Source organism: Saccharibacillus sacchari DSM 19268, from assembly GCF_000585395.1.
GTDB lineage: Bacteria > Bacillota > Bacilli > Paenibacillales > Paenibacillaceae > Saccharibacillus > Saccharibacillus sacchari.
On record NZ_KK073875.1, the window covers coordinates 5189617 to 5247287 of the forward strand.

Below are 57671 nucleotides of genomic sequence, written 5' to 3' on the forward strand. Positions count from 1 at the left end.
TCTTCGCCTCGCACATAGACTCTCCGCGACTGGGGCCGGATCGTGATCTGTCCGACTTTCAGTTCGCCGCCGTCCGTAGGCGCTCCGCCCCGGTTCCGCAACCGCTCGTATTGAGCCAGGTTTGCTTTCACGCGCGCAACCAACTCACCGGGAGAAAAGGGTTTTACGATATAATCGTCCGCGCCCAGCCCGAGTCCACGAATCTTGTCGATGTCTTCCTGGCGCGCCGTTACCATAAGAATCGGCACGTCCACCGTTTCCCGCAGCTTTCGGCAGACGGCGAACCCGTCCGCGCCCGGTAACATGACGTCGAGCAGAATCAGGTTGAACTCGCCGCTCCCCCCTCGATCCATCCCTGCCGGGCCGTTATCGACGATCTCCACTTCAAAACCGTCAATCTCCAAATAATCCCGTTCGATCTCCGCAATTGCGCTATCGTCCTCGACGATCAGAATCTTTTTTCCGTTAGACACGTCTGCTTCCTCCTTCTGCATCGCTAATCGGCAATTCGATCACGATCCGCAGCCCGCCGCTTGTCGCATGCTCCGCGTGAATCGTTCCGTCCATAAAGGTAATCGCCTTTTCCGAGATCGCCAATCCCAGGCCGCTGCCCCGATTCGGACTGTTGCGCGAAGCATCGCTGCGGTAAAAGACGTCGAACAGCTTCGGCAACGCCTCATCCGTCACCCCCGGCCCGTCATCTTCGATGGCAATCCGCAGGGTATCGCTGCGTCTGGTTGCCTCTACCGATACGGTGACTTCCGGCTGTTCTTTGTATTTCAAGCTATTTTCCACGATATTCGCCAACACCCGCCGGAACTGAACCGGATCGGCATGCAGCGTCAGTCCTTTTTCCAACTTGCCGATATGGATCTTCAACCCTTCATGCGCATGCTCTTCGGCAGTCGCTCGGAAAAAGCCTTCCAACTCTTCGCGCGCGTCCAGATCCTCCGGGTAATTCGGGTAATCGCCCAGATCCATTTTCGAAAAAAGGAACAACCGCGAGACCATATGATCGATATCTTCGGCTTTGGTCTTGATCATGTTCACGTAGCGGTGCTGGGATTCCTTGGTCGCCGCCACGCCGTCCAACAACCCTTCCGCGTACGCTTTGATCGAAGTCAGCGGGGAACGCAGATCGTGCGAGATGCCGGCGAGCAATTCTTTGCGGTTCATCTCCTGCTTCTGCACCGCCCAGACGGATTCCTTCAAGCGCCCTGCCATTTCGTTAAAGGCTTCGCATACCGGGCGGAATTCGTCTTTGCGTTTGTATTGAATGCGATAGTCGAGATTACCGTCGCGGATCTGGTTCACGCCGTCGGACAGAATCTTCAGCGGATCGCGAATATGCCGGAATACGAAACGGGTCAGGAATTGGCTGGTGAAAAACAAAACGGCCAACATACCCAGAATGATCCCGATCGGAATCCAGCCGTCGTTTTGCCCATGAACGCTTTCTTCCTCGGCGATGATGCGTGTGCTGTACAGTTCGATGCGGTAGATGCTGCCCAATCCTTCAGAGTCCGTCACATAGAGCTCGCGGCCGTTCTGGCCGATAAGTCCGGTTCCGCCGAGCGAGGCCAGGCCTTGTGCGAGCTTCGCGGCGTCAAAAGGCTCCGTACCGAGCGAATAGCGCAGCGTTCCCGTGCCGAGTTCGGTTTCGGAATCCGTCGGCGCATCCGTTTCGTACACGCGCAGCGACATATCGTTGTTCGTCAGCAGCTCGTCGACGCGTTTCATCATGAACTCAAGCCTGCCTGTATCCGTATCCGGATTTTCCAAAAAGGCATGAGCGGCTTCCATGACAGAATCGCGCGCGTCGTAATAATCTTTGTCGCTGCCGAATTCGAAATCAAACTCCCTCCAAAGCAGCAGCGCCAGCAAAATAGACAGCATGATCGCCAACACGATCGGAATGACGATCATTAGGATATTGGATATGAATAGTCTTCGTTTAATAGTCATGAACAATCTCCCGCTTTCGCTTGGGTTGGACGCGTGGCCGCTCTGTCATATTACGGACGGCTTTCGCTTGGATTGCGGAAACAGAGCTGAGCGAATCCGTTTGCCGCACGCGTTGTTATCCTCTGAATGATAGCATGCCGGGATAACGAAGGGCTAAACGAGATTTTAACAAAAGATAAACTAATACTCTCAAGCTGATTGTTCGGCAAGAAAAGGATGGAATGCTCAGTTGAAGAGTTTCTGCCGAGAAGCGGCTTGTGCTATACTTTTCTCATTGATAAACGACCGAGCGACGAAGAACGTCCTCCCGGCATTGGGCCGAGAGGACGTTTTTTTGCGTTTGGGGGACTTAAGGAGGATGAGCAAATGGCGGATAAGATGAACAGAATGAAGAACAAGATCGAACAGAACAAGACCAAGCATTCAGTGAAACGTTCAAACCCGATATCCGAAGTCGAACCGGGTTTTGGATTCGAATCGGCGCACGCCACATTTTTACGGCAACATCTGAACCTTCGCTCCGGCGAGCGTCGGGGCCGACTGGAACGCGGACATCAATATGCGGAGAAACTGTTTTTGGAAAAGGTATGGTGGCCGCTTATAGGTAACTTCGATCATCTGCATCCCGAATACGAAATCTACGATTGGAATCGCCGTTCGCAATTTCTCGATTTTGCTTTTATTACGGCGAACGGCGATCAAATCGGCATTGAATGCGACGGTTTTCAGAGTCACATCAAAGACATGGACCGTGAACGTTTCAGCTATGCGCTCAACCGCGATACTTTTCTCACAGGGATGGGTTGGAAAATGCTGCACTTCGCCTTCGATGATATCCAGCGCCGCCCGGAAGTGTGCCGGATGCTGCTGCAAATGAGCGTGATGCCGATCATGGCAGGAACGTCCGCAAACCCAACACTTACTCCGATGCAAAAAGACGTATTGAAGTTGGCTTGGCGGTTGGGAAGGGCGATTCGGCCGAAGGACGTGATGGAGGTGTATGATCTCAGTTTCCGACCTGCCAGAAATGTGCTGACTCAGCTCGTCGGATTAGGATTGATAACTCCACGCGACAATGGTAAACAAATCCGCGGTTACGAGTTGAGCACAAACGCAAAATTTCCTTCTTTTCTGTTAAGTTGATCTGTAAAATCAAAAAACTTCCTAAATCTATTCTCCGCAACAGAGTGTAGTTTAGGAAGTTTTTTATCATCTCTATAAAGAAATCGGCTTGTAGAACCAACTTACTCTCTTTCTTGTTGCTACATTGACTAGAAAGCAACGTGGCGCATTTAAAAACTCAGTCATTTGCGTTACGTTGCTTTTTAAGCAATGTGACGTTCTTTTTTATCCTCAAAACACCGCTATTTCTTGTCTAGGTTGAACAAAAGGTAATCTAGCAGTTTTGAACAAGGAATTCCGAGCTCTACATTGCTTTTTGGACAACGTGAGTAGCTTGATTAAAATAAAATCTGGCGCCGAGAGGTATGCTTACACCTTCGCCGCCGCTCCATTCCCGCGACTGCTTTCGCCGCTACCCTCTTCATCTCCCCGCCGCTTGCGCGTCAGCAACCGCCATCCGGTTAGCAATGCACCCACGACGCAAATGGAAGCCGAAACGGTAAAGACGATATGCATGCCGGTGAGGAAAATATCCGGGCGATCCGGGATCAGGCCCGTTACCCGGTAGCCGGCCTGGTTGCTCATCACGCCGAACAACGTGGTCGTCGCGACCGCGATCCCGACCACCATGCCGAGGTTGCGGATCAACGAATTGACGCTGCCCGCCACACCGAGGCGCGGTCGCGGAACGGTCGACATCACCAGCGAGTTGTTGGGCGACTGGAACATGCCGCCGCCCAAGCCCAGCAATGCGATGAACGCGCCCACCGCAATCAACGTGCTGCCTTCATGCAGCGAAGCGAGACCGGCTTGAGCGCCGACCATCAGCAGCAGGCCGATGAAGGTCAGCCACTCGGAGCCGAACCGGTCGGACATCGCGCCGCTGATCGGAGCGATCACGACCATCACCAGCGGATAAATCATCATCATCCAACCCGCGTTGCTCGGCGACAAACCGACAATCGATTGCAGGTAAAACGGCGCGATGATGTTGTAGCAGAACATGCTCACGAACACCAGGAAGCCGCACAAAATGCTCAACGTGAACAAAGGATTCCGAAACAGGCTCAGATCCAGCATCGGCTCGCCGATTCGCGATTCCACGCGCAAGAACAGCAAGAACGAAGCCACCGCGAACACCAACAATCCGATAATTCGCCAGTCGCCGTACCCGATCTCCTGCCCCAGCAGAATGGCCGCGATCAGCGAAACGATAAACCCGGCAAACAGCAGGCTTCCGCCGCCGTCGATGCTTTTTTTGGAAATGCGGATATCGCCCGGCAGCAGCTTGGCCCCGAGCAGGATCGCAATCACTCCGATCGGCACGTTAATCCAGAAGATCGACTCCCAACCCAACGAACTGACCATAATCCCGCCGATTCCCGGACCCGCGATACTGCCGAGCGAGACGAACGTGCCGACCAGGCCGAGCGCTTTGCCGCGTTCGTTGGCCGGGAAGATATCGGTCACGATGCCCTGACTGTTCGCCATGGTCATCGAAGCTCCGATCGCCTGAATAATGCGCGCTGCGATCAAAGTGGCCAACGACCCGCTTAACCCGCATAACAGCGAGCCGACGACGAACACAACCGTGCCGATCTGAAAAACGCGAATTTTTCCGAAAATATCGCCCAACCGACCGAACAGCAAAATAAACGAACAGATCGCCATCAAATAGATGCTCGATACCCACTGCGCATGTCCGAGCTGCAAGCCGAGGTCGCCGGTAATCGTAGGCAGCGCCACATTGACGATACTCCCGTCGAGCGTCGCCATGAACGTAAATAAATTAAGAATAATCAGGATGCGCCAGCGGCGCTGCTGCACCCGGGGATCGTCCTGATACGAAGAAATAGCCGGATTCACGTTTACACCTCCGCTTATTGGTTGCGTGCGCAACGAGTTAACTCGTACAGTGTACGTCAAAAAGGTTGCGAACGCAACCAATATTCGTTACACTTTTTAGATGTAGAGTTAACCAAATGCACGGCACATCAACGCTCAGCCTGCTGCTGTTCCGTTCCGTTTCAAGAAAGGAGCTATCCCGGCATGTCCGAACAATATCCGATCGGCAGATGGATTTCGATCCTCTATCGGCAAAATCAAAAGCAACTGACACAAGCGCTCAAACCCTACGGACTGGGCGGCGGCGGTCAGCATGCGTTTCTTAAAAACATTTTGCTTCATCCCGGTATCCGTCAGGAGCAGCTCACGATTGACCTCAAATTCGATAAAGCAACGACTGCGCGCGCCGTTCAGCATCTGGAGCAGGAAGGATATATCGAGCGAATCGCGGACGAGCAGGATCGCCGAGCCTATCTTCTCTACCCCACGCAAAAAGGCCTCGACTTCCTCCCGGTGTTGCTGCGACTGCTTGAAGAGCATAACGCCGTCATTACCCGCAATCTGAGCAAAGAAGAAGAAGCTCTTTTGGCCGGATTGTTGAAAAAGGTGTATGAGGAGTCCTGACACGGAGTATTATCCGCTCACCGTGGCACGCAAGCCGTTCGACATACCGAAGCCGCTCCAATCCAAAAACGGACAGCCCGCTCACGCGAACTGCCCGTTTTCCTATTTCATGCTTTTTACACGCCCCGATTAGCGACTTCTACTCTCCGACACCAGTCCGAAGCGCGAAGCCACCCCGAGCAGGATCGCCACAGCAATTCCGATCACAAGCGCAATCCAGATATACAAAAATACCGGACCAATGCCTTGAGACTCCAGAAACCGCCCACCGAAGCGAATGAGCACGAATGATAGCGCAACCGAGCCGACAAAGGTCAGCACCAGCAGTCCTTTTTGCTTCGGCGTCGAACGGAGCAACGTATTCGCGATTGACGAGCGGTAGCGAACCGCCGACAGAAGCACATACACACCGAGCAACGGCGTCGTAAACGCGTTGTCCAAGGCAAACAAACTTACCGCCATCAAAGCAAGCAGCACCCAGGTCAAGGGTTGAAAAGCGCGATCAAATCTATTCAACAAACGTAAAACTCTCCTCTCTACGGCGCGTAAATCGATTCATCCCCTCCGTAAATCGAAGCCTTTTTCTGTCTATATCTGCGAACTTTATATAGATGTATCCGAGTTGATTTTATACGGAGCGTTGACTACCTACAGGCATATCCACGACCGGATTCGTATCAGCTTCGTAATCAACGCCGTCCGTTTCGAAGCCGAACAGTTGGAAGAACTCTTTGCGGTAGCCTGCCAGATCACTCGATTCCTCGATGTTCTCCGATGAAATGCGCGCCCAGATCTCTTCGACTTCCGCTTGCACGTCGCCGCGCATCTCCCAATCGTCGATCCGGATGCGGCCTGCCTCATCTACCGGAACCTCTCCCGTCGCATACAGGCGTTCGGCGAACAAGCGATACGTCTGCTCGATGCAGCCTTCATGCAGTCCTTTTTCCTTCATGATCTTGTAAAGAACCGACACGTACAGCGGAACGACCGGAATCGCCGAACTGGATTGCGTAACCAATGCCTTGCTGACCGACACGAAGGCACGTCCGCCGTTTGCCGCTAATTGGTCGCCGATGCGGTGTGCCGTCGCCTCCAGATCATCCTTCGCCCGTCCGATCGAGCCTTCGCGATAGATCGGCTGAGTCAGATCCGGGCCGATGTAGGAGTATGCAATCGTCGTCGCGCCGTCAGCCAATACGCCGCCTTCGCGCAGCGCGTCGATCCACAACTGCCAATCGTCGCCGCCCATCACTTCCACGGTCGCCGCAACCTCTTCGTCCGTCGCCGGATCAAGCGTCACTTCGCTCACTTCACCGCTATGGAAATTGACGGTCTTATTCGTGTAGGATGCGCCGATCGGCTTCAGTACGGAATTGACGGTCTCGCCCGTTTTCGGGTTCGTGCGGCGCGCCGAAGCGACGCTGTACACGACCAGGTCGACTTGCCCCAGCTCGGCTTTGATCGTTTCTACCGTTCGAGCCTTCGTTTCGTTCGAAAAAGCATCGCCCGTAACGCTGAACGAACGGAGTCCGGCTTCGGCGGCTTTCCGCTCGAACGCGGCCGAGTTGTACCAGCCCGCGGATGCGGTACGCGTCTCGCTGCTTTTGCTCGGGCGGTATACGCCGACCGTCGCGGCACCCGATCCGAAAGCTGCCGCGATCCGGGCGGCCAGCCCGTATCCCGTCGACGCTCCGATCACGAGCACGTTTTTCGGGCCTTCAAGACGCGGCTTGGCCGCGACATAGTCGATCTGCTGTTGAACCTGCGCGGCGCACCCGTCCGGATGAGCCGTCGTGCAAATAAATCCGCGCGTTCTTGGTTTGATTATCATCGTGATGTCCCTCGCTTTTTCGATTCTTGAGCGCGCGATCGACGGATCGATGCGGCGCCTGTCCGTAGTATTGTAACAATTATTTCACAATTAGGCACACTTCGCGACATCGGCTTGCGGATGCAGGACTCGGCAATCGTCGAAAAACGCAAAAAAGCGAAGCCCCTCAGGACTTCGCTCGGATTCGGCGTATCAGATTTTGCGGTGCGACGGTACGCCTGCAGGATCCGGGAGGAAGCGGTCACGCTCCCGATCCTGACGGATTCAAACCAGGCTCGGTTTGCGGGCCGGCTTCGGCGCGGTTGCGGGATGCGGTGCCGAAGAAGCCGTTGCTTGCGCTGCCGCCGCGGCGAAGCCTTCGCCTTCCTGGTTGTTGAAGCGGAACATCGCCGAAAGCTCGTCGAGGCGTTTCGAACTTTCGCCCGTGCGTTGCGCTTGAACGGCGACTTCGCCGGACAGTGCCAATACGTTGGAAGCCTGCTCGAAAATCGTTTCGGTGCCTTCGGCCGCTTCGCCGTTGGCCGCCGCGATCTCGCTGATCGCTTTGGACAAGTTTTGCACCGAAGCGCTAAGCTGTTCGCTGGTCGCGCTGAAATCGGAAACCATGTTTTCGATATAGAGCGCGTCCTGCAAGTAAGCGTCGGCGTTGCTTTGCATCATTTGATAATCGGCCGCGATCTCCGTCGTCATCAATTGCAGCAGGCGTCCGGTCTGGTTCTGAAGATTATCGACCGAACTGACGACCTTCTCGGTAACGCTATGAATCTGTCCGACCGACTGCTTCGAAGCGTCGGCCAGCTTGCGGATTTCGTCAGCCACGACCGCGAAGCCTTTGCCGGCTTCTCCGGCTCTCGCCGCTTCGATCGAAGCATTCAGCGCGAGCAGGTTGGTCTGCTGCGCGACTTGGAGAATCGAATCGGCCAGTTCGCGGATCATGTTCACCGAATGCGACTCTTCGAGCGCCAGGTCCAGCTGCGTTTTGACGTCGGTGTAAACTTTGGTGGTGGTTTCGACCGATTGCGTCAGATTCTCCTGCGCTTCCATCGCGCGGGCGCTGACTTGTCCGGCCTGCTCGGCGCCTTCTTCGGCGCGTTTCGCGATCGACCCGACCGCGCGCTCGAATTCCTGGGTCGACGCGTCGATCTCTTCGGCGGAAGCGGCGGTCTGCTGCATGCCCGCCGCCATCAATTCCGTCGTGGAGGAGACGCCGGACAATCCTTGTTCCATCCCGACGAACTTTTGTTGGGCAGTCGCGGTCGCTTCTTTCAGCTCCGCGGATTCGCGGGAAACGCTGGCAAGCAGCATGCGCGCCGCTTTGTGCATGCGGTCCACCGCGCGGTTGAGCGTCCCCGTCTCGTCATTGCGCGCCAGATACTTTTCCGGCAGCTTTTGCGTGTAGTCGCCGTCGGCCATTTTGTCCAAATGCGCCGTGGCCGCTTGAATCGGTCGAACGATCCCTTTTACAATAAAGAACAACAAGACGAAAGACACGACGAAGCCGAACACCGAGACGACCAGCGGACCGATCCGCCATACGTTGGCCTGCTGAACGAAATCGCTCATCAATACGAAGTTCAAAACGGTAGGAAGCAGCATGCCGAGCACGGCAGCAGCCAGGATTCGAGTGAACAAGCTTCCAAACAGCGTTTTAAATCGGTTTTTCATTATTTCGCACCTCTTTTATCATTATTGAGAGTAAAAAGGAACTTTAGACCTGCGTTTCAGTTCGAACGAGCCGTCTTTCTCTCTATTTCAACAGCTTTTTATTCAAAAAAGGTCTTTAGGTCTAGTTCTTACTATCTACTAGTTATTATATCCTAGTTAGCGAGTATTTAAACACTTACTTACGAATTTTTTAAAATTTTATTTAGAGCAATTTAATTTTTGATTTGAAATACAAATTTTTTTAAAACTTTTTATTCAGGAAAGGAAAAGGTTATGAATAAGATCACAAAAGCGCGATTCGAGATCTGGATCAAAGAATGGGATCTGATCACCAAGCAAATTACCGACCGCAGCGGACAATCCGGCGGCGGACTTTATTCATTCGTCAACGATCCGGAGAATATGATTCAAGAGATCGAACAGCGGCTGGGCCTGTTTCTGCCGGAAGACTTGAAAGATTTGATTCGTTTCGGTTATTTTCATGCCGAGGTCGATTGGGCATTCCCCGACGGAATCTTGATCCCGTTCCCAAACGTATCCGAAGGCGATCTCGGCTGGAACATCAAAGACATGGATTTCCCCGGTCTCTTCGACGATAACGGCGACGAAATGCAGCAGCGCCGTTATCTCGCGTTCCATATGGCGGGCAACGGCGATCTGCTGCTGTTCGATCTGGAAAGCGCCTCAGGCTCCGCCGTCGTATCCTGGTCGCACGAAGAAGACGAGTTCCGTCTGCTGGCCCCGTCGCTGCCGGACTTTTTTGAACGGATTACGAAACTCGGGCTGATCGGGGCTTACGGCGACAGTTATGTTCCGTTTCTCGGTGCGGACGGCCTGGAACCGGACGGAACCAACGGGCAGTTATGGCAGGCGTGGCTCAAGGACTATCGGGAGCTGCAATGGGAAGACGTCCAAAATGATCTTCCCGCGGCTCTCCGATTATTCGAGATGATTGCTTCCGACGATCCGGAGTTGACGCCGAGACGCGAGATCGGTCCTTTGCTCAAGGAATACCATTCCGTCGAAGATATCCTTCGCGAATGGATAGCACGCGGCGAAGAACCTCAACCGAAGCGGAATCGCCGCGACCGGCTGATCCTGATCGGCGAAGCGATGGGCAGCGACGCTGCCGATTGGGTGCGTACGCTGTGGACGGCGAAAGCGGGCAAGGATGCCGCCGAGCGCCCGACGTCAGAAGCGCCGCTTGTCGCGCGCCGCGAAGCCGACTCCGGAAACGACGCGGCGCAAGATCCCGCCGCCTTTCTTCCCGAAGCAGACGAAGGCGTGCTGCATCGTCTCGCAGCCGTATGCCTGCCCGAAGACGAAGGCCTGCCGCTCGTCCTGCGCGATATTGAGCGCGAAGCCCGGCAATCCGGCCGACGCATCTCGCCGCCGACTTATTCGCTCGCTGCCTTCCATAGCCGCCGCGTCATTCCCTGGATAGAGCCGCATGTCTCGTTCCCGTTCAGCGGTTGGGACACCCTGCTTGCCGCTTCCCGACCGCAAGCCGAAGACCTGATCCGCTGGCTGCAAAGCGCCGACGCGCTCCGCATGACCGCCGTCTCCGCGATCGGCCTGCTGCCCGAAGATGAAATTCCGGCTTTGTTCGCCGGCCCGAACGGTCATGCGGAGCGCACCGAACTCCTGCGCCTGCTCGAAACCCTGCACGCCTCCGCCGTGCTGCGCAAAGAAAAAACGGCGATCTCCGAAGCGATCGCCGCCCTTGCCTTTCCCCTAACCTGACGCGTACCTCGTCAGATTTAAGATTTGCGATTGTTCTATTCAAGGCGAAGCGAAGATGCGAATTTCTAACGCAGCGTCGCCCCAAGCCGCCTCCCCGAATAGGAAGTTCATTCAAACCTTAAACCGCCCCACAAGCACGCGCAGCTCATCCGCAAGCTTGTTCAACGACGAAGCCCCGTGCAGCATTTCTTCCCCCGCCGCCAGCTGTTCCTCCGTCGCGGCCGCGATTTCCTGCGTGCCGCCGGAAATTTCTTGCGTTCCCGAGCTGACGTCCTCCATGGAACGCGAGACGTCGGCGAATCCGTCGTGCACTTGCGCCGTCGAAGCCGCCATCGCCTCCGTGCGATCCGACACTTCGCCGATTGCATGCAGAATGCCGCCGAACTGCTGCGCGCCGTGGTGCGTCACGCCTGCGCCTTCTTCCACGCGGGTCTTCACGTCGTGCATTTTTTCCATCGCCGCCTGCGTTTCTTGCTGAATGCTGGCGACCAATTCCTTGATTTCCCGCGTCGAATCGGCCGATTGTTCGGCCAGCTTTTTCACCTCGCCCGCCACGATCGTAAAGCCTCGGCCGGCCTCGCCGGCCCGGGCCGCTTCAATGGAAGCATTCAACGACAGCAGATTGGTCTGCCCGGAAATTTCGTTAATGAGCGAAGTGATGTCATCAATCCGCTCCGCATGGACAGCAAGCTGGGCGATCCGTTCATCCGCCTCGACCACAGCCGATTTGATATCGCTCATCTGCTCATCGATCTGAACGATCGCCCGCTCGCCTTCGGCGGCCCGACGACTCATATCCCGCGAAAAAGCTGCGACTTCAGCCGTCGAAGCGGCAATCTGCGTAATTTTTCCCAAGGTCTCTTTGGCCGATTCCGTGCTTTGCCCGACCGTCTGCGTCTGCTCTCCTGCGCGCTCCGCGATTTGCTGCATGGCAGCCGCTACCTGATGCGAAGTCGATTTGGACTGTTCGGCACTCGCGGAGAACTGCTCGGATGCCGAAGCCAAGTGCTCCGAAGCTTCGCCTACTCGCGCCATCATGTCGCGCAGCGAGCCGATAAATCGATTGAAGCTGCCTGCCAAGTGACCGAATTCGTCTTTTTTGTCCCATTCGATTCGGCTGGTCAAATCGGCGTCGCCCTCCGCGATCTCGCTCATTCTGCGTTCCAGCAGCGTAAGCGGGCGCATAATGGAACGCAGCAGCCAGAACCCGAGTCCAAGCCCTGCCGCCACGGTCACGAGCACGACGCTGAACAGAATGGTTTGATTCCGTTTCGCATCGCTTTCGTTTTCGGCTTTCATAGCCGCAACTTCGGCATCGAGCCGATCAACGAACTCGTTCACGGCCGGATCGACCTGCTCTTTGCGCAGCGTCCGCTCCTCGCCGAAATGCAGTTGCTCTGCTTGCTCTTGTTGTCCGTTTGCCACAAATTGCAGGACCTGTCCGTTCAGCTCGATCATCCGACTTAATTCGGCTCCGATCTTTTGCAGCGAATCCAGATCATTCCCTTGCAAACGAAGAGCTTCCGATTCCAACATGGCTCGGATATCTTCCGTCTTTTTTCCCATACCATCCGCGAATTCCGTATCGCCAGTCAGCAAGTATCCACGTTCATCATTAGCAAGCCCCGTCATCCGGTATTGCAACTGCTTCAAAAAGGTTTGCGTCTCCAACTTGTCTTCCAGTCGAGCCGAACTTTTCATACTATTATCGATCGCTACCAGAGATAAAGCTCCGCTACCCATCAATACAGCAACCAGCATCAAAATAACAGCAAATAATTTAGTTCTGACTCTCATCGTTCTCCTGCTTCCCGGATCATTTTTGATTTTAGTGCTTCCGTTGTATTATCGGTCTTTTATCCTACCTTTTTATAGCAATTTGTCGAAAAAAGTCGTGAGCCTTGCTTTTTCTTTTCGCAATTCACAGTCATTGACTCGGAAAATAAAATTCGCTGCCGCCAACCTCCCGGTACGCTTTGCTTTTTCCTTACTTTAAGCTGCTTTGCATATTTGACGCTTTACCGGGAAAGTGATATTTTGAAAACCATATTGATAATAATGCGAAAATAAATAGTATCATTACATATTGCGGGAGGATCGATGAGATGACCATACAGACCAAAGATCAATGGATCGAACGCCTTGAAGGCGAATATGAACAGATCGTAGAATGGCGCCGCCACATGCACGCCAACCCGGAGCTCTCATTCCAAGAAACGAATACGGCCCGCTTTATCGCGGAAACGTTGACCGGATTCGGTTACGAAGTACGTACAGGCGTAGGCGGCAACGGCATTCTGGCTGATTTGAAAGGCGTACATCCAGGGCCCTCGATCGCTTTCCGTGCCGACTTCGACGCTCTGCCGATCGATGAAGAAAACAACGTTCCTTATAAATCGAACAATCCCGGCGTGATGCACGCTTGCGGACACGACGGGCATACTTCCACGCTGCTCGGCGTTGCCAAGGTACTGGCGGATCGCCAAAGCGATCTGAAAGGCAGCCTTCGCTTCATTTTCCAACATGCCGAAGAGAAACTGCCGGGCGGCGCGATCGCGATGATCGAAGCCGGTGCGCTTGAAGGCATCGACGAAGTGTACGGCGCGCATCTGGCGAGCTACATGCCGCTGGGCAAACTTTCCGTCTCGTCCGGTCCGTCGATGGCTGCGGTCGATTCGTTCGCCATCACGGTCCAAGGCAAAGGCGGCCACGGCGCGAAGCCGCACCAGACCGTCGACGCGATCGTCGTCGGCAGCCAACTCGTGACCTCGCTTCAGCATATCGTGGCGCGCCATATCAACCCGCTTCACTCGGCCGTCGTGACCGTAGGCGTATTCCAAGCCGGCGCGGCGTTCAACGTCATCGCGGACAAAGCCAAGATTGAAGGTACGGTACGCAGCTTCGATCCGGACGTGCGCAAACAGCTCGAACGCGATATCCGCGACATGGTGCACGGCATCACGCTTGCCGAGCATGCTACCTATGAACTGGACTACGTAAACGGCTACCCGGCGCTCGTGAACCCACAACAGCAAGCCGAAGAGGTTCGGTCAATCTTCACCCGCCAGTTCGGCGAAGAAGCGTTATTCGGCCTTGACGCTTCGATGGGCGCGGAAGACTTCGCCTACTATCTCCAACATCGCCCAGGCAACTTCTTCAACGTCGGCTCGCAAAACGAGAGTGCAGACACCGCATTCCCGCACCACCACCCGCGCTTCGACATCGACGAACGCGCCCTGCTGATCGCCGCCAAAGCCTTCCTGGCGATCGCAGCAGATAAGCTGCTGGGCGAATCCTAATCCTTTCTCTTGTTATTCTTGTCCACATTTCTACAAAAAACCGACGATAGCAAACCGTCGGTTCAATGCAACGAGAAACTCCAACGTAGCGGGAAGCGAGAAGACGGAGAGAAAAATTCAGTGAAAGACGCCTTTGAGCGCGGAAAGCCGTAGGCTTTCTGCGCGAGACAGCGTCTTGAACGAATTTTTCTCGGAGTCTTCTCGCTTCCCGCGCCCACGTAACTTTCGAGAGCAACCTAAACCGACGATATTCGAATCGTCGGTTTTTTCACACCTTCCCTATAAAGGAGTTTTTCACATCATGCATATCGACGACTTCGGCACGCGCATGAAACATTACGAAAATGCGTTCCGCCATCACTTGCCCGGCCGCATGCCCGTCTTGATCCGCATCGACGGCTGCCATTTTCACACCTTCACCAAAGGGATGAACAAACCTTTTGACGAACCGCTGATCCATGTATTCTGGGAAACGTGCAAATACCTCGCGCAAAACATCATGGGCTGCAAACTGGTCTACCATCAAAGCGACGAAATTTCGATCCTGCTGACCAACTACGATAAGCTGACGACCGCTTCGTGGTTTGAAAACAATCTGCAAAAGATCGTCTCTGTCGCCGCGTCCATGGCAACGGCCAAATTTAATGAAGAGATTCGCAACGTCTATCCCGATCGACCGCTCGCCACCTTCGACGCGCGCGCCTGGGTACTGCCGCAAGACGAAGTGACGAACTATTTTCTTTGGAGACAGATGGACGCGACCAAGAACAGCATCTCCATGGTCGCCCAAGCCAACTTCCCGCATCACGAGCTGCAAGGATTGGACGGCAGCGCATTGCAGGAGAAGCTTTTTTCGGAAAAAGCGCTGAATTGGAACGACCTTCCCGCTTGGCAAAAACGCGGCGCCTGCATCGTAAAGAAAGAGTTCTTGAAAGGCACGGCCGTGCGGCGCAGATGGGAAGTCGATCTCGACACGCCCGTCTTTTCACAGGATCGGGACTACATCAATCGCTTCGTTTATCCGGATCGGGAAAAGGGCGTGTAGCATGGAATGCATCATATTCATGGGCATCCAGGCTACCGGCAAATCGACTTTTTACAAGGAACGTTATATCGACACCCATCTGCGGCTCAATATGGACATGCTTAAGACAAGGTATCGGGAAAAGCTTTTGTTACAGGCTTTTCTCGAAAGTAAGCAGCCGTTTGTGGTCGATAATACGAATCCGCTGCCGGAAGATCGGCTCACCTATATTGAAGAAGCGAAAAAACACCGGTTCTCCGTCGTCGGCTTCTACTTCGAACCGGATTATGCGGAAAGCATTCGGCGTAACGCGCAGCGGAGCGGCAAATCCGTCGTACGGGAAATCGGCATCCAAAGCGTCATGAAAAAACTCACCGTCCCTTCTTTTGCGGAAGGATTCGATGAGCTGTACCGAGTGACGTCGGTCGATGGCGTTTTTACCGTAAAACGAATCGCCGACGAAGAAGCGTGAGCGCTCGACTCAAACGTTGGATTTCCGCAGCACCTGCCGAATAAACGCGGTCTTCCCGTCCACGTAAGCGTCAATGTCCGTTCGATGCGCTTCGGCAAGCCGCTTCTTGATTCGGGCATATTCATCGCGGGCTTCGTCGTGCCGCCGCAGGTAATCGCGCAGGGCGATATGCTCCAAATAACCTTTTCCGTCCGGCGGGCAGACATAGAGGTGGAACTTCATAAAGCCCAAGTCCCTCGTCGGGTGAAAAGCTTCTCGGCCTTCCACGCCCAGATTGCCTTGATGTTCAAATCCTTGCAGGCGCAAGCGTTCAATGATTTCGGGCAGCACTTCTATGCTTTTCATTACGGCATCCAGATCGATAATCGGCTTGGCCGGCAGTCCTTCGACCGACGTGCTGCCTACATGCTCGATGCGGATCAATAAGTCGCCGATCCATTCCTTTAAGGCATTGGAGATCTTTTCGAACTCCTCCGGCCAAGCTGGATCGTAAGGAACAACTTCGATGAATCGGGTGCGTTCAGCCATCTTTTTTTCCTCCTGATTTTCTTTTTCGACAGGGTTGTTTTCCGAGCTTCTTCTATAGTAACCTATATTTTAGCACCCAACGAAAACGCTTTAAATTCAATTTGACGACACCGGAGGAAATCCCGCATGGCAAGAACGCTTTTCCCGAGACTTCGCGGCAACAGCCGGGGCTGCCTCGCTTTCGAACCGTTTTTCCTGATTCCGTACAGCATGATGGCGACTTACGCCACGCTGTACATGTACGAGCTAGGCGTGAGCGAAACGAATATCGGCTGGATCACGACGCTCGGGCTGATGGTGCAGGTGATGTCGGCTTTTATGAGCGGATACCTGACTGACCGAATGGGCCGCAAACGAGCTATTCTCACCTTCGACGTGCTCAGTTGGAGCGTGGCGATGTTGATCTTTGCTTTTTCGCAAAATATCTGGTTCTTCGTCATCGCGACATTCATTAACGGGCTTCAACGGGTTCCGCATGTGGCCTTCTACTGTCTGATCGTCGAGGACACGCCGAAAAAAGATCGGACCTATGTGTTCACGCTGCTTCAGATCATCGGCGTTGTCGGCGGACTGTTCGCACCGCTCGGCGGTCTGCTGGTCGACCATTACGGATTGGTGGACGGAACGCGGATCATGTATGTCATGTGTTCCGTGCTGATGACCTTCCAGTTTATCGGGCGGCATATCACGACGAAAGAAACGGAAATGGGCTATCGGAAAATGCAGGAGACGAAGGATCTCGGGCTGAAAAAGAGCATGATCGATTATAGCGGCGCGATCCGTGATCTGTTTGCCAGTCGCAGTCTGATGTTGATCTTCGTCGTTTACATTCTGTTCAACTTCCAAATGACGCTCAAAACGACGTATCTTTCGCTGTATCTGGCCGATTATCTGAAGGTGGACAGCGGGCTGATCTCGCTCGTGCCGGCCGTATCCTCTATCGTGATGCTGCTCGCGCTGTGGTTCATCATGCCGAAGATTCCCGCCGAAGGCGAGACGCGCTCGATGATGGCGGGATTCGCGCTGTCGGTATTGTCGAACGTGATGCTGGTGATCTGGCCGACGTCGAATCTGGCCTGGATCGGCTTGAGCACGGTGCTTGCGGCCGTAGGCTTAATGATCAGCTCGCCGTACCTGGAAGCGGCCGTGCAAAACGCGATCGACGACGAAAAAAGGGCCAAAGTGTTCTCGATGCTCTCCGTCGTGATCCTGCTGCTGACTTCTCCGGCGGGGATCGTGGGAGGCTGGGCGTATACGCTCGACCCTCGGATTCCGATTTGGATCATTACGGGATCGTTCGCGGCGGCGTTCGTGTTCTTGATGATCTACTTGAATCGGGTGCGGGGAGGAAAGGCCTATTCGTGAGGGGAAGCTTGGGGCGCTGCGGGAGAAATTCGCTATAGCTTCTTTAAATAGATCTTTTGGAAAGTTGTAGAGGTGTCGCCTAAGCGGCGTCTCTTTTTTTATTTGAAAAAGGAAAAAGATTAGGAAGCGAAATTCGGTGCGGTTTGATATGAGCCTAGCAGGTTTGTTATAAATGGGTTGAGGCTATGGCGAAGAAAAGAAGCGGGAGGAAGTTATGCAAGCCGTAATGAAGCATGCTTGGAATTTGAGCGAAAAGGAAGCGATCGGGCTTCAAGAGGAATGGGCGGGAACAGTCTCGTTGGAGACTCCGCAAGGTTGGAAAGTTCGGAGGGTCGCGGGGGTGGATGTGGCTTACGACAAAAACGACGATCGGTTGATCGCGGCGGTGGTGGTGTTGGATGCGGAGACGCTGGAGGTCGTGGAGACGGCTGCCGCGGAAGGCAAGCCTTCGTTCCCTTACATTCCGGGACTGTTTTCGTTTCGCGAGCTGCCGCCCGTGTTGGAAGCGTTCAAGCGTCTGAAAACACCGCCCGACTTGATCGTGTGCGACGGGCAGGGCATCGCGCATCCGCGGAGATTCGGGCTGGCCAGCCATCTGGGACTGCTGCTGGATATACCGACGATCGGATGCGGCAAGACCCGGCTGATCGGGGAACACGAAGAACCGGACGGCGAACGCGGATCGGCTTCGCCGCTGGTCGACGGAGACGAGACGATTGGTTACTGCCTGCGTACGCAAAACGGCGTCAAGCCGGTCTACGTCTCGGCGGGTCACCGTTTATCCCAGGCAGACGCTTGCGAATGGATCTTGAAACTGACTCCGCGCTACCGCCTTCCTGAAACGACGCGGCAGGCGGATCAATGCGTGAAACGGGAACTGGGCAAGCCGACGAGCTGATCGCGTTCGAATCGAATGTCGGCGCTTCGGGCAGTGCGGAACGCGAAATCGAAAGGAGTTCATTCAATGACCGATATCCTCAAAACCTACAAAAAACGCATCGCCCTTTTCAAAAAACTCTACCATTATAATAACGGCACTTACGACCGGCAGCGCGGCGTAACGGTCTATGACGTAAGTATCCTGTCTGCCGAAGAATTGGCTTTCATGAATGAACTCCAATGGCAACCCAATGATATCGTGCAGATGAATCACGATGAACTGATTCCTGCGATTACCGAACTCATTCGTGACGAACGTTTGTCCAAAGAACGTCTGATCGGCGAATTCGTAGCTGCGGCAGGAGGCAGCTATCGGCGCGGGATTAACGGCTTGATGAACCTTCATTTCGCGACGCTTATTCCCGACCATCCCTATCATCCGGCGCAAAGACTCGCGGCATGCGGGGTTTGCGGATTTAGCGAACTGTCGACTCGAACGCACGATAATCTATCCGATATCCGGGAATCTTTATGGCTCGGCTATAATTGGCATTCGCCGAAAGGCATTTATGCGGATCTTACGGAACGGATCGAACTGCCGGAAATTCATCCGACCGAAGAAGATGCGGCGGCACTCAAAAGCTTGCTTGAAGGCGTTGATCGCGCTCAAGCTGGCGAGACTCCGGGAAAACTGGAGAAACGACTCAGCGCGGAAAAGGTCATCAAAGGCAATTCGGGAACGCGGCGCGCTCTGCTCAGTACCTTGGCCGAAGTCGGCGTAATTCCGAATGCTGCCATGCCTGTCGATCCGAAGCGTTGGATCAATCACGAAGTGATGGTTCAAGCAGGCATGGATCTGGACTCCACGCAAGGACGCTCCGATATCGAGATGCCTTACGCCGGATGGCGCGGACATCTCGGCGTCGATTGGGATCGGGCGAAGGAATGGTTCGGCGCTTATTTGTAAGCTAGCCGCGCTCATGTTCTCTACATAGTCAAAAGAAGCCGAATGCGACAAGAATCGCTTTCGGCTTCTTTTTTATGGAACGTTCTTGTTAGAATGTAACCCTCAAACCTACGCCGCCGGCTTTTTAAACTTCAATATCGACCAGACCGTTAACAATACCAACACGCCCACGCAGACGCCGATGCTGAACCGGTTCTGCGGATCGATCACGAAGCCTGCCGCGATGACCGCCAAGATCACGGCCGTCGTACCCGTAATATACGGATAGCCCCAGATGCGGAACGTCGGCTTTGTCGGATACTGCGGGCGCAGCTTGAGCTGGGCCAAGCAGATCGACAGCCAAACGACGAGCACCACGAAGCCCGGAACCGCCAGCAGAATCGCGAACAGATTGTCTTCCGCGACATAGGCGATCACCGCTCCCAGTACCAGAACCGCCGCGCATAAGCGCAAACTGCCAACGGGCACGCCTTTTGCCGTAGTCATGCCCAGCGCCTTGGGCGCTTCTCCGGCAGACGCCATCGAATGCAGCATCCGCGTCGCGCCGTAAATGCTGGAGTTGGCCGCCGACAGCACCGCGATGACCAAAATAAAGTTAATGATATGCGCCGCGCCGCTAAGCCCCGTTGCTTCCAGCACCTGTACGAACGGACTATTCTGTCCCGCCAGCTGGTTCCATGGAATGAGGCCGCAAATGACCAGGATCGGTAGCGAATAAAAAAGCACGACGCGCAGGATGAAGCTTTTGACGACTCTGGGCATGACCTTCTCCGCATCTTTGGCTTCGGTCAGCGTCATGCCGATCAGCTCCGATCCGCCGTAAGAGAACATCACGACAAGAAGAGCGGAAAAGACCGACAGCCAGCCGTTCGGCATGAAACCCCCGTGCGCGGTATAGTTCGTCAATCCCGGAGCTTCGCCTGTAGCCCCCGGAATCAAGCCGAACAACAGACCCGCGCCCAGAATAATAAACACGACGATCATGGCGATCTTAATTCCGGCCAGCCAAAACTCGGTCTCCCCGAAACTTTCGACGCTCATTCGGTTGATGCCTAGAATGAGCGCCGCGCTGGCAAGGCTCAGTACCCATAGAGGTACGCCCGGCATCCAATATTGCAAAAATGATCCGGCCGCCGTTACCTCGATCACGCAGACGCTGAGCATAAGAAAAGCATACAGCCAGCCCACGATAAACGCCGGACGCGGGCCGAATGCCTGACGGATAAATTCTTTCATGTTGCGGTTAGGGTAGACGCTCGCCAATTCCGCGATCGCCCCCATGACGACCAACAGCAGCAGGCCGCCGAACAGGTAGGTTAACACGACGGCCGGTCCCGCAAGCCCGATCGTCTCGGCGCTACCTTTGAAGATGCCGGTCCCGATGACGCCGCCCATGGCCATAAAACTGATATGCCGCGGCAGCAGTTTTTTTTGAAGCTTTTCGCTGCCAGACTTATTTGCGCTTTCCACTTGACTTCCTCCGATTCTTTTGCACAGTAATGCACACCCGCGTTTGCGAGACGCATACTCTATCCTACAACAAAAAACGAAAATCCGCATCGGGTCGCGAAAAAAATCACCGAACGGACTCAAACTGTCCGTCGGTGAAAGAGTATGTCTACTTTAAATAGACATATTTTAGTCAATATCGTACATCATCCATTTTCCTTCTTGCCGCACAAACACGTAAGCGTTGGAACGAACGTTTTTCTCGCCTTCTACGCGATAATGAACGTGAACAATAGCCGTATCCGCTGAAGGCGGCTGCATATCCATGATTTGCAATTCTTCGATCGGAGGCGCGTCTACGCCCAGCACGCCGGAGTTCGAATTCGGAATGAACAGCTTCCGGTAAGCGTCCGCATCTCCGGCTATTTGAGCTTTTGTGCTTGCGTTAATCAGCTTTACGATCTCTAATTCGTCATTCGCATAACGTTCCTCGTCCACGAAAGGCCCGTCGGCACGTTCGATTCCCGCAACCCTCCATTGCCCCGCTTCTTGCTTGAGCTTATACAAAATCGAATGGTAACCGTCTGCGGCGTTCTCCCGAATTGCGCCACCGAGCGGATTGATCCCTGTCGGATCGGACTCGGATCTGAACAGATCAAAGTTTTCAGCTTTATCCACTTGGAACGAGATCTGCTTATCCGCTTCAGGCGCGTCTTGCGTGAACAAGGCGGCGTAGGCCGAAGTATCGTCTGTTTGTTGCGCGCGAAAAAGCTCGTTTAACAGATCGATCTGCTCAGGCTCAACCCTCGAACCTTCGTAATATTCTTTTTTCAAATAAACCTTCTCCGGTTCAGCGACAACCTCGGCAGATTCCGTCTGATGATCCGTTTGATTCACTGCTTTTGGGCCATTTTGCTCGGGTGCTGAAGCACTCGTTCCGCATCCGGTTGCCAGTACGCCGACGACAACGGCTACTGCAAGCAATGGAACTGTGTTGATTTTCAAAGAAAAGCCCTCCTATCTCAGCCATCGCCCATTTCGTTAGTTTAACTCTATGGATAGACGCGGAGGGCTTGACGTTAGTTCCACTACTCCCGCAAACGTTCTGTAATCGAAGAGACAGCAAGCATTCGGCATACCATTCGGGTAAGCGCATACGCGATAACCAACAAGACGAGAAGCATCGCTACGGTCGGCCATATCCGCATACGAAAGACGGTAAACGCCATCTGCTCCGTTATCGTTCGTACCATACTTGCCGTTACCCACATCCCGGGCAGCAGCACAATCGCTGACGTTAGTCCGGTTATCCAAAGCCCTTCCGCAAAAAGCAATGTGCGCAGTTGTTTCTTCGTCATGCCGATGCTCTCCATCGCAGCCAATTCTTTTCGCCTGGAAAAGATACTGCTTAACACCGTATTCGCATAATTGAGCAGGCCGATCAGCGCAATGACCATACACAACCCATAACCGATCAAGCGAAAAACATTCACAAAACGCGACAGCTCTTGCCGATAATTTTCACGGGAACGAACGGATACTCCAATATGCTCAGAGGCAATCGCCTGAACGGAAGCGCCCAACGTGTCGGCAGAAGAAGTGGTTGCTCCCCTCTCTACAGCTTCCAAGGATACTACAAGCAACGAAGCATTCGGATGCTTCGCACGGACTTCAGCTTCCGGCGCATAGATGTTGAAGCCGAACTGGCTAAAATAACGCGTTCCGATCGCATAAAAGGCATCGTACCGGAGCACGGCCATCACTTCCCGCTGTTCCGCAGAACCAGGCAACCGCAGCCGATCCCCAGGGCGATAATAGGATGCGTATTTCGGTTCGCCGCCCAGCAAAGCTTCTGTCACCAACACGTAACCGCCTTGAGCAAACTTGGCCGAATCGAATGTTCCCGCCACAACGTCATCCTTTTTTAAAAGATCATAAAAACCCGCACCCAGACCATACATCTGCACAGGTACGGATTCTCTCTTGGGCAAATCCGGCTGTTTGTCGGCGATCAGGCGGCTTATCGAATCATCGACCGTAAACTCCGTTTGCTCCCAGTAGACCCGATCAACCGACGATATGCCGGGAAGACGTTCCAAATGTTCTGCGACTTCATTATTCAGCGCATGCCCCTGCAAGCTGCTGTTGTCCTCCGTCAATCTCTCCTCGCTAACGCCTATAAGCTCTTCTTCCCGAAGCATCCAGTCTCCGACGATATAATCGTTCAGATACTTTTCCATGCTGACCGAACCGATTATATTGGAGACGATTCCGAACACGATCAAGCTCAATGACAATGAAGCCAGCATAATGACCAGTCGCCGCGGACTACGGATCAAGTTGCGCCAAGCCATCCGATAGATTCGGGTGCCGCCTTTTACTATACCTTTTCCATGGTGGCGTTTTTTTCGACCGACTGATACCTCCACGTATTTTGCGGCATCAACAGGAGTCGCAGCCGACGCCATTCGCGCAGGACGTCCGGCAGACAATCGCACCGTGAGATAAGAAAATATCGCGGCAGCCATAAAAATGACCGGATGAACCGAATAAGCCGTTTCCGTCACTCCCGTTGCCAACGAAGTTGCATAAGGCGACAGCAGCGAACCCACTCCATAGCCTAGCAATAAGCCGATCGGCAACGCTAACAGATATAAGCGATTCGACTGCACCAAGACGATCCGGCGAATCTGCCTCGGCGAGGTCCCGATCGTTTTTAACAAACCGAAAAAACGGATATCCCGAACGACCGAAATATGAAAAATATTATAGATCAGCAAATAGCCGCTCAACATCACAATCAGCAACAATCCTGCGTAAGGCAACATATTCGCAGGTTGTTGAAGTAGACTCTCGCTTGCGTACGCCCAGTTGACCCCGTAATCGACGGATAGATCGGCGTTCTGCATCACTTTATGCATCTTGTTGCGGATATTCCAACAATTTTGGAATTTCACGTACAGTTGCGTGCTGCCCGTCAATATCGGTTCTTGCCCGCCGGCAGTCGGATTATATTCCCCGAATTCAGCAGCGGCGAAAGATTTCGATACAAAAGCCAGCCCCGCAACATTTCCGCCTGCATCCGATAAATAACGATCCGTTTCATACCATCCGCTGAGTCGGAAGGTACGCGCCCGCACATCGCCTTCGTCTGTACGAACATCGAGCGAGATTGCTGCGCCCAGTTCTCGCGGAATCTCCAACTCGTCCAACGTCCACCCGCTTAGCGCAATCCCGTCCGCCTGCTCCGGCAACCCGCCCTGTTCAAACGAAATAAAAGCATGGCTCGGATAATTCCCGTCGACGGCGATGACCTCAAGCCGTGAATTTGTTAAAGCCGCGTGTTGAATTCTGCCTATGTATACCGTACGCGAAAATTCTCGAATCTGCGGAGCCGTAGCCAGCATATCCGCTTGTTCAACCGTCAGTTTTTTGAAGCTGCCATGATAGTCGGTTCCGGCCGTCTTCATTGCGGCAAGTTCCATCGACTTATTCAGCGAAAACCCCAACGTAAACAAAGCGGTCAAGAGTAACGTAGTGAGTACAATCGCGCAACCTGTGATTACGCTCTGTATTCGATGGGCACGAAGCTGCCTCAACGCGATCCGGGCGAGTACCGATTTGCCGCGAACATTCCCTTTGCTCATATCCGAAAGCCGCCTGATCCCTCGTTCGTCCGCTCTGCGATGCGTCCGTCCTCGATGCGAACAATCCGATCCGCCGCTTGAGCGGCTTCGTCGTTATGGGTAATCATCACAATCGTCTGCCCAAACTCTTCGCTGATGCGTTTGATTAACAACAGCACTTCTTGCCCGGTTCGGCTGTCGAGGTTGCCTGTCGGTTCATCCGCCAAAATGAGCGAAGGCTTGGCTGCCAGCGCCCGTGCAATGGCTACGCGCTGTTGTTGACCGCCGGACAGATTGGAGGGCAGACTTTCTTTTTTCGACTCCAAACCAAGCGTGGCGATGATCTCATCCACGTAAGCCCGATCCGGAACTTCCCCGTCCAACTCGATCGGAAGCACGATGTTTTCATAAACGTTCAGTACCGGAATCAGATTATAATTTTGAAAAACAAACCCGATGCAGCGCCGACGAAAAATCGTCAACTCCTCGTCGTCCATAGTAAAAAGGTCACGGTCCTCCACATATACGCGTCCTGATGTCGCCCGGTCCAATCCTCCAATCAGATGCAGCAGCGTGCTTTTACCGCTTCCGCTCGTTCCGACAATCGCGACGAACTCTCCTTTTTTCACAGTCAAGTCGACCCGGTCCAAGGCCTGTACCCGACGTTCTCCGCTTCCGTAATGTTTCGTGAGGCCCTCCGTTCGAAGCATGTCCATCCGGCACTCTCTCCTTATGTTCGTTTGCCTGCATTATAGCCGAACTTTCTGACATTCCGCTGTCCGGAAAGTGTCAGAATCGTCAGATTGGAAGCCAAACACTGAACAAAGCCCCGCCTTGCTTCGACACGCCTGCACGAATCCGTCCCCCTTGCGCATGTACGATTTCCCTCGCCAAATACAAGCCCAGTCCCACGCCTTCGGATTGGCCTGCGGAACGCCCTCGCTTGAAGCGACCGAAAATCCCGGCTCGTTCATTCTCGTCGATCCCCGGCCCGTTATCCGCGATGTCTACTCTTGCAAACACGTCGCCGACCGATAACGAAACTTCCACCTCTCCTCCCCGCCGACCGTATTTGACCGCGTTATCCAATAGATTGAACAACGCTTCTGCCGTCCATTTGGCGTCATGGCAAGCCTGCACTTCATGTTCCGCATCCATACGCACGCTGAGTGTCACGTCCGCCCGTTCGGCCGCGACATAAACTTGCGAGACGGCTTGGCGTACCGTATCCAGCAGCGAAGAACGAGCAAGATTCATCGTCAAAATCCCGGTTTCCAACCGCGACATGTCGATCAGCGAGCGAATCAAGAAATGCAGCTTATCCGCCTGCTCGCGAATCGCGGCGACCCATGACTTGGTCTGTGTCTGATCCCCGACCTTCTCCTCTAACAACTGAGTATACAGCAGCATGTTGGCTAGCGGCGTTTTGGTCTGGTGAGAGATATCGGCGATCAAACGCTGGATGTTCTCCTTTTCCGATCCGATCTCTTCTTGACGTCCGCGGACCCATTCGGCAAAACGACTCAGCTTGTGCTCCAGCAACGACAACGTACTCTCTGTATAGCCTAATCGTCTCGATTCGCCGCGAATCACGCCATCCGCTATTTCGTGTACGGATTGCAAAAAATGTAACGTCAGGCGTCGTATATGAAGCAGCCATAATGCAGCTATTCCGAGCATCAAAAGCAAAAAAACGACCGTAGCGATCACGGCCCCTTCTCTGCTTTGATCCTGATAAGCGGCTCCCGACAGCCAACCGGCGTACGCTATTGTCAAAAAGGAGACTCCCGACGCGAAAGGCAACGCCAGACGCCAGAAGGGGGTATCGACGATAGTTCCTGCATGTTCGATGCCCTGTTTTCGTTCCGTGACGCTCATTCCCGTTCCTCCTTCGGCCAAGTGTAACCCAACCCGTAGACCGTTTTGATCAACTTGGGCGAGGTCGGATCGTCTTCGATCTTGGCGCGCAGACGCTTGATGCCGACGCTTAGCGCATTTTCCTCCACAAACTCCGACTCCCCGCTCCACACTTGATCAATTAGCGTCTCACGCGGAAGGATTTGTCCTCGATTGACCACCAACAGCTTGAGCAGCTTTTGTTCGGTAAGGCTGAGCGATAGTTTTGCGCCTTTTTTCACGTATTCCATTTTGCCAAAGTCCATTTCCAAATCTGCGTAGACCAAACGTTCTTCCGGCATAGAAGCACTGCGACGAAGAACTGCCGTGACTCTCGCCCGCAATACCATCAGGCTGAACGGCTTGGTGATGTAATCATCGCCTCCAAGCGCAAAACCTGTGACGATATCGCTTTCCAGATCATTCGCCGTCAAAAAAATAATCGGGAGCGCTGACTCTTTTCGCAGCATCGTGCAAAAGTCGAAGCCGCTCCCGTCCGGTAAACGAACATCCAAGATAACCAAATCTATACCGCCCTGCTTGATCTCTTCGCGTGCGTCCGTCAGCGTATGCGCCTGACGAATCTGCGTTGTGGCGTCCCTCAGTGCCAAGGCGATGCCGTTGTTTAGTCCAACATCGTCCTCAACAATCAAAATCGTACGCATCGTTTTCCCACCTTCATATGTATAACCGCCCTTCGCCCGCGATATTTAAGGCGAAGCGACCGCTCCTTGCGCAACGCTTCACGGCTGAAGCCGCTCCTCCACCTCTTCCCTCCAAAAAGTTCCCTGGGCAAAGGCCGCGGGGTCGATGCGTCCGAACTCTTGCACGACCCATTTCAGCGTATCCTGCGGGATTTCGTTTTGCAAAAAAGCATCCGGTCCGTTCTCGCGGATCGTGCGCTGAACCATCTCGGCGTAGATCAACAGAAATTCCGCAAAGCGCGGCACGGACGAATTAATAAACCATTCCGTACCTCCCTGATCCATTCGGATACAGACGACTTCAGATCCGCCGGCTTTCAGGCAAACCGGGTCCCCGTATCCGGTCGTCCCCAGCAGCCAGTAGGCGGAATATTCCTTCGGCATGCCGAAGGCGCTTTTCAAATCGGACAATCGTCCTTCGCCGGAACGAAATTCAAGATACGGGGCCGAATCGGCGGGAAGCCCGGCTTGGCATAAAAAGCGCCTGGCCTCGTCCGTGATCGGCACAGCCTCCAGCGCTTCGCAGTCGAAGCGCAGCAGCGGGCCGTCCACGGCCGTATTCCAGGCAGCTATAAATCGTTCGGGCGTCATAGGCACTTCTTCCACCTCCGTCTTTCTACTCCACCTTGATTGGATTAATTCGACGCGAAGGCAGGATTCTCCCCCGTCTCTTCGCCGCGAGTCAACGCTTCCGTAAAACGATCCACTTTCTCCAGATAAAGCTGCGGCTGCGTTCGTTTGATATCCAGCAAGGTATTCACGACGCGCCGTGCGGCACGTGCGGGAATCGTTCGGAGCGCGCGGCTGTAAGCTTCAATATAGGGAAAACCCGGGCGATCGGCATTCAGCAGCATGCGATGCAGGCGTACGGCCCATCCTTCCGCCCGCGGAAACAGGCCCGGTACGCCAAGTGCCAAGTAATGCATGCTCGCCTGGATTCCGCAGCGATCCGCAATATAAAAGATCGTCTCGAGCAAATCTCCTGCGGCGCTGGGTTCAATCACGTCATCCTCCAGCATGCGGCACAGATCGGTAATCACCTCTGCCGAAGCATTCTGGCCAAGTTCGTTTAAAATATCGGAAAACCTCTCCAGGTCATCTTCTTCTCCGGCAAAATCGCGCATTCGGTACAGCTCGTCCAGCAGTTTTCGGTCCGGCAAAATGGTTCGCCTCCTCTTCCTTCTGAATTTCTTCGCGCATCTATATCATACCCGATCTGGCGGCAAGCAAAAACCGTGCACAATAGGCACGGTTGAGGTACAGTGAGCGGGGGCTGCGGGAGAAATTCGTTCAAGACGCTGTCTCACCCGGAAAATCGATTGAATTTTTGATAGGAATTTTCCGGGTTCAAAGGCGTCTTTCACTGAATTTCTCCCTCCGCCCAGTCACTATAGTTTTGGGAGAGGAGTTAAAAGATTTTAAAGCCGCAACTGCTTTTCAAAACCCAGTCTCCGCAATACATTTTTGATTTACGATACTTTTAACTTTTATCAGTCAGCCAGCGTGGAGAGGGACGCGTAGACTAGCGGCGCGAATGTTTCGGCGTCTTCTCCGGCAGGGATATTGATTTTGATGTCATATCCCTTGGCCGGGGTTTCCCAGAGTGCGAATTGTCCGGTTCCGGCTTCGTTTTCGGCGGAAAGGAACAGGCGTGAAGCGGACAAAGCTGCCGGAGCTTTGTCGCCTTTAAGTTCGACTGGCGCGCCGTAGGCTTTCAGCGCGGTTTTGGCTTCGTTGCGCAGCGTGGCAAGCGCATAGCCTTTCTCGAGCGGCGTGATAATCGCGTAATAGTCAGGATTTGCGGTCATCGACAGACGGTTGGTTTCGGCGTCGAATTCCAGTCCTTCCATTGCGTAAAAGGCATAACCGTAGCCTTCTTGAAGTTTGCCGGTGACGGAATCGGTAGAGTCGGCTGTGGCGACTTCGAAGTTTTCCGTTTTCGGGCGGTCTGCGCCTGCGCCTTTATCGCCTTGCTTGGACGCATCGGCCGGATCTTCTTGGTCAATGGTTGCGGTTGCGGAAGAAGCTTCGTCCGTTGCGGCCGTATCGCCGGCAGCCGTGTCGCTTGATTCCTCTTCCTCTGTTGCTGCCGGATCGTCGGTAGCCGCATCAGTCGAATCGGCAGCGGTATCTCCGCCGTTCTCCTCGTTCGCAGCTGCCTCCTCGTCTGCCGGCGCTGTTGCCGGTTCTTCGATAGTGGAGTTGTCGGATGTCGCGGTCGTATCGGCCGGTTCGCTTTGAGATGCGGTGTCCGACTCGTTCCCGCAGGCTGCCAAAGCTCCGCTCAGCAGCAGCACGCCAAGCAAGCTTGCCGCACGGTTATAAGTTTTCATGGAAATGCACCTCCTGTTGAAAATAGACGCAGCCATTCGCCGAAAAGTTTCGACAAAAAGCCCCATCTTTGCACTTCCTCCTTTTAACCCTTACATCGCCGTGTGACTCAGAAAGCAGGCAAAAAACGCGCTATGACGCCAAAAAAAGTATAGCTTCGCGGCAAGTAAACAAGCATTCAAGTCCAATGGATACTATCACAAAAGAACCCCCGGATTTTAAAAATCGGGAGTTCTTTTCATAGCTTGAAAGCTTTGACTCAAACAATTCGGAAAGATCGGAGCGTCATGCGGAAGGATCTTTTCAGGCCGCAATCGCTACCCGACTTCGATCTGTACTTCTTCCGGACGGTAAACCGCCGTAATATCGCCTTGCGAATTCGTCGCGAACAACGCGGAGCGCTCGCTTTCCAGCGTGAAGCTGTAGATCCGGCCTGTAGCCCGATCGCGAACTTTCACTTCGGCATCCCACGCGTACTCGGACACGAACACGTACAGGCTGCCTTCGGCGAACTTCAGCTTGCGGCCGTAAAGTCCTGCCAGCTCGCCGCCCGCCAACCATTCCAGATCGTCGACGACGCCTGCTTTCTCCGCGGCGTATCGGTACAATTCGGCAATCGGAGCATCGCCCGACCCCAGTTCGATCGGCAGCGGACTCCAGATCAATCGTCCTTTTCCGTTCGGCACGTTCAATACTTGATCCGCGCGGCCTTCCGCATCGGCAGGCGTTTCTTTCAGCGTCTCCGCGATCCGGCGTCCGGCGAACGAGACAGGCAGGCGCTTGCCGTCCAGCTCCAACATTTCTTCGCGGCGCACATTGCCCAACGTACGGATGCCAAGCAGTTTGTCGGCGCGGTCCGATTCATGCCAGTACGCATCCAGACCAACCGGCCCCGTGATAACCAAAGTCGCTTGCGTGGACTTGGCGATCCGCAGCAGCGTCTTCATGGAATCGTCGTCCATATTGTGCGGACTCGGCACGAAAATCAGCTTGGCCGGGTTTGATTTGAGCGAATCCAGTCGGTACTCGGACACCGCACGGAACGGTAACTTCAGATCGTATGTCAACACGCGCGTCAGTCGATTCGTAGTCTCAACCGCGAACGAACGGTTCGAGAAATCGTTGGAATACGGGTAAACGGCTGCCACTTCTTCAAGCTTCCGCCCTTTGAACAGATCGCGGATTTGAGCCATAAAGCGTCCGAAATCATACGATACGTCGGCTTCCGGCTTTTCCGTGCCGTCGGCTCTCAATGCCCCGATATGCGATTCGTTGGCGTTGTCCATATAGAAGTTGGTGTTCCAAATCCATTGGATCGCGCCCGCGCCGCCCGTGGAGAAGGCATATGCATACTTGCGCTCTAAGAAATTGCGCAGTTCGAACTCGCTGCGCTTGGCCCGGCCGTCCGGCGTTTCGACGTACATGATGCCCGTCTCCTGAATCACGTTCGGCTTGTCCGGCGTTTTCGCGAACACGCCGTCCCAGACCAGGCTGTCGTTCAGCCACCAGGAATGCACGGTCGTGTAATCGACGGCGTCTTCATAGAACAGCGGCGACGGACGCTGGGCGCCTTGCGCTTCGTCCTGGCCGACCGTAACCAGGTGATGAGGAACAAGCTGCTTGATCGAAGAGGTCAGCTCTGCTGCCCAAGCGCTGTGCATTTCGACCGAGAACAGGCTGTAATCCAGCCAGCGGGTGCCTTTTTTGCCTTTATGCATGTCCTGCACGTCGAAGTTGATCTCTTCAGGCTCCGGAATCGCCGCCGCTTCGAACGAAGGCAATTCGGCAGGGGTCATGTTCCAGTGCTCGCGCAGCTCATGAATCGAATCATGACGCTTCTTAAGCCAGGTCACGAAAGCCGCACGTTCAAACTCGTCGCGTAACGAACGCGGTCCGGCCGAGAAAATTTTCGCCGGGTCGAACATCGACGGCTCGTTGATCAGATCCCAATCCACATGCGTCGTCTGCGTATGACGGCTGACGATCGAGCGGATAAAGCGTTTCTGCGCTTCCACGCTTTGCGGATCGAGGTACGGGTTTTTGCCTTCCCATGTCTCCGGCGTAAAGGAGAAGAAGGTGAAGGTGACATGCAGCTTATGCTTGGCGGCAGTCAAGAAGAACGCATCAATCGCGCGAAGCACTTCCTCGGACGCATGGCCGTCAACCTGCATAATATTGCGGTAAGCCGTCCAGATTCCGGTACGAATCCAGTTGATGCCGGCTTTTGCCATAGCCGCCATGTCGCGATCCCAGACCGCCGCATTAGGCAGGAACAAGAATTTGCGCGCCACGTCGGAAGTCATGTAGGTCATGCCGACGATCGGCAGCGGGCGTCCGTCTTGCACGAAGTAATCGCGGTTGGAGGAGATCGGCTGACCGGATGCCAGCAACTCCTGATCTTGCCCCCAGAATCCTTGGCTAAGTACGCGAATTTCCCCTTCTGGCGATTGCGCATGACAAGTAACGTTATGCAGGCCCGGGTTAATATCGAAAGGAAGCACGATGTTCAATACGTTCCAATCGTGGGATACCGCTGTCTCAAGGGTCTGGGCGTAAGCTTCCGAGCCGTCAGGCGACGTTACGGACAATCGGAACGTCCATGCTCCGGCTTGGCCGAGTTGCTGCGCTTCGGCGCCGCTGCCCGCAGCATTCTGATCAGCTTTTCCTTTTTTGCTTGCTCCGTTTCCTTCGCTTTGTCCGCTGTCGCTTTTCGCGATGCGCGACACCTTGCCGCCGGAAATCAGCGAGCCAACGTCCTGTTGCTCGACGAATACAGGCAGATTGGCCGGAACCCCTGCGCGACGAATCCGCTGCACGCGCAGCTTCAGCCGCGCACGCTCGCCCGGTTCGTATACGGCGCTATCCGGTGCCAGCGACAGCTCGATAGCTTCGCGCGCGGCGAACGCCGCCCAACGCGCTAATGCTTCAAGCCCTTGACTTTCCGCAAGCGCAGCAGTCAACGGGCGGTTCACGAACACCCAGCGCGAACCCGCAAACGGACCGCGCACCTGCTCCCACAGCACAACGGGGGCCGAGATCGGACGCTCCGAAGCATCGTAGGCCCGCAGCAGCGGCGTGATTTTGGTGCTCATCGTGCCTGCCGAGCCCATTTGCTCCGGCAGATCGGCGTCGCGCGTCGTATGCGGAACCAGGTTCCAAGTCGTGCCGATGCTTCCTTTTCCCGCTGCGCCGCCGTTCTCGTCGACTGCCGCGAACAACGCTTCGTCGCCGTCCAGCAGCGGCAGTTCCGGCGAAGCTTCCAGACGAACCGCCTGTTTGGCTTCGACCGCCAACGTTTCGTGGATAAAGAGCTGTTGGTGATAACCCGTTTGCTCAGGCCCGATCCGCCAACGCCCGCCTTCCTGACGCACCGGACGCTTGAACGGCGCTCCGCCTACGCTGAGCAGGCCGCCGCCTTTTTTCAAAAAGTCCAGAATGGCCGTCCATGCGCTCTCCGGGAAATACGGCGCGTGCAGATTGACCAATACGCCGTCGCCGTCGCTCAAGCGGTCGTTCAACGCGTCGCCCAGATCGGCCGCGCTGGTTACCAGACCGTAAGCGCCCAGTTCTTTCAAACCCGGCAGCGGGCCGGAAGCCGGAAAGCTCGGGTCGCGGAAAAAAATCACCTTTTTATTGGTCGGCTCCGCCGCTTTTTTCAAATACGTTTCGCTCACAAAATATCCTCCTTCATCGCCTTATACACCAGCTGCGAGAACAGGCTGTTGGACCAGGCAAACCATTTTCGCGTGAAAATCGTCGGGTCGTCCACATGGAAGCCTTCGTGCATGAATCCGGTGTCCGCGTCCGTGTTCTCCAGCATCTGAATCAACTCCAGCTTCTCCTCTTTCGACGAAGCCGTCAAGCCCTGCATGGAAAGCGCCATATGCCAAACGTAATCCGGCGGAGTATGCGGGCTGCCGATTCCTTTTGCCGCGGTGCCTTCGTAGTAGAACGGGTTTTCTTTGCTCAGCGCGAAGCGTCTCGTGTTTTGATACACCGGATCGTCCGCGCCGACGTAGCCCAGATACGGAATCGACATCAGGCCCGGCGTGCCGGCGTCGTCCATCAGGCAGTAATTGCCGAAGCCGTCCGTCTCGTACGCGTAGATCGGGCCGAATTCCGGGTGACGGTAAGTGCCGTACAAACGGATGCCGCGATCGATTTCCTGCTCCAGCTTTTTCAGCTCGCGCACGTAATCCTGATCGCGGAAGATCCATTCGAAAAACTCCTGCATCTGCCGAAGCGCCACGACCGCGAACATATTGCCCGGAATATTGTAGTGGAAATCGCAAGCGTCGTCGCTGGAGCGGAAGCCCGACCAGACCATCCCCGTGTAGTTGACCGGCATGCCCATTCCTTTGTTTTGCAGGGAGTCATGTTCGATGCCGTTGTCGCGGGTGAAGCGGTACGGCGATTGTTCGAAATGGTACTGCTCGGTACGGAACACGTTCACGATCGCTTCCATCGCTTCGCGGAAACTTCCGTCGAAGATATCCGTCTGCTCCGTTTCTTTCCAATAGAGATAAGCCAAACGCACGACGAAGCAGAGCGAGTCGATCTCGAATTTGCGCTCCCAGACCCACGGGGACATCTCGGTGCCGTCGCCTTTGTTCCAATGCCAATCGTTGGCCGTTTCGTTGAACGCGTTGGCGTAAGGATCGATCAGGACGTATTTCACGTGACGCTTGACCAGCCCGCCGATGATGCGTTGCAGATCCTTATCTTCTTTGGCGAAAGGCACATAATGAATAACCTGTTCGACCGAATCGCGCAACCAGCTTGCCGGGATATCGCCCGTAATGACGAAGGTCGTGCCGTCGTCCATCAGCTTGGTCGTCGTCTCCAGCGTATTGGGAAAACAGTTCTTGAACAGCTTCAGCAGCTTGGGGCGATGCGCAAGCGCGACGTCGGCCTCGGCCAGCACGTCCTGCACGGCTTGCGGAAGTTCGAATTTGGGCATCGGGATTTTGGGAAGGCGGAATTGTTCCAAGTGGATCGCTCCTTTTTCGTTTGATGTACCGGAATCTCTTTTGAAAAGAAAAGCCGACGCCCCGCCAATCACCGTCTCGGCAGCGAAAGCCGTCGTTTGGATGGTTGAGCGAAAGGCGTCGGCGCAACATGCGGATCAAAATCTCGAATCGAGAAAAATTAAGCCAGAATCAACTTCACCGTCTTGATCTCGTAAGGCTTGAAATCAAGCGATACGGCGACACCCTCGATCAGTTCCAATTCTTCGCCGTCTTCTTCCAGCGCGCCCGACAGGACGGCTCGCTTGAACGGATACGGCCAGTTGAACATTACCGACTCCCGTCCGCCTGCCGATTCGTACAGACGCACGATTACGCCGCTTCCGTCTTCGGCCGGTTTGATCGTGTCCAAAATGACATGTTCGCCCGTATACACAATCATCGAAGCCGACGACGTCAATTCGCCCGCATGGGCGGTTGTACGAACGACCGGCAGGGTCTGGTTCAGCGCCGCTGCGGCATGCACGGTATTGGCGCTTCTCCAACTGCTATGGTGAGGATACAGCGAATAGGTGAAATCATGCTCGCCCAGATCCGCCTGCGTATCCGGCCATTTCGGCGCTCTTAGCAGGGACAAACGGATGTTGCTGCCTTGAATATCGTAGCCGTATTTGCAATCGTTCAGCAGGCTGACGCCGTAACCGCGCTCGGATACATCGGCAAAACGGTGTCCGCATACTTCAAACTGTGCTTGCTCCCAGCTCGTATTGCGATGCGTCGGACGCTCCAGCGATCCGAACGGAATTTCGTAGGTCGCTTTTTCAGCCAGCACATCGACCGGGAAAGCCACTTTCAACAACTTGTGCGCTTCATTCCAAGACACATGCGTTTTGAAGTCGATCCGGCGATCATGCTTGTAGAAAATAACATCCTGCTCGATCGTCGACTGATTCAGTTTCCAGCGGAAACGCAGCACGTCGCGCACGCCGCCGGAAGCGATCACCGTTTTATCGAGCAGTTCCGCTTGGCCAGCCGGTTGCTGTTCGAAGCGGGGATCGATATCCCACGCATCCCATTCGGTCGGACGGTCGTGGAAGAATTGGAACGCGTTCGCGGCTTCGCCCGCTTGAATGACTTCGCGCTCCGCTTCTTTGTCGAACAACGAAACGATCTCGCCCCGTTCGTTGAAACGAACCGTATAATGCGCGGCTTCCCACACGTCCGAAACCGTCCGTTCATGCGAACTTTCGCTTTGTGCGGAAGTTGCGGCGTTCGGCAATCCTTCCTTTTCTGTCGGACGCAGCCAGATCGTCATATAACCCAATGCCGGAATATGCGGAACGAACACGCTCAATTCGCCGGTCGTTTCGTCGTAATCCGCTTCGAGGCGAGTTCCTTCGGAATCGTAGGCCGCCTGTCCCGCCGCTTCGGGAATCTGCACCGTAGCAAATCGGTTCCACCCCTGGCTATTGAAAATAACGTAAGGCGTACCTTCGCCCTGCGTATTGATGCGATCCACAAGCGCATTCGTGCCGATCTCAAGACCCCGGTCGCCTTCCGCAAACACTTCCGCGTATTCGGCATCCGAAGTCTGATACGTTTCCGTAATCGCCGAGCCCGGAATGATATCGTGGAACTGGTTCAGCAGGATCAGCTTCCAGCCTTTGTGCAGCGATTCCAGTGCTTCGCCGTATTTTTCATGCGGCTGTGCGCCAGGCGACGTCGAACCTGCCGCTCCCGCCGCCAGCGCGTTCCAGAGCTCCGCTTCGCGATACAGAATTTCCGCTTTGCGATTGGCGCGCTTGTTATAGGCATGCGTCGTATACGTACCTCGGTGGAGCTCCAAATACAGGTCGCCGCGCCAGATCGGAAGATCCGGCTCCGCCTGCGTGATGCCTTCGAAGAATTCCGTCGCCGTGCCGTAACGGCTGCCCGGCTGTCCGACCATCAGATCGGCGCGGTCGATATACTCCAGCATTTCCCGCGTGACGCCGCCGCCTCCGTCGCCGTGTCCGTACAGCAGCATCTGCTCGGTGTGCTTGTCTTTTTGACGGTAAGATTGCCAGTGTTCGTGAATGTCTTTCGGATGCGTGTGTTCGTTGACGCCGTGGTTCAGATACGACAGAATCGGCGTGCCGTCGATCCCCATCCAGTGGAACAGATCGTACGGGAAGGTGTTCGTGTCGTTCCAGTTCAGCTTGGTCGTCATGAAGTAGTCCACGCCGCCGTGCTTCAGAATTTGCGGCAGCGACGCGCAGTATCCGAACGTGTCCGGCAGCCATTCGATATGCGAGATTTTGCCGAACTCTTCTTGATAAAAACGTTGGCCGTACAGCATCTGCCGCATCAGCGATTCGCCGCTCGGAATATTCAGGTCGGGCTCGACCCACATGCCGCCGACCAGTTCCCAACGGCCTTCTTTGATCCGGGCTTTCACGCGTTCGTACAGCTCGGGATCGTTTTGCTTCAGGAAATCGAACAGGATCGGTTGGCTTTGCGTATACAGATACCCCGGGTATTCGTTCATCAGCGTATCAACGCTGGAGAACGTACGGCTCGTTTTGCGCACCGTTTCCCGTACCGGCCACAGCCAGGCGATGTCGATATGCGATTGGCCGACCATGATCTCTTGCCCTTCCGAGTTGTTGCCGCCGATCTCGCGTACGCGACCGCGCAGCTGCTCTTCGATCGCGGCCACAGCGGAAGCTTCCAGGATTTCGTCTTGGCGAAGTCCGGTAAAAGCATCCATCGCGCTATGCAGAGATTCCAGCAGACGCACGCGGCGGAAGTCGGTCTCCGGCAGCAGCACCAGCGAGTCGCGTACCACCGTCACGGTGTACATCAGGCTGCGGACAGGCTTGTTCGGCAGTACGATCAAACTGCGCACCGCTGTAATCGGAGGCTTGATCGTCGCCTGCTCGTTCAATGGGTCGTAAGGCTCGGGAATAATATCGAACATCTCGATCTCAAGCTCCGGCTCAGGGCCGACCTGCTTCAAATCAAGCGTAGCGTACGTATGGTTGTCGTCGATCCCCTGATACGAATTGCCGTTCACCCGCAGCAGCCCTTCGCCGCCGCAGTCGAAGATCAGGCCTACCGAATCCGTATTCCAATCCGCAGGAACGTCAAGCTTCGAGCGGAAGAAGTAAGTCGTGCCGTTTTTGCTGGGGAAAGGATTCAGTTCCTTGCCTTGCGGATACGGCTCGATATCGGTGTACTCGCCGGGAAGTCCATAGGTGGAACGGGTGATGTCCCAGTTCTTCCACTCCATCTGCTTCAACCATTGCTGCTGGGACAATTCCCGGATAAAACGTCTCAAACGCTGCATCGTGGTCTCATTCCTCTCCAACAATCAAATCTGTATTCTGCGTATCTTCAACGTTCCGTCCGACCTTCACTTTGAATAATCCAGGTTCCACGACCGGCGTATAGTCCGGCCCGATATAGCGGAGCTGCTCCGCGCCAAGCTGAAATTCGACTTTCTTTGTCTGTCCGGGTTCCAACTCTACCTTTTGGAATCCTTTGAGTTCATTCGCAGGACGAGTCACTGCGCTGACAACATCAGAGATGTACAATTGCACCGTTTCGGCCCCTATGCGCTGCCCCGTATTCGTAACTTGCACCGATACCGTAACGCTGTCTCCAGCCGTCAATTGCTTCATCGATACTTGGGATGCCGATAGCGTTGGCTCCGAATAATCGAAAGAGGTATAGCTCAATCCATAACCGAACGGGTAACGCGGCTTCGAAGTTTCTTCCAAATACCGCTTACCGCGCGAACGTTTGCCCCGGTAATGCACCGGAAGCTGGCCGACATGCTTCGGAATCGAGATCGTCAAGCGGCCGGAAGGGTTTACGTCGCCGAGCAAAATATCGGCAATGGCATGACCGCCTTCCTGACCCGGATACCAGGCTTGAAGCAGCGCGGAAACATGTTCTTCCACCCACGGTTCAGCCACCGGACGCCCGCCGATGTAGACCACAACGACCGGTTTTCCCGCTGCCGCGGCGTGAACCTCGCGGATCAGATCGAGCTGCACGCCCGACAGTTCCAATGTCATGCGGTCGATCCCTTCGCCGCAGTCCATATCGCTGACCGCTTCGCCCGTGACCATCGAAGCCCCGGTCCGCAGATCGATCGTGCCTTCGCCGAAGTCGCGGGCGCTCGATCCGCCCATCACCAGCACCACGGCATCGGCTTGCGCCGCGATCTCCGTCGCTCTCGCAAATCCTTCGCGCGATTCGCCGCGAATCCGGCAGCCCGGCGCGTATAACACGCGCTCTTGCCCCAGCCGCTCGCTCAATCCCCGCAGCACCGTCGTGACGCTGCCCTCCGGCTGCGGCGACGTGTAATCGCCGAGCTGGTTATAACCCCGGTCCGCATTCGGACCGATAACCGCCACCTTGCCGATGTTATCCGGCAGCGGCAGCACGCCTGCGTCGTTCTTCAGCAGAACGACGCTTTCGGCGGCGAGCTGCCGGGCAATGCCTACATGCTTGTCGCAGCCGATCACTTCGGCCGCCCGCTGCGCGTCCGCATACGGACGTTCGAACAGTCCGAGACGGAACTTCAGCTTGAGCACGCGCAGCGCCGCCGCGTCCAACACTTCCGGCTCCAAGCGTCCGCCTTCGAATGCGGTCAGCAGATGCTGTCCGAACATCACGCCGGACATCTCCATATCGATGCCCGCACGCAGCGATTGCAGCGCCGCGTCTTCGCCGCCTTCGGCCGTATCATGGCCGCTGGCCAGCATGTCGATCGCGCCGCAGTCCGTGATGACCGGGCCGTCAAAGCCCCATTCGCCCCGCAGGATATCGTCTAGTAGACGCTCGTTCGTCGTACAAGGTACGCCGTCGATTTCGTTATAAGCAGGCATCACCGAAGCGGCTCCGGCTTTGACCGCCCGCTCGAACGGATACAAATCCGTCTCGATCAACTCGCGCCAGCCCATCGATACCGGGCCTGCGTTGCGTCCGCCTTCGGAGCTGCCGTAGCCGACGAAGTGCTTCAGCGTCGCCGCGACGCTGTTTTCCGCGTCCAAGCTCTCGCCTTGCAGACCTTCCACCGAAGCGACCGCCATTTCTCCGATCAGGAACGGGTCTTCGCCGAAACATTCTTCGGTTCGACCCCAACGCGGATCGCGCACGACGTCGAGCACCGGCGAATAGGTAGCCGCTCCGCCTTGCGCACGAGTTTCCGCGGCGACCGCCCGGCACATTTCGCGATACAGATCGACGTTCCAGGTGCTGCCGATTGCCAGCGGCACCGGATACACCGTTGCCCCGATCGCCATATGCCCGTGCGAGCATTCTTCGCCGATGAGCAGCGGAATACCGAGTCTTGAATATTCGACCGCGTAACGCTGGATTTCGTTGACGGCTTCGGCACCTTCTGCCGGAGACAGTCCGGTTTCCAGCGTGACGCCTGTCCACGGGTCGGCACGCAGCGTTCCGTAGAGCGAGCCGACGTCGCCTTGCCGGACCTGCTCTTTAAAGTTCTCCGTCAATTCCGCTTTCCCTTCGTGACGCGAGTATGTCAGCCAGCCGAACGGCTGAATCAACTGTCCCACTTTTTCGCGCGGCGTCATCGCCGCGAGCAGAAGCTTCGCCCGCTCTTCGGTGGTCAGCGCCGCGTCCAGCCAGGGTTTTTCCGTGTTTGTATGCGTCGTCGTTGTCTGTTCCGTCATTGCGGGCATGCCTCCTTTGTCGCCTTCCAAGGTAGACAATCTGTCTAGAAAGTTACGTGGGCGCCGGGAAGCGAGAAGACTGCGAGAGAAATTCGTTCAATCCGCTGTCTCACTCGGAAAATGGATGGGATTTAAATAAGGAATTTTCCGAGTTCAAAGGCGTCTTTCACTGAATTTCTCTCTCCGTCTTCTCGCTTCCAGCTACGTTTGAGTTTCTTGACACTTTAGTACCTTACCAGGCGGTTTTTTTTGTTTTAAGGGGGTATCTTTTTTCGAACCCGTTTTCGGCTCCTCTTACTCTTTCACCGCTCCGATCGTCAAACCCTGCACGAAATAGCGTTGGAAGAACGGATAAGCGAAAATAATCGGCAGAGTCGCCAGGACGACCATCGCCATGCGAGCTGTATCTTGCGGTAGCGATTGGAGTGCGGCCATGCTGATATTGGCGTTGGCCGAGTTTTGTTGGATAAATTGCATGCTGGATTCGATTCGCATCAGCATGGATTGGAGCGGAACCAGGTTCGGCGTATCGATGTAGAGCAAAGCGTTGAACCAGTCGTTCCAGTAGCCTAGCGTACTGAACAAACCGATGGTTGCCAGGCCCGGCAGCGACAGCGGCACGATGATTTTCAGAAAAATCCGGAATTCGCCCGCGCCGTCGATCTTGCCGGATTCGACCAACGCGTCCGGCACGCTGGTGCTGTAGAACGTGCGCAGGATCATGACGTAGAACGCGTTCATCGCCAGAGGCAAGATCAGCGCCCAGATACTGTTTTTGAGTCCCAGCAATTGCGCCACGATCATGTAGGTCGGGATCATCCCGCCGTTGAACAGCATCGTCAAGATCGCGAAGATCGAGAAGAAACGGCGGTAACGGAAGCCTTTTCTCGATACCGCATACGCATAGAGCGAGATCATGATCAAGCTGACGATCGTGCCGATTACGGTTACCGCGATTGTCACGCCGTATGCTCGGAGCAGCGTATCGCCGCTTTCAAAAATGTAACGGTAAGCGTCGAGGCTCCATTGCGACGGAATGAGGCGGTATCCTTCGCTGGCCAGCACGCTTTCGTCCGTCAGGGAAATGATGACGACGAAGACGAACGGGAAGACGCAGGCCAGAGCGAACAGTCCGGCGATCAAGTTGAACACGATATTCCAGCCTTTGCTGATCTGGTGGAAGTCGCGAGGTTTTCGTATTCGTCCGGCTTTGCCGGAATTGCGGGTCGTTTGCATGGCGGTATCTTCCTTTCTGAATAGACGGTGGTGGTTTCTTGTCAGGCTATTTTTTTAGAACAGTGCGCTGTCCTTATCCACTCGTCGAACGACGTAGTTGGAGATGATGACGAGTACGAATCCGACGACCGACTGATACAGTCCCGCCGCTGCGCTCATCCCGATCTCTCCTGTCGTCATCAAACCGCGATAGACATAGGTGTCGATTACGTTCGTGACCGCGTACAACGTGCCCGAATCTCTCGGAACCTGATAGAACAACCCGAAGTCCGCGTAGAAAATTTTGCCCACGGCAAGCAGTGTCATGATCGTCATGATCGGCGTAAGCATCGGAATCGTGATTCCGCGGATCTGCTGCCATTTGCTCGCTCCGTCGATCATGGCCGCTTCATACAGCGATTTGTCGATGCCCAAGATCGCCGCCAGATAGACAACGCTGCTGTACCCGATCGACTTCCACAGATTGACGATAATCAGAATGTAAGGCCAATACTTTGCTTCGGAATACCACTGAATCGGGTCCATCCCGAACCAACCCAGAATCTGATTTAGCAGACCGCGGTCCATGCTCAGGAAGCTGAATACGAAGTAACCGACGATAACCCAGGACAAGAAGTAAGGCAGGAACATCCCGGTTTGATAAATTTTCGACAGCCTACGGTTGACCAGCTCGGACAAAATAATCGCCAACAATACCGAAAATACCAGACCTAACAGGATAAACGCGAGATTGTACAGCAGCGTATTCCGCGTAATCGTAAAGGCATCGTCGGTACTGAACAGAAATTTAAAGTTGTCCCAGCCGACCCATTCGCTCCGGAAAATACTGGCCCAGAATCCGTCACGGCTGAAGCGGTATTCTTTGAACGCTACGATCGTGCCCGCGAGAGGCAGATACGAGAAGAAGAAAAACCAAATCGTCCCCGGCAGCACCATGAAAAGCAGCGCCTTATTGCGGTTTATGTTTTTGAAAAAGTTTCCCATGAGTATGCCATCCTCCTTTGAATCCACTCCGTCTAAAAAAAGGGCCGGGCGATCCTTCACCGCCCGACCCCCTCTATGTTTCGGTCAGTCTTACTTGCCGTTTTCCGCTTTCCAGGCATCGAGCTGGGTTTGCGCTTCAGCCATCACCTTTTCAAGGCCGGCTTGATTGAACTTCTCGATTGCTTGCGGCAGGTACGTTTCAGGATCAACGGTACCGGTCATCAGCGAGGACCAGAATTGTTCCTTCACGTTTTGCACCGCAGCCAGTTCGCTCGATACGTTCTTCGGATCAAAGTTGAAGCTTAAGATCGGGGAATCCACGCCGGATTCGTTGAACGTTTTGAACTCGTCCCATTTGTTGTCCGGATCGTTCGGGTTCAAGTTGAGCAGCATGTTGTTGCCCAGCGAGTATGAAGGCATATCATAGTTTTTTGACTCCGGCAGGTTTTCCATCCGGTTGTCGGCTGTCTTCTTGTAGTGCGTGCCTTCGATACCGGAATCCACCATGTTGCGCAGCGTTGCATCCGTATTCAGCAGGTTCAGGAATTGCATCGCTTTTTCCGGATATTCCGAGTTGGCGGAGATCGCCATCATGGAACCTTGTACGGAGTTGTTCGTGATGATCGCGTCGCTGGCCGGCGTCGACGTGATCGGGTAGCCATTGCTTGTCGACCATACGTTATCCGCGAAAGGTTGAGTTTGCGCACGATCCAACAGCCATTTTCCCGAAATACCCAGGTCCGAAGTGGAGCCCGTCGTTGCCGCTTCGGGAGCGATATAACCGGCTTGATAGTACTTGCGCATCGTTGTCAGTGCTTCCTTCATTTCCGGGGTTTCCAGAATGTTCACGACTTTATAGTCTGTCGTATCCAGCTTCACGGCCATCGGCAGATTCTGGATCACGTAGTCATAAGGCACATAAGGAATATAGTTTTTGTCCATAGCGAAAGGCGTCACGTCAGGCGCGTTTTCCTTGATCGTCTTCAGCAGCGGCTCCAAGCTGTCCAATGTGCGAACGCCGCTTGTATCCATCTTGTACTCTTCGATCAGGTTTTGGTTAAAACGCCATACTTCCTGTTGCGGAAGCTCTTTGTTTGCCGGAATCGCGTAGTTATGTCCGTCAACCTTCGAGCCTTCCAAGAAGGCCGGGTCGATGGTGTTTTTCAGATCCTGACCGTACTCGTCGATCAGCGAATCCAGTTCCATGAACGCGCCTTTACGCGCATTTTGCACATAGTCGAAACCGCCGGACGAAGTGAAGATAATATCCATCGGCTCACCGGAAGCGACCATCACCTGCATCTTCTGCTGGTAATCGCCCCAGTCGATCATTTTCATGGTCACGGTTGCGCCGATCTTCTCCGTCGTATACTTGCTGACTTCGGCCATGACCGTGTCGACATCCTTTTGCGGAGTACCGATGGTGTACCAGATCAACTCGACGGGTTTCTCCGAAGTGCCTTCGCCGCCCGAAGCCGTGCTCCCGCCACCGCCGCACCCGGAGAGTACGACGCTGAGCGCCGTGAGTGCGGTAATTGCGAGTGAAAATCTCTTCTTGCCTTTTTGCATGAAATAGACCTCCTCTTTTGAATTGCTGTCTGTTTGTGTCTTGCGGTAAGAACTAACTTCACTCTAAACCATGAAAGCACTTTCAAAAAGAAGCGAAAACTAAGATGTCAGGGTACAAAATAAAGAAAAAGACCGCCTGAAGGGCGATCTATTCCATGAATTAGAAAGATTTGTTTACATGAAAATAACATCGAAAAACTTTCATTTTTGCAAAACGGTACTGATGGAACATCACATACGTTGCGAAGCGCTTCGTCGACGGTCCTGTTTTTTAGCGGTGTAGAAACAGCCGGAAACAGATTTCCGAACGCTTATCAACAGGCGCATAGCACACACGGACATTGAAGATTTTCCGACTCATCCTGTACGCTATGCAACATTTATGCTTTTAAAATTGCGATTGGGACCTCCAAGTTGTAGGTTATGCAATAAGTTATCCGCCATCGCCCATTTGTTATTTCCGAAAGTCTGTCCAACTCTGTCGCTTTTCCGCTGAAGAACCCTTTTCCTATTGAAGCGCCTTATATTCGGTCGGAGAAATCCCTACATACTTTCTGAACTGTTTATAAAAGTATCCGGTCTCCCAATAGCCCACGCTGCGCGAAATATCCTGTACTTTATGAGTCGTCGTACGCAGCTTTTCTTTGGCGCGTTCGATCCGGTATTTGTTCAAATAGTCGGTAAACGTCTCGCCGGTTTCTTTGTGGAACAACTGTCCCAAGTAGACCGGATGAATATGATATTGCGAGCCGAGCATTTTCAAAGACAACTCTTCGCCGTAATGAGCCACCACATGCCCGAGCACCTGCTGCACGACCGGACTTCGCGTATCCCGCGTAAGCTGACCGACCGTCTCCTCGGCTGCGCGCCGAACCGCTTCAATCAGCTCTTCCATATGCGAAGCGGCCCGAATCCGTTCAAGCACCTGAAGGAACGGTTCGCCGTCTTCCTCGCGCTTCACCTCACGCAATGCAACGCGAAAATCCGCACAGACGCCGAGCGCGATATTTTGCAGTTCTTCCGGGGTCATGCCTTCTGCTTTGCTTAATGCTACGAAATCCTGGCCGATTCTTCGCTTTAGCTCGTCGCGATCGCGTGCCAGCACAAGACGCGTATACTCCCGGCCCAGATCCGCCTTCGACAGGCCTGTCGATTCGGCTCCCGACCCGCTGCCCCCGGCAACCGGCGGCGCGTATTCGAAGACTTGACGCTGCGGATCGACAAGCGCATACTCCAATGCTTTTTTGGCTTCTGAACGACTGACGGAACCGTGCTGCGGCATAGGACCGATACTCCCCACGCCGATACGCAGCCCTTCCTTTCCGAGTCGCTCCGCAAGCTTCGAAGATACGGCAAGCAATCGGTCCTTGCACGCATCGGCTGTCAAAGGCACGATAACTACCGCGTCACCGTCCATGTCCCGAAAAACGACGCATTCCGGCTCGTCATGCAGTCCTTCCTCTACCTGTAAAGACAGCCCCTGATTCTCTTCAACCGCGCGCAAAATCAATACGCCGAGCCGAGGATGCCGCAACGAGATGCCCATCAAGCTCGCCCGCTCCGCAAACTCGGCCTGCGAAATTTCTCCCGTCAGCCAGCGATGCAGCACATTATCGCGAATGATTCGGGCTCCGAATGCGCCAAACTTCTCTTCACGTTCGGCACGACGCAGTTTTTCGGTCACATTGACAAGCGATGCCTCCAACTCCTCGACATTGATCGGTTTAAGCAAATAATTTTCGATGCCGAGCTTCATACCTTCCTTGAGGTAATCAAACTCGTTAAAACCGCTCAGGATGATGACTTTTAGCTCCGGGCGAGTTTCGCGAATCCGGCGAATCAACTGCAATCCTGTCATCTCCGGCATCGAGATATCCGTGATCAGCAGGTCAATTTCCGTCTCTTGCAAAGCTTCGAACGCTTCCCGGCCATCCTGCGCGCTGCCTACGATCTCCAGGTCGAACGAAGCCCAATCGATAATATCGGACAAGCCTTCCGTAATAAACGGTTCGTCATCCACCAGAAATACTTTGTACATGCCGCTCCCCCTCTTCCGAATCCGGATACCGGATCTCTACCAGTGTTCCCTGACCGACTCCTCCGCTATGCAGCGCGATGCCGTATTCCGGCCCGTACAATAAACGCAATCGTTCGTGCACGCTGCGCATGCCGAAGCCGCCTTCGCCTTCCGATTCTTCCCCCGTACGCTGAAGCCCGGCCTGAAGCTCGCGCAGCTTTTCCGTTGAAATCCCCCGACCGTTATCGCGTACTCTGACCGCAATATCGCCATGCTCCCGATCGGCAAAGATCACGATCCGATTATCCGCATCGCGGCTGCGAATCCCGTGCACGATGTAATTCTCCACGATCGGTTGAACGGATAATCGAGGCACTTCCGCGTCCAGCAGCTCCGGATCGGCTTGAATATCGTACGCGAGGCGATCTTTATAACGAATCCGGAACAGCTCCAGGTACAGACGGCAAGCTTCAAGTTCGTCTTTTAGCGTATGCCGCTCCTTTTGCTGAACGAAGCTTTTGAACAACATCGACAGGCTATAGATCATCTCGCCTACGTCTTTCGCGCCCTGGGAAACGGCACGCATTCGAATGACCTCCAGCGTGTTATACAAAAAATGCGGATTGACCCTGGCTTGCAGCGCGGCAAGTTCGGTTCGCTTTTGCTTGATGTCCGCTTTATAGACCCGGTCGATGTATAAATTCAATTCGTCCAACATATCGTCGAAGCCGCTGGAAATCTGCCCCAGCTCATCGTCTTTGTTATCGTTGAGGCGGCTTTGCAAATCTCCGCGTTTAACGCGTTGAGTCAGGCGAATAATGCGGTTCGTGCGCTTGGCGAAGCTAAAGATGAATAATGACGGCACGAGAATCGCAAACACAATGCAGATCGCGCCGATTGTCACAATCGTATTGCGCAGGCTTCGATACGACTCGGCGGCATCCGCTTGACTCAATATGCCCGCAACTGTATACCCCCCCGAGGTCGAAGCCAGTTTATTGAGATAGATTCCGTCCTCCGCAGACGGCCCCGACGGATTCACGTCATAGACGTAATCCAGCCGCTCCGCATAAGGAAAGCGCTCCCCATAATAATATCCCGATGTGTCGAACAATACTCGACCGTCGGCCGACAGTACGAAAATATCGCCTTTAAACTCTTTTTCATACACGGTCAACGCATTCCACAGACGACTAGAATCGAACCAGACCGTAAGCTGTCCGAGATTTTTAAAAGTCTGTTTGTCGTTGACCGGCATCGTAACCGAATACATCGCTTCATTGGTTTTGCCAAGCGCGCGGCTAACCCAAGCATTCGGTTCGGCTACGTTCGCGTTTTCGATCGCCATCGCATCCGGGACATACGATTGCGACGCATTGACGGCTACTGTTCGAAATTCGCCGTCGCTTCCGAACGAATACAAGACTTGCTGCTCGCTACTGTACAGAATAAGCGCTCGGATATCGGCACGCGCGGCAAGCACGTTTTCCATATACGTCTTGGCGCTTGCCGAATCGATTCCCGTCTCGGTATACCGATCCAGTCGGTAACGGATATAGTCGGAATACGGAGTCATCATAAAAGCGGATAGATCGATCGACAACGCGTCATCGCGGTAAATATCCGGCATGATCGAATCGGCTTCGCCGACGCGCAAGCTAATATAGCGATCAATCGCCGACATCGCCGCCCTCTGGTTATCCAGTTCCCGACGAACGGCCGATTGGGACATCGAGACGAACATGAAATAAGAGAAAGCGATGATCGTGACGATCGTGATGAAGGAGAAGAGCAGAACGATCTTGGTAAACAGATTGTTTTTGACGGTTCTTCGGTAAAAACCCAGGATATCCATACTCCGCTCCTCCTTATTTGGGGCGTGTCTTCAAACTTCGACGGACGTAGATTTAGCTGAATTTTCGTTCTCGGCAAGGAACTTTTTCGCAGGTGTGCCGGGGCACATCAAGAGAAAGTGACGAAGCCATTGGTGGATAGCGACACGCTTCAAGTCAATATCCGCAGAGGGCGAAAAGGCAGGTCAAGATGCAAAGTGCCTGAGTTTGCGTACACGCCCTAGCTTTCGTTTTTGGCTATTTTCGCACTCTAACTTGTATCTGTCCACTCATACCGGACATGAATCTCCCATGGACGTCTACCCTTATCCTTTTACCTTATCGAATGAAACCCCTTTCAATAAGAGGTGAAAATAAAGAAGCAACGTCCAAATTAAAGAAGCTATTGATCCAATCAGAAAGGCATGCCTGAATACGTGTTTTGCGTACTCGGACACACCTTGGAGTTGTAACTAAAAATCCTCTGCCTCCAGCACTACCGGACAATGATCGCTTCCCATAATCAAGCAGTCGATCCGTGCATCCTTGAGCTTGGGAGCCAGACGCTCGGAGGCGAGGAAATAATCGATGCGCCATCCGATATTTCGCTCTCTGACTTTGGCCATGTATGACCACCAGCTATAGACGCCTTCCTTATCCGGGTAAAAATAACGGAACGTATCGATGAAGCCTGAAGCCAGCAGCTCCGTCATTTTCCCGCGTTCCTCGTCCGTAAAGCCGGAGTTGCCGATATTCGGACGGGCATTTTTCAAATCAATCTCCTGATGCGCCACATTGAGGTCTCCGCAGACGATGACCGGCTTTTCGGCGTCCAGCTTTTTCAAATAATCCCGGAACCGATCTTCCCATTCCAAACGGTACGGAAGACGGGTCAAATCACGTTTGGCATTCGGCGTGTAGACATTGACCAGATAAAAGCCGTCGAATTCCAGCGTCAAAATCCGCCCTTCGTCTTCCGAGTCTGTCTCCATGCCGTAACGGACGGTTAGCGGACGAATCTTGGTGAACACCGCCGTGCCCGAATAGCCTTTTTTAAGGGCGTAGTTCCAGTACTGATAGTACTCGCGCGTAGGCTCGATGGTGATCTGACCTTCCTGAAGCTTCGTCTCCTGCACGCAGAAAATATCCGCATTCTCGCGTTCGAAATATTCATTAAAGCCTTTATTGACAGCAGCCCGCAGGCCATTTACATTCCAAGAAATCAATTTCAAACTGCATTCTCCTTCAAACGGTAAATTCAACGGATCGTTTCACGCCTCCAACAGCCAGTGTACCATACCTCTGCATCAAAGGTTAATCTCAACATTAATCTCATTCCCAACTCTAAGGCACGCAAACGCGCGTTCGTTTTTTGGGTTGACAGCCTTTTCCGCCAGTGTTATATTGAAAATAATTACAAATGAACGTCGCAGGGAAGCACCCTGCGGATCAGGTCTTGAGACCTTTTCCGCAGGGTGCTTTTTTTATGTTCGTTTATTAAAAAAGGAGCTGAATCGATGTTTTCCGTATCCAAAAAATATCCGTTCCACCGCCTGTTTCCTTTGTTGCTTGCAACCGTATTGGCCCTAACCGTCTCACTCCCTGCCCGCGCCGAAGCTGCCGGAGATGCTTGGACAGTCGCCCTCTCCGGCATGGATACTCTGTATGACGGGTACACGGCGCTTGAGACGGCGAATAAACTGGAAAAACAAGCGATTCAGGCCTTGCGCAAAGACAGTGCGACACGCCTGAAAGAAGTCAATGCAGCAGTCAAAGCGATTGACAAGGCAAAAATCGACCAATTAGCTTCGACAGCCGCTTCGCTCAAAACCCGCCACACCTCCCTGATTCAGCAGTATAGCGATCTGGGCAAACAAGCAAGCGATGCCCGCAAACGCAAAGACAAGAAGAACGCCGATCTGCTGGATCTTAAGCGCAACAAACTCAAGCCATCCGTTGACGCGGCCAAGCTGGAGATCAAAAATGCAAACGAAGCTCTCTCCGCCGCCAAAAAGCAAGCTACGGCAAAAGCCAAAGTCGTCAAAGACGTACTGGCTTCCGTCACTTCGCTCAAAAAACAGGTGACCGCCGAAAACAAGTCCATCGCCGCATTCAACAAAACACGCGCCGCCTCTTACAAGCGCTATCGCGCTGCCGTCAAGTCCGGCAACGCCATCACAGCCGCAGCCGAATTGACCATGATGTACACGCAACTCGGCAAAATTCATACATCCCAACAGAAAATCTACGGTTGGGAAAAACAAATTTCCGCCGCAATCAAATCCGCAGCAACCAAACTACCAACAAAGTAGCCAATCATATAAAAATATCGAGAAACTCCAACGTAACTGGAAGCGAGAAGACGCAGAGAAAAATTCAGTGAAGGAGCGATAGCGCTCGCCTTTGAAATCGGGAAAATACAAATAAAAATTCAATCTTTTTTCCCGATTTCAACACGCGACCGGAACGAATTTTTCTCGCAGTCTTCTCGCTTCCCCCGCCTACGTAACTTTCGAGGATGCTCGATCATATGATCCCCATTTCAATCATCAAAAAGCCGCGTCCGGCAACCTTCACCGAACGCGGCATCATCAAATGAATTACAGTTGCTCGCCGTTGGAGGCGATCACGTCTTTGTACCAATAGAAGCTCTTCTTCGGCGTACGGCTCAGATCGCCGTTACCGTCGTTGTCTTTGTTGACGTGAATGAAGCCGTAACGCTTCTTCATTTCGCCCGTCGAAGCGCTGACCAAGTCGATGCAGCCCCACATCGTGTAGGCGATCAGGTCGACGCCGTCAGCTACCGCTTCTTTCATCTGAACGATGTGGTCGCGCAGATAATTGATGCGGTAATCGTCGTTGATCGAACCGTCTTCTTCCACGACGTCCACGGCTCCAAGGCCGTTCTCTACCACCATGAGCGGCAGTTGGTAACGGTCGTATAAGTGGTTCAGCGTGTAGCGCAGACCTTGCGGGTCAATCTGCCAGCCCCAGTCGGATGCTTCCAGATAAGGGTTCTTCACGCCGCCGAGCAGGTTGCCGCCGACTTTCTCTACTGCCGGATCGGCACTTTCCACGATCGACATGTAATAGCTGAACGAATAGAAATCAACCGTACCTTCTTTGAGCGTCTGCTCGTCTTCCGGGTGCAGTTCAAGCTTGATGCCTTGCTCTTCGAAGAAACGTTTCGCAAATCCCGGGTATGCGCCGCGAACCTGCACGTCGCCGCAGATCATGTTCGAGATTTGGTCTTTCTTCTGCGCCAGAATGATGTCGTTCGGGTTACATGTGTTCGGGTACGTCGTCATGAAGGCGATCATACAGCCGATTTGGAAGTCCGGATTGATCGAATGGCCCAATTTAACCGCTTTTGCACTGGCTACGAATTGGTGGTGCAGCGCTTGGAAACGAGTTTGCGGGCTGTCCACGCCGTCTGTCAATTCCGTTTTGCCGTCGAACAGGATACCCGCTGCCATGTAGGCGCCAAGCGGCATTGTCAGACAGTTGATTTCGTTGAAAGTCAGCCAGTATTTGACTTGATTCTTATAACGGTTGAAGATCGTGTCGCAATAACGCAGGAAATGTTCGATCACGTCGCGCGAAGCCCAGCCGTTATATTTCTCGGTCAGACCGAACGGCGTTTCATAGTGGGAGATCGTAACGAGCGGCTCGATGTTGTGCTTTTTCAATTCCGCGAATACGTCATCGTAGAACTTCAAGCCTTCTTCGTTCGGCTCCTGGTCATAACCGCTCGGGTAGATCCGCGACCAGTTGATCGACATGCGGAACATTTTGAAGCCCATTTCGGCCATCAACGCGATGTCTTCTTTATAGTGACCGTAGAAATCCACAGCCTCATGGCTTGGATAGTACGTGCCTTCTTCAAGTACAGGCGTAATACGACGTGGTGTCGTGTGCGTACCGCCAGTCATCATATCGGACGTGCTTGGGCCTTTGCCGCCCTGATTCCAGCCGCCTTCGAATTGGTTGGCCGCCGTAGCGCCGCCCCAGAAAAATCCGTCTCTCATTTTCATTGCGTAGTTCCTCCTCCATGATTGGGTGAAGTCTTTACATGTAGTGTACCACCCATACCCTGACAGGGTTTGTCATGGTATAATTTCAACATGGAACATAATCGATTATTTAAGATTTTGCTGCTGCTGTTGGAAAAAAAGAAAACGACGGCTCCCGAGCTGGCTAAACAGTTCGAAGTCTCGGTACGTACCGTTTATCGCGATATTGATCGACTCAGTTCGGCAGGCATTCCGGTTTACACGACAACCGGAAAATACGGCGGGATTCATCTAATGGACAATTATGTCATGGATAAGTCGCTGTTCAGCGAAGAAGAACAAAACGAGATTTTACTTGGCTTATACAGTGTCAGTTCGATCCCGCACTTGAACGGCAATCGCATGTTGACCCGCCTTACAACCTTGTTCGATCACAAGCTGGATTGGATCGAATTCGAGCATTCTCCCTGGGAGAGCATTCCGGCGCAGGAAATGGAGATGTTCAACCAGGTCAAACAAGCGATTTTCGCGCGGCATCCCTTGTCTTTTCATTACGTAAATTCCAATGGAGAAGCCAGCACGGAGACGGCCCAACCCGTAAAACTGATTTTCAAAAATAACACCTGGTATTTCAGAGGCTGGCAGGAGCTTGAACAGGAACAGTCCCGTAGTTTCAAGACGTTCAAAATCAAGCGCATTTCCGACCTAAGCTTCGTTTCCGGCCACTTCGATCGGGACCCGATCGCTCCGCCCGCGGAAGAAAGCAGTCCCGCTTCGCCTCAATTTCCTTTGACGGAAGTTCTGTTCTCCGAATCGGTTGCCTATCGGGTCCGGGACTTTGCCGATCCCGCCCTGATTCGAAAAGAGTCGGACGGGAGGCTGCGCGTGGCGATGCATCTGGAAGTGGACGAACGGCTGTACTCGTTTCTGATGTCTTTCGGCGGCGATGTCACGGTCGCGGAGCCGGCCCATATTCAGGAAGAGCTGCTCAGACGGCATCGGCGCGCGGTCGAACATTTCATTGCGGCAAGCGGCTCCGCGCGCGAAAAGACCGATGCTGAGCGCAAGAATCAGGATGCCTGACCTGTCGGTGTGCGCGTACACTGAAACCAAACCCGACAGGAGGCTTTTAAAACCATGAAACCTAACACCGATAACCCTTTGTCTTCACATTCCCGTACCGCAAGCCGCTCCGCTTCGTCCATCGCCGAGTTTCGGCGTTTGCATGAAGAAGAAGGCCTGCTGTTTCTCGGCAACGCCTGGGATCCCGCTTCGGCCGCGGCTTTGGAAAAAGCCGGCTTTGCGGCGATCGGCACGACCAGTTACGGCATCGCTCAAGCGTCGGGCATGCGCGACGGCGAAGAGATTCCGTTCGACCGGCTTGCGGCGATCGTCCGCGACATCGCGGCCCGGGTGAACATTCCGGTATCGGCGGATATCGAAGCGGGTTATGCTTCGAAACACGCGGACATCGTGGACAATGCGCTGCGCGTCGCGGACGCGGGCGCGGCCGGATTGAATATCGAAGATTCGCCGAAAGACAGGCACGGACTGCGCGACGTCTCCGAACAAGCACGGCTGCTGGCCCTGCTTCGAAACGCGCTCGACGCGCGCGGCTTCGGCGGCTTTTTCGTCAATGCGCGTACAGACACTTACCTGATGCCGGGCGTGTCCGATCCTTTTGAAGAAACGCTGCTTCGCGTACGCGCCTATGCCGACGGCGGCGCCGACGGAATCTTCGTCCCCGGTTTGTCGGCAGACGCGGAGATCGCCGCCGTCGCATCGGCTTCGCCGCTCCCGCTGAACGTCATGTCGCTGCCGGGACTGACTTCGGTCTCCCATCTGCAAATGCTCGGCGTTCGGCGCTTCAGCTTCGGCAATGCTTTTTCCGATCTCGCCCTCGCTTTTCTGGCGCGATCCGCGAAAAGACTGCTGCGTGATCAAGACACGCAATCGCTATATGCAGCGCGGAGCGAATGATCGCTGCCGCGAACACTTAAATACGAAAAAAGGGACCCTGAAAGCCGGAATTCCGGCTTTCAGGGTCCCTTTTTCTATCGGACGATCAGAACGAAGCTTTTTCCACGTGTACCGCTACCGCCTGAATTTGCGCTTTGGTCAGGCTGCCGTTGTCGGACCAGATAGTCACGAAACGATCGCCGACCGGGAACGTCAGCATATCTTTGTCGGACGGCTTGTACCAATTGCCTTTCACGCCGTTGGAGAGCGTAACCGGGGTCAGATCGTAGCCGAACGAATCGTCGCGCGGCGCGACGGCTACCTTCATCTTATCGAACACGTAAGTGACGGAATCGCCGCCGGCGCCCACGCTGTGGAATTTATCCCCTGTCGTCGCCTGCATCGGAGCATAAGCAGTTTCGAAGCCTTCAAATGCCGCGAATGCCGCTTTGGCTGCCGATTTTTGCGAAGCCGTATACGTGACGGCAGTCAGACCGGATTGCGTCTCGCCTGTTGAAGTGCCTGGATTGCCAGTTCCGCTTTTCGCGCCGATTACCACTTTTTGTCCGGCTGCATCATACGTGACCGGTACATTCAATGCCTCGCCCAGTGCACGAACCGGCAGATACGTGGTGTTATTGTAGACGATTGGATCGAGGCTTTTGCCTGCTGCGTCTTTAGGCGTGTAAGCTTGGCCGTTCACGACGAAGCCCAGACCGTAGTTGAGCTGCGCCTTGATCGTCTCGATGTTGGATGCGGCGTAAGCGCCGACCGAAGCGGAAAGTGCCATGCCTGCTACCATTGCTGCCGCGATGAATTTTTTCGATTTCATGATTTGTGTCCTCCTTGGGTGGTTGGAATGCGTTTTTCTTGTTCAACTCAATATACCCGAGGAATATCTCGAAAAAGCCAATGAATTGTATCCATGAAGTAAACATTTTGCCGAATTCAAGCATGCAAGCTATTCAAGTTCCGTAATCTTTCGACGATAATGAAAGGTGGACATTCATCAAGGAGGCTCATCGCATTGAAAACAGGCAAACAAAAAATATTCGGTTTACGAACAAAACTTTACTTGATCATTCTGGTTCCGCTTGTCGTGATCGGCATACTTGTCATGCTAACGACGCGTTCGGCAATCGAGCAGGCCGCTTTGACAACCATGCAGGAGGATACCCGCCGATTGGCAGAAAACACGGCTGCCCGCTTGGGCACGCAGTCCGACGCCATCGAAACCGTATATGCGGACGGCGAAAGTTCTTCCGCCTATCGTACGCTTCGGGAAGAATTGAGCACGCTGCGCCAGCAGGCCGGCGTTCTGTATGCATACATGTTGAACAAAACGGACGCGGGTTGGATTTACACCGTGGACGGAGCGGCTTGGGACGACGAAGAGTACAGCCCGTTCGGAACGGAGGCTTCCTTCGATGCGGACGTCGATACCGGGCTGCTCCAAGGCGAAACGGTCAATACGCCTGTCGTGCACAGCGAAGAATGGGGCGACCTGTTCTCGTCCTTCACTCCGATCCGCGACGACGGCGGAAGCGTGATCGGGTACTTAGGCATCGACGTCGACGCGAATACGCTCGAACAAGTGACGTCGAACACGCTGGCCGATTCTTACAAGATCATTATTCCGCTGTTCGCCGCCGTCTTGCTGCTATCGATGCTCGTCATGCTGCTGGTGGTCAATCGTCTGCTCAAGCAGGTAAACGGAATCAAAAAAGGGCTGGAGCAAGTGTCCGAAGGCAATCTCGATACTTCCGTTAAGCGGATTACCGGCGACCAGCTCGGCGATATCGCCGTTCTGACCGAAAAAATGACAGCCCGAATCAAAGACATGATCGTGCGAATCAAAAACGATTCCGATACGCTCGTGCAGTCGGCCGCGCATGTCGGAACCACGGCGGGCACCAACAACAAGCAGGCCGAAGAACTGACCCGAGCCATTCGCGAGATCGCGTCGGGTTCGATGCAGCAGGCCGAGGAAACGGAACGCGCCGCGCAGTTGACCGATCGGCTCGGCGGCATGATGGACGAAGTCGCTTCTTACGTGCATCAGTTTACCGGCGTCTCGGAACGGTTGGGAGCCGTGCAAGCCGAGGTCAGCCGGGAACACGAAATTCTGCTGGACAAAAGTCGGGATAACATGCGGCGTACCGTCGACCTGACCGAAATGTCCGCGGAACTCGATCGCAAATCGAAGCTGGCCGCTTCGGTCAGCGACCGGCTCAATTCGATCGTCAAGCAGACGCAGATCCTGTCGCTGAACGCCACGATCGAAGCCTCCCGGGCGGGAGAGGCAGGCAAAGGCTTCGCGGTCGTCGCGGGAGAAATGGGACTGCTGGCCCAGCAGTCGAAAGATTCCATTCAAGAAATCGAAACCATTCTCGGCTCTTTCGTCGGGCAAGTCAGCCGCATGAACGAACATTTCGAATCGAACCGCGTCAGCGCAAGCGAACAAGAAACCCAGATCGCTGAATGCCTGCAAACGTTTGGCGAAGTATCCCGGATTTCACAACAAATCGAGACGTTGGCCGAACGCTTGGATCGCCGGGCCGGCGATATGCAGGGCGCGCGCCGTGAAGTCGAACAGCATATGAACGATATCGCCGCGGCGACCGAACAGACGTCGGCCATGACCGAAGAAGTCTCCGCAAGCGCCGACGAGCAGCAGCGCTCCGCGCGCGAACTGGAAGACATTTCGCGTCGTCTGTCGGAAGTGGCGGACGGCATGCAGAGCGTCGCGCGGCAATTCCGCACGGAGCATGCGCAAGATGCAGAGCCGGATTCCCGAATCCGTTAAACCGCTCCTTCTTCCGAAAAAAGAAATAAGCAAAGAAAGCCGGCCTCCTTTCGTAGAGTGCACCCCTTAAAATGGACATTAGAAAACCCCTTGGGTAAACTAATGAGCATTTGGGGGTGCATTTTTTATGGCAAAAAAAGGACAAACCTTTAAGTCGTATCCGGTCGAACTGAAAAGAGAAGCGATTCGGTTACACATCGAAGAGAAATGGACGTATCGAAAGATTACCGCACATTTCCAAATTCAAGATGCAGATCGAGTCAGAAAGTGGGTCAGGAAATATCGAGAGCAAGGCGAGTTTGGCCTGCTGGATCAGCGAGGACGAAAAGAAGAATATCAAGATACAGACCGACAAATTGAGCGATTGAAGCGGGAGAATACGCTGCTAAAAAAGTGCTTAGCCATCTGGAAGGAGGAAAAACTCAAGCCAAGTATGCGCTTATTCGACAAGTAAACGAGAACCAAACGATTCGGTGGCTATGCCAGATCTTTGGTGTTTCTCGAAGTGGATATTACGCTTGGTTAAAGCGACAAGAGGCTACACCTGAAGCCGCAGACGCCAAGCTTGTTCATGCCATCTATTGGAAATACAACGGCATTTACGGGTACCGCCAGCTTCAACTCTTTCTGTGGCAGGATTGTGGAATCTGGATGAATCACAAGAAAGTACTCCGACTCATGCAGAAGCTCCGGATTCAAGCCAGAGTCCGCAAAAAGCGCAGGTACAGATATACCGCAGACGCAGCCGGACTCGTCGCAGAAAATGTACTCAACCAACATTTCAAAGCCGACAAACCGAACGAAAAGTGGGTAACGGACATCACGCAGTACCGAGTTGGCGAGCGTTGGCTCTATCTCTCCGCAGTCAAGGATCTGTTTAATAACGAAATTGTCGCCTACCAGATCGGAGAACACCCGGACAAAGAACTCGTGAAGCAGACGTTCAAGAAAGCGTTCCGCAAACGAAAAGACGTGACGGGTGTGGTCATTCACAGTGACCGTGGAGCCCCGTACACGTCTCATCTTTACCACGACATGCTGCCCAAGGTTGGCGCCCAAATCAGCATGTCTCGCGGGGGCAATTGTTATGACAATGCCTCCATAGAGAGCTTCTTCTCGCATTTAAAAACGGAAGGACTCTATCCGTATTCTATCCGAAGTTTGGACGAGGCGCAAAGACGGATCGAGCAATACATTCGCTTTTACAACACCAAACGACCACAGAGAAAACTAAACAAACTGACGCCGGTAGAGTACCGACGTCAG

The 57671-nt window shown here is 54.2% G+C and carries 44 protein-coding genes (2 of these 44 only partly in view); 15 read left to right on the forward strand and 29 right to left on the reverse strand.

All coding sequences use genetic code 11. The features are described 5' to 3' along the window. On the reverse strand, window positions 1-473 hold the 5' portion of the coding sequence (locus SACSAC_RS22490) for a response regulator transcription factor (protein WP_245608678.1). It extends 232 nt beyond the left edge of the window; the window shows 473 of its 705 coding nt (coding positions 1-473); it begins with the start codon at window positions 471-473; its stop codon lies beyond the left edge, outside the window. Beyond that, window positions 466-1965, reverse strand: a complete 1500-nt coding sequence (locus SACSAC_RS22495; RefSeq protein WP_037290577.1) for a sensor histidine kinase — start codon at window positions 1963-1965, stop codon at window positions 466-468. The genes SACSAC_RS22490 and SACSAC_RS22495 overlap by 8 nt, the downstream gene beginning before the upstream one ends. A gap of 366 nt (window positions 1966-2331) precedes the next feature. On the opposite strand from SACSAC_RS22495, the gene SACSAC_RS22500 reads away from it, so the two are divergent. Beyond that, window positions 2332-3108: a hypothetical protein gene (locus tag SACSAC_RS22500; RefSeq protein WP_342666484.1), complete on the forward strand. Its 777-nt coding sequence runs from the start codon at window positions 2332-2334 to the stop codon at window positions 3106-3108. Between the two features lie 348 nt (window positions 3109-3456). Here the strand turns inward: SACSAC_RS22500 and SACSAC_RS22505 are convergent, their stop codons facing one another. Then, a complete protein-coding gene (locus tag SACSAC_RS22505; protein WP_051507332.1) occupies window positions 3457-4953 on the reverse strand; it encodes an MFS transporter in 1497 nt (498 codons plus the stop codon). Between the two features lie 183 nt (window positions 4954-5136). Here SACSAC_RS22505 and SACSAC_RS22510 point away from each other — a divergent pair, with 183 nt between their 5' ends. Beyond that, on the forward strand, window positions 5137-5556 hold the full coding sequence (locus SACSAC_RS22510; protein WP_037290579.1) for a MarR family winged helix-turn-helix transcriptional regulator: 420 nt from the start codon (window positions 5137-5139) through the stop codon (window positions 5554-5556). Between the two features lie 129 nt (window positions 5557-5685). Here the strand turns inward: SACSAC_RS22510 and SACSAC_RS22515 are convergent, their stop codons facing one another. From SACSAC_RS22515 to SACSAC_RS22525, 3 genes are all read right to left on the reverse strand, one after another. Further along, window positions 5686-6075 (reverse strand): hypothetical protein, encoded by a 390-nt coding sequence (locus SACSAC_RS22515; protein ID WP_037290581.1) that lies wholly within the window; start codon window positions 6073-6075, stop codon window positions 5686-5688. A gap of 109 nt (window positions 6076-6184) precedes the next feature. Then, complete coding sequence (gene fabV, locus SACSAC_RS22520; protein ID WP_037290583.1) at window positions 6185-7387, reverse strand: enoyl-ACP reductase FabV; 1203 nt, start codon at window positions 7385-7387, stop codon at window positions 6185-6187. A gap of 264 nt (window positions 7388-7651) precedes the next feature. Then, window positions 7652-9052, reverse strand: coding sequence for a methyl-accepting chemotaxis protein (locus SACSAC_RS22525; protein ID WP_051507333.1), 1401 nt, complete (start codon window positions 9050-9052; stop codon window positions 7652-7654). Window positions 9053-9325: 273 nt separating this feature from the next. On the opposite strand from SACSAC_RS22525, the gene SACSAC_RS22530 reads away from it, so the two are divergent. Then, window positions 9326-10795, forward strand: a complete 1470-nt coding sequence (locus SACSAC_RS22530; RefSeq protein WP_037290585.1) for an SMI1/KNR4 family protein — start codon at window positions 9326-9328, stop codon at window positions 10793-10795. A 111-nt stretch (window positions 10796-10906) separates the two neighbouring features. Here SACSAC_RS22530 and SACSAC_RS22535 read toward each other — a convergent pair whose 3' ends face one another. Continuing rightward, window positions 10907-12592 (reverse strand): methyl-accepting chemotaxis protein, encoded by a 1686-nt coding sequence (locus SACSAC_RS22535; protein ID WP_037290587.1) that lies wholly within the window; start codon window positions 12590-12592, stop codon window positions 10907-10909. 308 nt (window positions 12593-12900) lie between these two features. Between SACSAC_RS22535 and SACSAC_RS22540 the strand changes: the two genes are divergently transcribed. The 3 genes from SACSAC_RS22540 to SACSAC_RS22550 all read left to right on the forward strand — a co-directional run bounded on the left by SACSAC_RS22540 (window position 12901) and on the right by SACSAC_RS22550 (window position 15590). Then, the gene (locus tag SACSAC_RS22540; protein WP_037290589.1) at window positions 12901-14094 is read left to right on the forward strand and encodes a M20 metallopeptidase family protein; all 1194 of its coding nucleotides are present in this window, start codon (window positions 12901-12903) and stop codon (window positions 14092-14094) included. Window positions 14095-14395: 301 nt separating this feature from the next. Further along, window positions 14396-15139, forward strand: coding sequence for a tRNA(His) guanylyltransferase Thg1 family protein (locus tag SACSAC_RS22545; protein ID WP_037290591.1), 744 nt, complete (start codon window positions 14396-14398; stop codon window positions 15137-15139). 1 nt (window position 15140) lies between these two features. After that, on the forward strand, window positions 15141-15590 hold the full coding sequence (locus tag SACSAC_RS22550; RefSeq protein ID WP_037290593.1) for an AAA family ATPase: 450 nt from the start codon (window positions 15141-15143) through the stop codon (window positions 15588-15590). A 9-nt stretch (window positions 15591-15599) separates the two neighbouring features. Here SACSAC_RS22550 and SACSAC_RS22555 read toward each other — a convergent pair whose 3' ends face one another. Next, a complete protein-coding gene (locus SACSAC_RS22555) occupies window positions 15600-16118 on the reverse strand; it encodes a GrpB family protein (RefSeq protein WP_037290596.1) in 519 nt (172 codons plus the stop codon). Between the two features lie 126 nt (window positions 16119-16244). Here SACSAC_RS22555 and SACSAC_RS22560 point away from each other — a divergent pair, with 126 nt between their 5' ends. From SACSAC_RS22560 to SACSAC_RS22570, 3 genes are all read left to right on the forward strand, one after another. Continuing rightward, on the forward strand, window positions 16245-17483 hold the full coding sequence (locus SACSAC_RS22560; protein WP_037290599.1) for an MFS transporter: 1239 nt from the start codon (window positions 16245-16247) through the stop codon (window positions 17481-17483). A gap of 214 nt (window positions 17484-17697) precedes the next feature. Further along, entirely contained in the window at window positions 17698-18381 is a 684-nt protein-coding gene (gene nfi, locus SACSAC_RS22565) for a deoxyribonuclease V (protein WP_037290601.1), read from the forward strand. Window positions 18382-18447: 66 nt separating this feature from the next. Next, window positions 18448-19329: a hypothetical protein gene (locus SACSAC_RS22570; RefSeq protein WP_037290604.1), complete on the forward strand. Its 882-nt coding sequence runs from the start codon at window positions 18448-18450 to the stop codon at window positions 19327-19329. A gap of 108 nt (window positions 19330-19437) precedes the next feature. Here the strand turns inward: SACSAC_RS22570 and SACSAC_RS22575 are convergent, their stop codons facing one another. From SACSAC_RS22575 to SACSAC_RS22665, 19 genes are all read right to left on the reverse strand, one after another. Further along, complete coding sequence (locus SACSAC_RS22575) at window positions 19438-20730, reverse strand: amino acid permease (RefSeq protein WP_051507556.1); 1293 nt, start codon at window positions 20728-20730, stop codon at window positions 19438-19440. A 237-nt stretch (window positions 20731-20967) separates the two neighbouring features. Beyond that, window positions 20968-21783, reverse strand: a complete 816-nt coding sequence (locus tag SACSAC_RS22580) for a nuclear transport factor 2 family protein (RefSeq protein WP_037290610.1) — start codon at window positions 21781-21783, stop codon at window positions 20968-20970. Between the two features lie 83 nt (window positions 21784-21866). Next, window positions 21867-24425 carry an FtsX-like permease family protein gene (locus SACSAC_RS22585; RefSeq protein WP_037290613.1) on the reverse strand — a complete coding sequence of 853 codons (2559 nt, stop codon included), beginning with the start codon at window positions 24423-24425 and terminating at the stop codon, window positions 21867-21869. Continuing rightward, window positions 24422-25120 (reverse strand): ABC transporter ATP-binding protein, encoded by a 699-nt coding sequence (locus SACSAC_RS22590; RefSeq protein ID WP_037290616.1) that lies wholly within the window; start codon window positions 25118-25120, stop codon window positions 24422-24424. The genes SACSAC_RS22585 and SACSAC_RS22590 overlap by 4 nt, the downstream gene beginning before the upstream one ends. Window positions 25121-25202: 82 nt before the next feature. Further along, window positions 25203-26282: a sensor histidine kinase gene (locus SACSAC_RS22595; RefSeq protein ID WP_084778286.1), complete on the reverse strand. Its 1080-nt coding sequence runs from the start codon at window positions 26280-26282 to the stop codon at window positions 25203-25205. Continuing rightward, window positions 26279-26965: a response regulator transcription factor gene (locus tag SACSAC_RS22600; RefSeq protein ID WP_037290618.1), complete on the reverse strand. Its 687-nt coding sequence runs from the start codon at window positions 26963-26965 to the stop codon at window positions 26279-26281. The genes SACSAC_RS22595 and SACSAC_RS22600 overlap by 4 nt, the downstream gene beginning before the upstream one ends. Before the next feature lie 78 nt (window positions 26966-27043). Next, a complete protein-coding gene (locus SACSAC_RS22605) occupies window positions 27044-27595 on the reverse strand; it encodes an SUKH-4 family immunity protein (protein ID WP_037290620.1) in 552 nt (183 codons plus the stop codon). Window positions 27596-27639: 44 nt separating this feature from the next. Continuing rightward, window positions 27640-28164, reverse strand: coding sequence for a hypothetical protein (locus SACSAC_RS22610; RefSeq protein ID WP_051507334.1), 525 nt, complete (start codon window positions 28162-28164; stop codon window positions 27640-27642). 330 nt (window positions 28165-28494) lie between these two features. Beyond that, the gene (locus SACSAC_RS22615; RefSeq protein WP_037290622.1) at window positions 28495-29337 is read right to left on the reverse strand and encodes a hypothetical protein; all 843 of its coding nucleotides are present in this window, start codon (window positions 29335-29337) and stop codon (window positions 28495-28497) included. A 315-nt stretch (window positions 29338-29652) separates the two neighbouring features. Then, window positions 29653-33009 carry a beta-galactosidase gene (locus SACSAC_RS22620; RefSeq protein WP_051507335.1) on the reverse strand — a complete coding sequence of 1119 codons (3357 nt, stop codon included), beginning with the start codon at window positions 33007-33009 and terminating at the stop codon, window positions 29653-29655. Continuing rightward, the gene (locus SACSAC_RS22625; protein ID WP_037290624.1) at window positions 33006-34325 is read right to left on the reverse strand and encodes a glycoside hydrolase family 125 protein; all 1320 of its coding nucleotides are present in this window, start codon (window positions 34323-34325) and stop codon (window positions 33006-33008) included. Before SACSAC_RS22625 ends, SACSAC_RS22620 begins: the two co-directional genes overlap by 4 nt. A gap of 158 nt (window positions 34326-34483) precedes the next feature. Further along, complete coding sequence (locus SACSAC_RS22630) at window positions 34484-37630, reverse strand: alpha-mannosidase (RefSeq protein WP_037290625.1); 3147 nt, start codon at window positions 37628-37630, stop codon at window positions 34484-34486. Between the two features lie 7 nt (window positions 37631-37637). After that, window positions 37638-39989 carry a glycoside hydrolase family 3 N-terminal domain-containing protein gene (locus SACSAC_RS22635; RefSeq protein WP_084778288.1) on the reverse strand — a complete coding sequence of 784 codons (2352 nt, stop codon included), beginning with the start codon at window positions 39987-39989 and terminating at the stop codon, window positions 37638-37640. A 294-nt stretch (window positions 39990-40283) separates the two neighbouring features. Further along, entirely contained in the window at window positions 40284-41225 is a 942-nt protein-coding gene (locus SACSAC_RS22640; protein WP_037290627.1) for a carbohydrate ABC transporter permease, read from the reverse strand. A gap of 54 nt (window positions 41226-41279) precedes the next feature. Further along, the gene (locus SACSAC_RS22645) at window positions 41280-42209 is read right to left on the reverse strand and encodes an ABC transporter permease (RefSeq protein ID WP_037290629.1); all 930 of its coding nucleotides are present in this window, start codon (window positions 42207-42209) and stop codon (window positions 41280-41282) included. 90 nt (window positions 42210-42299) lie between these two features. Then, the gene (locus SACSAC_RS22650) at window positions 42300-43778 is read right to left on the reverse strand and encodes an ABC transporter substrate-binding protein (RefSeq protein WP_037290631.1); all 1479 of its coding nucleotides are present in this window, start codon (window positions 43776-43778) and stop codon (window positions 42300-42302) included. A gap of 508 nt (window positions 43779-44286) precedes the next feature. After that, entirely contained in the window at window positions 44287-45816 is a 1530-nt protein-coding gene (locus tag SACSAC_RS22655; protein WP_037290633.1) for a response regulator transcription factor, read from the reverse strand. After that, window positions 45791-47650 carry a sensor histidine kinase gene (locus SACSAC_RS22660; RefSeq protein ID WP_037290636.1) on the reverse strand — a complete coding sequence of 620 codons (1860 nt, stop codon included), beginning with the start codon at window positions 47648-47650 and terminating at the stop codon, window positions 45791-45793. The genes SACSAC_RS22655 and SACSAC_RS22660 overlap by 26 nt, the downstream gene beginning before the upstream one ends. Before the next feature lie 450 nt (window positions 47651-48100). Next, the gene (locus tag SACSAC_RS22665; protein ID WP_037290638.1) at window positions 48101-48859 is read right to left on the reverse strand and encodes an exodeoxyribonuclease III; all 759 of its coding nucleotides are present in this window, start codon (window positions 48857-48859) and stop codon (window positions 48101-48103) included. Between the two features lie 285 nt (window positions 48860-49144). Between SACSAC_RS22665 and SACSAC_RS22670 the strand changes: the two genes are divergently transcribed. Further along, window positions 49145-49939 (forward strand): hypothetical protein, encoded by a 795-nt coding sequence (locus SACSAC_RS22670; protein WP_037290640.1) that lies wholly within the window; start codon window positions 49145-49147, stop codon window positions 49937-49939. 288 nt (window positions 49940-50227) lie between these two features. On the opposite strand, the gene SACSAC_RS22675 is transcribed toward SACSAC_RS22670, so the two are convergent. Further along, window positions 50228-51661: a glycoside hydrolase family 1 protein gene (locus SACSAC_RS22675; RefSeq protein WP_037290642.1), complete on the reverse strand. Its 1434-nt coding sequence runs from the start codon at window positions 51659-51661 to the stop codon at window positions 50228-50230. Between the two features lie 90 nt (window positions 51662-51751). Here SACSAC_RS22675 and SACSAC_RS22680 point away from each other — a divergent pair, with 90 nt between their 5' ends. Both SACSAC_RS22680 and SACSAC_RS22685 read left to right on the forward strand, forming a co-directional pair. Further along, complete coding sequence (locus SACSAC_RS22680; RefSeq protein WP_156951068.1) at window positions 51752-52723, forward strand: helix-turn-helix transcriptional regulator; 972 nt, start codon at window positions 51752-51754, stop codon at window positions 52721-52723. 54 nt (window positions 52724-52777) lie between these two features. Then, window positions 52778-53620, forward strand: a complete 843-nt coding sequence (locus SACSAC_RS22685; RefSeq protein WP_051507336.1) for an isocitrate lyase/PEP mutase family protein — start codon at window positions 52778-52780, stop codon at window positions 53618-53620. A gap of 85 nt (window positions 53621-53705) precedes the next feature. Here SACSAC_RS22685 and SACSAC_RS22690 read toward each other — a convergent pair whose 3' ends face one another. Further along, entirely contained in the window at window positions 53706-54431 is a 726-nt protein-coding gene (locus SACSAC_RS22690) for a stalk domain-containing protein (RefSeq protein WP_037290644.1), read from the reverse strand. A 195-nt stretch (window positions 54432-54626) separates the two neighbouring features. On the opposite strand from SACSAC_RS22690, the gene SACSAC_RS22695 reads away from it, so the two are divergent. The 3 genes from SACSAC_RS22695 to SACSAC_RS22705 all read left to right on the forward strand — a co-directional run. Then, window positions 54627-56405, forward strand: a complete 1779-nt coding sequence (locus SACSAC_RS22695) for a methyl-accepting chemotaxis protein (RefSeq protein ID WP_037290646.1) — start codon at window positions 54627-54629, stop codon at window positions 56403-56405. Window positions 56406-56532: 127 nt separating this feature from the next. Continuing rightward, entirely contained in the window at window positions 56533-56859 is a 327-nt protein-coding gene (locus SACSAC_RS22700) for a helix-turn-helix domain-containing protein (RefSeq protein WP_037288693.1), read from the forward strand. Continuing rightward, a protein-coding gene (locus SACSAC_RS22705; protein WP_169833786.1) for an IS3 family transposase crosses the window boundary here: on the forward strand, window positions 56799-57671 show its 5' portion. Its footprint extends 12 nt past the window's final position; 873 of the gene's 885 nt are visible here — the first part of the coding sequence; it begins with the start codon at window positions 56799-56801; its stop codon lies beyond the right edge, outside the window. The genes SACSAC_RS22700 and SACSAC_RS22705 overlap by 61 nt, the downstream gene beginning before the upstream one ends.

What these genes read in the sequence shown, in the direction of transcription:
- SACSAC_RS22495 (WP_037290577.1), bottom strand. Translation starts at nt 1,965, where the DNA reads ATGACTATTAAACGAAGACTATTCATATCCAATATCCTAATGATCGTC.
- SACSAC_RS22500 (WP_342666484.1), top strand. Translation starts at nt 2,332, where the DNA reads ATGGCGGATAAGATGAACAGAATGAAGAACAAGATCGAACAGAACAAG.
- SACSAC_RS22510 (WP_037290579.1), top strand. Translation starts at nt 5,137, where the DNA reads ATGTCCGAACAATATCCGATCGGCAGATGGATTTCGATCCTCTATCGG.
- fabV (WP_037290583.1), bottom strand. Translation starts at nt 7,387, where the DNA reads ATGATAATCAAACCAAGAACGCGCGGATTTATTTGCACGACGGCTCAT.
- SACSAC_RS22525 (WP_051507333.1), bottom strand. Translation starts at nt 9,052, where the DNA reads ATGAAAAACCGATTTAAAACGCTGTTTGGAAGCTTGTTCACTCGAATC.
- SACSAC_RS22530 (WP_037290585.1), top strand. Translation starts at nt 9,326, where the DNA reads ATGAATAAGATCACAAAAGCGCGATTCGAGATCTGGATCAAAGAATGG.
- SACSAC_RS22535 (WP_037290587.1), bottom strand. Translation starts at nt 12,592, where the DNA reads ATGAGAGTCAGAACTAAATTATTTGCTGTTATTTTGATGCTGGTTGCT.
- SACSAC_RS22540 (WP_037290589.1), top strand. Translation starts at nt 12,901, where the DNA reads ATGACCATACAGACCAAAGATCAATGGATCGAACGCCTTGAAGGCGAA.
- SACSAC_RS22545 (WP_037290591.1), top strand. Translation starts at nt 14,396, where the DNA reads ATGCATATCGACGACTTCGGCACGCGCATGAAACATTACGAAAATGCG.
- SACSAC_RS22550 (WP_037290593.1), top strand. Translation starts at nt 15,141, where the DNA reads ATGGAATGCATCATATTCATGGGCATCCAGGCTACCGGCAAATCGACT.
- SACSAC_RS22555 (WP_037290596.1), bottom strand. Translation starts at nt 16,118, where the DNA reads ATGGCTGAACGCACCCGATTCATCGAAGTTGTTCCTTACGATCCAGCT.
- SACSAC_RS22560 (WP_037290599.1), top strand. Translation starts at nt 16,245, where the DNA reads ATGGCAAGAACGCTTTTCCCGAGACTTCGCGGCAACAGCCGGGGCTGC.
- nfi (WP_037290601.1), top strand. Translation starts at nt 17,698, where the DNA reads ATGCAAGCCGTAATGAAGCATGCTTGGAATTTGAGCGAAAAGGAAGCG.
- SACSAC_RS22570 (WP_037290604.1), top strand. Translation starts at nt 18,448, where the DNA reads ATGACCGATATCCTCAAAACCTACAAAAAACGCATCGCCCTTTTCAAA.
- SACSAC_RS22575 (WP_051507556.1), bottom strand. Translation starts at nt 20,730, where the DNA reads ATGGCCATGGGCGGCGTCATCGGGACCGGCATCTTCAAAGGTAGCGCC.
- SACSAC_RS22585 (WP_037290613.1), bottom strand. Translation starts at nt 24,425, where the DNA reads ATGAGCAAAGGGAATGTTCGCGGCAAATCGGTACTCGCCCGGATCGCG.
- SACSAC_RS22590 (WP_037290616.1), bottom strand. Translation starts at nt 25,120, where the DNA reads ATGGACATGCTTCGAACGGAGGGCCTCACGAAACATTACGGAAGCGGA.
- SACSAC_RS22595 (WP_084778286.1), bottom strand. Translation starts at nt 26,282, where the DNA reads ATGAGCGTCACGGAACGAAAACAGGGCATCGAACATGCAGGAACTATC.
- SACSAC_RS22600 (WP_037290618.1), bottom strand. Translation starts at nt 26,965, where the DNA reads ATGCGTACGATTTTGATTGTTGAGGACGATGTTGGACTAAACAACGGC.
- SACSAC_RS22605 (WP_037290620.1), bottom strand. Translation starts at nt 27,595, where the DNA reads ATGACGCCCGAACGATTTATAGCTGCCTGGAATACGGCCGTGGACGGC.
- SACSAC_RS22615 (WP_037290622.1), bottom strand. Translation starts at nt 29,337, where the DNA reads ATGAAAACTTATAACCGTGCGGCAAGCTTGCTTGGCGTGCTGCTGCTG.
- SACSAC_RS22630 (WP_037290625.1), bottom strand. Translation starts at nt 37,630, where the DNA reads ATGCAGCGTTTGAGACGTTTTATCCGGGAATTGTCCCAGCAGCAATGG.
- SACSAC_RS22635 (WP_084778288.1), bottom strand. Translation starts at nt 39,989, where the DNA reads ATGACGGAACAGACAACGACGACGCATACAAACACGGAAAAACCCTGG.
- SACSAC_RS22640 (WP_037290627.1), bottom strand. Translation starts at nt 41,225, where the DNA reads ATGCAAACGACCCGCAATTCCGGCAAAGCCGGACGAATACGAAAACCT.
- SACSAC_RS22645 (WP_037290629.1), bottom strand. Translation starts at nt 42,209, where the DNA reads ATGGGAAACTTTTTCAAAAACATAAACCGCAATAAGGCGCTGCTTTTC.
- SACSAC_RS22650 (WP_037290631.1), bottom strand. Translation starts at nt 43,778, where the DNA reads ATGCAAAAAGGCAAGAAGAGATTTTCACTCGCAATTACCGCACTCACG.
- SACSAC_RS22655 (WP_037290633.1), bottom strand. Translation starts at nt 45,816, where the DNA reads ATGTACAAAGTATTTCTGGTGGATGACGAACCGTTTATTACGGAAGGC.
- SACSAC_RS22660 (WP_037290636.1), bottom strand. Translation starts at nt 47,650, where the DNA reads ATGGATATCCTGGGTTTTTACCGAAGAACCGTCAAAAACAATCTGTTT.
- SACSAC_RS22670 (WP_037290640.1), top strand. Translation starts at nt 49,145, where the DNA reads ATGTTTTCCGTATCCAAAAAATATCCGTTCCACCGCCTGTTTCCTTTG.
- SACSAC_RS22675 (WP_037290642.1), bottom strand. Translation starts at nt 51,661, where the DNA reads ATGAAAATGAGAGACGGATTTTTCTGGGGCGGCGCTACGGCGGCCAAC.
- SACSAC_RS22680 (WP_156951068.1), top strand. Translation starts at nt 51,752, where the DNA reads ATGGAACATAATCGATTATTTAAGATTTTGCTGCTGCTGTTGGAAAAA.
- SACSAC_RS22685 (WP_051507336.1), top strand. Translation starts at nt 52,778, where the DNA reads ATGAAACCTAACACCGATAACCCTTTGTCTTCACATTCCCGTACCGCA.
- SACSAC_RS22690 (WP_037290644.1), bottom strand. Translation starts at nt 54,431, where the DNA reads ATGAAATCGAAAAAATTCATCGCGGCAGCAATGGTAGCAGGCATGGCA.
- SACSAC_RS22700 (WP_037288693.1), top strand. Translation starts at nt 56,533, where the DNA reads ATGGCAAAAAAAGGACAAACCTTTAAGTCGTATCCGGTCGAACTGAAA.